The sequence below is a fragment of the Kitasatospora sp. SC0581 genome, from assembly GCF_048159585.1.
GTDB lineage: Bacteria > Actinomycetota > Actinomycetes > Streptomycetales > Streptomycetaceae > Kitasatospora.
Map to the genome: position 1 here is coordinate 1 of NZ_JBLRWA010000002.1, position 57,671 is coordinate 57,671.

The window sequence follows — 57,671 nt, forward strand, 5'->3', positions numbered from 1 at the left end:
GCCAGGTACTTTTCCGGGGGGGGGTGGGCGTCGGTCCACCCCTACCCCCCCCTAACGTGGCCGCGGCGCGCCGGGCCGGCCCGGGAGCGCGCCGGAGAAATGCCGCAAGCACGGAGGCAACGTGGCCCGAAGAGAGGTTTCGCAGGAGCGTACAAAGGCCTGGAAATGCGGTTGCGGCGTGCTCCAGGCAGGCCTGGAGCACGCCGCGAAAAAAGCCTCACCACTCGGAGGTAAAGAGCAGAAAACCGCAACATCCGCACGGCGCCAAAGGGTCCGGTGCAGGTATATCGGTACGGTCGTGCGCCCGTTCGTCAGGCCAGCCCGAGGGTGAGATGGGGGTAGCCGGCGTGGATGCGGTCGCCGAGCTTGATGTCGAGGCCGGCGATGAAGGATTCGATCTTCTCGGTGGCCTCCTCAATGGTTTCGGCCTCACCCTTGTACTCGAACTCGATGAAGTCTCCGAGGTCGCCCACACTGTCAAAGGCGACGGCGATGCTGTCGATGAACCACTCTTCGCGAGTCTTGTCGACCGTGGTGAGCTTGGTGAAGTCGAGGGAGTCCAGGATGTGCTGGACAGCGGTGGCGTCGGAGACGGTGCTCTCGAACTCGTCGCAGTGGGTCTTGATCTTCCGCTCCAGCGGGTACCACCGCTTGAAGTTCAGGGAGGAGATGCCGTCCTCGATACGGATCCGGAGCCACTCGGAGATCACGTCTCCGGAGAGGAAGTCCTTGTGGGGGGCGTTGTAGTAGTGGTCGACCTGGCGGGTCGGCCGGCCGGCTTTGCCGCCCCGGGCGGTGAGCTGGTCCTTCAGCTCCTGGGGGTCGCTGAGGAGCTTGAACTTCCGTTCGACTTCGGTGTACTTCACGGACTTTTCTCCTGAGTGTCGGTCAGCGAGGCGATGGTCTCGCGGACGGGGGCCATGACGGATTGGATCTGGTCGATCTCGGGGGCTGTGAGCGGATCGCCGACTGCGGCGACGTTGACGCTGATCTGCTGGGCGGTGCGGAAACCGACGAGCAAGGAGGCGTTTTCGGATCGCTGGAGGGCGTATTGGAGAGCCATGCGGGTCAGGTCGGCCCGGGTGTAGCCGAAGTCCGCTCCGAGTTGCCTCAGACCGTGCCGCACAGCCCCCACGGCTGCCGGGCTGAACTTCGGGTCGCCTCGGCGGTGGTCGCCCAGTGGGAAGGTGCGCGGGAGATCCGTGCGGTGGGCGCCGACCAACAGCCCCTGTCCGAGTGCCTGCTTGATGAGAACGCCGACGCCGCACTCGTTGGCGAGGTCGAAGATGTCGGCGTCCATGGGCTCGTACAGGGGACTGAGCATGTTGTAGCGGACGGTCAGCACGTCGGGCTGGACGACGGCGAACCTCAGCATGAACGCGGATGCCTCCGCACAGCGCGGGTGGCTGACGTCCTCGGCCCATGCCAGGCAGAACTCGTGCGGGGCTCGCATGCCGATGGCCTTGATCAGGCCCTGATCGCGCAGTTCCCGGAGGGTCTTGGCGGCCTCGCCGAGGTAGCGATGGTCGGGGCCGAAGTCGGAGCTGTGGAGGGAGTACAGGTCGAGGTAGTCGGTGCCGAGGTTGTCCAGGGTGGCGTCGAACTGCCGGAGGATCTGGTCTCGCTCGTACGGGTGAGCGGCATTTCCGCGGACATAGCCCACCTTGCTGGAGACGGTGAGCCGGTCGCGGTTGGCAGTAGTCAGGAGCCTGCCGACCAGGCGCTCGGACTGGCCGAGGCCATAGGCGTCGGCGGTGTCGTAGAGGGTGATGCCGAGGTCGTGGGCGCGGATGAGGGCACTGTACGCCTCGTCCTCGTCCACTCCGGTCCAGCCGACCGGGACGCCGTCGTTGGTAGCGAGGCCGCCGATGGTCCAGCATCCGGCGCCGATCGCCGAGACATGGCCGAGGCCGGGCACGTAGCGCTTCTCCATGGTCGTCTCCTCAGGTTCCGCAGGGGTCCGAGGCGTTGATGGAGCGCCACTCGGAGGTCTGCTCCCAGCGCAGGTACTCCTTGTCGAGGATGGCGGCGAAGTCCTTGGGGATGTTGCGCAGGACGTGCTCGACGCCGCCGGCCATCTTCTTCGAGAGGGCCTTGAACTCGTCTTCCAGTTCGGTGCGCACACGGGCGCCGAGGGCCGCTTCCGCACCTTTCTCGCCGGGCACCGGCGGGGTCTGCTCGATCGCGTCGATCATGCGGCCGAAGACCTGGTAGGCGGCGTACTTGAGGACGATCCGGGCGGCTCGGACGATGCTGCGGGGGTCGCCGTCGAGCATCTTCTCCAGCGACTTGAAGGTGTAGTCCAAAGCGAAGTTCCTGTCGACCCAGAGCTGGGCCCACTGGCTGGCGACGCCGATCCGCCAGTCGGCGAACCGGGAGTCGACCCGGCCCATGGACGGCCGAACCTCGCCGGTGAGCCCGGCAGCCTGGGCCCGCTTGGTGTAGGCGGCCCCGACCAGGCACTCCATGCTGACGAGCATGTAGGAGATGCCGCTGTGCAGGGGCCTGCCGGAGGATGCCCAGGCCACCCACTCCGGGTCCTGGACGCCTTCGACGATCTCCCGGATCGGAAGGTTGGGCATCGGTCGTAGGAGGAGGTCGGTCCGACCCTGGTAGGCGTAGGTGGCTTTCAGCTCCTCGAACGTCATGAGCTGGTCGAAGCTGATGTACGTGAACCTGGTGGGGACACCGAGCGCCGACAGAGTGCGGATGGCGACGGCATTCTGCTCGCCGGTGGTCTCCTTGTTGAACCGCTCCAGGATCGAGTCGACTCCGGACTCGACGCCGAACAGGCAGCGTCGAAGGCCGTGTTGCACGAGCCGGCGCCACATGTCGGCGCGCTCGCGGTGCCAGGCGGTGTCCTGGTCGAGGCGGACGACCTGGTCGACGCGGCAGCTGGTCTCCCATGTGAAGCCCGCGTCGTGGAGGGTGGAGCCCATGTTCAGGGCGCGGGGCACCGCGCCATCGTCGCGGCCGATGAACTCCTCGTCCACCAGGTAGAGCGTCCGGGAGACGTGCGGGTACCTGTCGAAGATGTGCCCCATCTCCTCGAGGAGCCACGGGAAGGCTTCCGGGTGGCTTCCGAACCAGGTCCCCTTGTGGCCGCGCGGACAGAACGAGCAGTAGTTGGTGCAGCCGCGAGAGCCCTCGGCCTGGGCAACGCCCTTGTGCTCGAAAGTGGCTGGCAGGAGGTCCAGCTCGGGGAAGATGTCGTCCTGCGAGTTGCTGACCGGTTTGGCGGTGCGGCGGCGGCTGATGATCGGAGTGCCCTCGCCGCGTGCGGCTCCGTTGTAACCGATGCCGTGGACCTTGTTCAGCGGGATGTCACCGTGCCAGTGGGCGAGGAGGTCTTTGATCGTGGGCTCGCCGGCTCCCCGGGCGACCAGGAGCTTGGGGTAGCGCTCCAGGAGGAGGGCTTCGTTGCGGGCGGTGAGGCTGCCCCCGGCGATCACCATCGGCTGGGATTCGAGGGAGTAGGCGGCGTCCAGCAGCTCGGTCATGAGGTCGTGCTGGCCGAAGGTCGCGCTGATCCCCAGGATGTCCGGCCGGTTCTCGGCCACCGCCATGATGAGGCCGCTCAGCGTGGTGCCGAGCTGCATGTCGAGGAGGGAGACCTCCCCGGTGAGCGTGGACCGGGCGGCCCTGGCCACGTCGCTGACACCGAGAGGGAAGCGGGGCAGCGGGAAGTGCTCGGGGTGGTAGAGCGCGGCGAGCAGGACGGTCGGCTTGGTGAAGCGATGGACCGCGGCGTCGTCGAGGTTGGCCAGGGACAGCCAGGAGTCCGGCGTGTCCATCTCGCCGTGCCCGGTGATCCAGGTCGGCCAGTAGCGGGTGTCGTGGTTATGGCCCGAGAGGTCGGCGACGACCCAGCGGGCGTCCGGCTGTTCGATCAGCACGAGCCGCCTGTCGAGAGTCCCGGCCACGAGGACCCGGCTGGCGTGGTCGCCGAGGTGTTGGGTGAGGTGGTCGCGGAGCTCGACGGGGTTCACGAGAAGCCGGTCGGTCTCGGTCGCCGAGACAGTCGGGGCCTCGGGCGCGGCGAGCTGCAGGGCTTCGCGCAGGCGATCGATCTGAGGGCGTGTCGTGCGTTCGACGCGGGTGGTCACTGGTGTCTCTCTCCGGAGTCGGCGGGATGAGGGTCACGGAGGCGTGACGGATCGGCCCGGCACGGGGATGTTCCGTGCGGGTTGAGAAGGAGGGGGGTTAGGCGGCCGAGAGGATCCGCGCCCGGATGAGCGGGCGGACCTTGTTGACCGAGATGATCTGCCGCAGCACGTTGCGGCGGGTCTGTTCGCGGGCCAGGGGCTGGAGGGCGACCTCGGCCCAGACCCACTTGCCGGTTGAGGTGAGCTGGGCTCCGTGCCGGTTCGCCAGTGCGGCGATGAGCCACAGGCCGCGTCCGGACTGGTCGTCGGGCGCCGCGTGACGGCCGGACGGCAGGGCCGCACTGCTGTCCTGGACCCCGACGGTCACCATCCGGGTCCGGGTGTTCAGCTGGAGGGTGAGCACGATGGTGTCCGCGGTGGTGTGCTCGACGGCGTTCGTAACCAACTCGGAGGTGATCAGGTTCAAGTTGTCGTGCGCCTCTTCGCTCATGGAGATCCAGGCCCGGATCGTGTGGCCGACCAGGTCCCTGCTCTTGGGAACCGACTCGTTGACACGGGGCAGGGCGAATCGGCGGAAACGCACGCTCATGACGCAACACCTCGGGCGGGGATCGATGGCATGGCCGTGTTTGAACCTGGGAAGAGCCACCCAGCCAGGGCTTTCGGCCCTGGACGGCTGACGTACAGTCAATGCCGCGTCACCGTCCGCGAATAGGTGCCAGCCTGTATGCCGCTTGTGAGCCAGTTGTAGGCCGACTTGTAGTCCAGGAAAGGGGCGCCGTGTCGGAAGATGTCTCCACTGGCGAGATGATCAAAAGGGCACGTAGCGCAAGGGGCTGGTCGCAGGAGCGTCTCGCCATCGAACTGGGAAAGGTCGAGGGCAGAGGAGGGAAGGGGCCGGGACGCGGACAGGTTTACCGATGGGAGAAGCAGGGGCGGGCACCGAAGTACTGGTGGCCGTTTCTCTGTGAGGTGCTTGGGTTCGGCTCATCTGATGATGCGCCTGCGGCACAGGTTGACGTGCCCGAGGGTGGTGTGGGCGATACCGTGAGCTCAGTCCTCGCGCTGGGAAGGAGCGAAGTGCTTCGCCGGGAATTCATGGCCTCCTCCAGCGGCTATGCGCTCGCGGCCCTTGGCCTGCCCGATCTGGACAGCATCACCCGCAGGGTGACGGCCAACTCCGGTGCGACGGTCCGGGTCGGCCAGGGTGAAGTCCTTGCTGTCCGGCAGATGGTCAAGTCGCTCGGTGACGCGGCGGCGGAACTCGGCGGCGGTCATGCGCGGCACCTTGCCGTCCAGTACCTCGTGGAGAACGTCAGTCCATGGCTGGACGGCGCCTGGTCCGAGTCCGTCGGGCGCGGACTCTTCGCCGGGGCCGCCCAGTTGACCCACCTCATCGGATGGATGGCTCAGGACGAGGGCAACCATGGCGTCGCCCAGAAGTACTACGCGCATTCGTACCGGCTGGCCGCCGAGGCCGGCGACGCGGAACTCGCGGCCACCGCGCTCCGCGGCCTCGCCGTGCAGGCCATCGATCTCGGCTACCGGGCCGCCGCTGTGCGGATCGCGGAGGAGTGCGTCGACCAGGCGAAACGCCTGGACGACCCGAAAGCCCTCGCCTACTACGAGACCACCCTCGCCGACGCCGCGGCCCAGGACGGTGATCGGACCACGGCCACCCGCTTCCTCGGCACGTCCCAGCGGCACATCGAGCGATCCTCGCCGACGCCCGGCGACTCCTGGGCGAGCCACTTCAGCATCGGTCGCTGGGCTCACCATTCGGGGATGATCCTCGCCCAACTCGGCGACTACGAAACGGCCCAGGAGCATCTCCAAGTCGCCCTGGACGTTCACGGTCTCGACCGGCGCCGTAGCCATGCGATCGTTCTGGCCGACCTGGGGGCGGTGCAGGTCCGCCAGGAGAACTACGGAGCCGCCCTGTCGACGTGGTGTGAGTTCCTCGTGCTGGCCGAAGGCCTCCGATCGGTGAAGGTGGACGACGCCGTGACGGACATGCGCGCCCGCCTTGCGCGCATTCGGACCGTCCACGGCGCTACGGAACTGGACGAGCGGGCCGCCTTGTTCCTCGCAGGGCGTTCGGTCTGAAGGCCTGCGGTCAACAGGGTCGCCGCAAGGACTCCGTTGCCGGCCGGATCGACCTGGGCCGGGTCGGGCGGCCCTGGGAGGGCGTGCTTTCGACGTCCGTGACGAGGGCGTGGTTCGGCTCTCACCGTTCGTGCGGAGCCACATCAAGCTGCTCGGCCGGTGCTCCTTTCAGCTCCCTGTGTGACTACTGCGGGGCCCGGATGCTGTGCTCCGGATTACCGGGCGCCGCGGTCGGGGGTTGGGGTGCGCGGTCGTAGGCGCTCTCCCTGCGGTCCGAACATGATCAGGTATTCGACCGGTCCGCCGGGGCCGGCGTTCGCGACTCCGTGGGCGGTGCGGGTGTCGAACTCGGCTACGTCCCCGGCGCTCAGGACGAGGTCCTGCTCGCCGAGTGCCAGCCAAAGCCGTCCGTACAGGACGCACAGCCATTCGTATCCGTCGTGGGAGACCTGCCGCGGCCGCGCCGGGGGTGCGTCGACGGCGGGGAGGACGTGCTTGTGGGCGTGCAGGCCCCCGACGTAGCGGGTCAGCGGTAGCACCGCCTTGTCGCCGCCGGAGCGAGGCGGCACCGGGGCGCGCGGTCCGGTCGCGGCGGGTGCGGTGCCGGCCAGCTCGTCCAGGGAGACGCCGTACGCCTTCGCGAGTTGCAGCAGCACTTCCAGGGTCGGCTTGCGCCGGCCGGTCTCGATCCGCGACAGCGTGCTCAGCGAGATGCCGGTCGCGCGGCTGACGCCGGTGAGTGTGGCGCCGTGCCGCTCGCGCGCGGTCCGCAGCCGGGGGCCCATGGCCGCCAGCGTGTCGGCTGTGCCGTCGTCCGTCACCGTCGCCCCGCTCCCTGCGGCCGTGCCGCCTTCACCGCCCTGTCCTGCCAGTTTGCCACGATGGCAAGGGTTTTCGCGTCGCGCTGCCGCCGCGCCGCATGATCGGCGGGTACCCGCGGCCGCCCGCGAACCGAGGAGAAGCGATGCACCAGCCCGCGCCGTCCACCGACCTGCGCCACCGCACCATCGAGGCACCCGCCGGGCGCCTGCACCTGGTCGAGCAGGGCACCGGACCACTGGTCCTGCTCGTCCACGGCTTCCCCGAGTCCTGGTACTCCTGGCGCCGCCAACTCCCGGCCCTCGCGGCGGCGGGGTACCGGGCCGTGGCGCTCGACGTGCGCGGCTACGGCCGCTCCTCCAAGCCGGCCGCGACGGACGCCTACCGGATGCTCGACCTGGTGGAGGACAACGTCGCCCTGGTGCGGGCCCTGGGCGAGGAGAGGGCGGTGGTCGTCGGGCACGACTGGGGCTCCAACATCGCGGCGGCCTCCGCCCTGCTCCACCCCGAGGTCTTCCGCGCCGTCGGACTGCTGAGCGTCCCCTACGCGCCGCCCGGCGGCCCCCGCCCCACCGACGTCTTCGCGCGGATGGGCGGCGACCAGGAGTTCTACGTCTCGTACTTCCAGGAGCCCGGCCGGGCCGAGGCGGAGATGGAGCCCGACCTCCGGGGCTGGCTCGCGGGCTTCTACGCGGCCATGTCCGCCGACACCATGCCCGCCTGGGGCGAGCCCGACCCGCACTTCGTGGCCCGCGCCGGCGGCCGGCTGCGCGACCGCTTCCCCGGCGGCAGGCTGCCCGCCTGGCTGACCGAGGGCGATCTCGACGTGTACGCCGGGGAGTTCGAGCGCACCGGCATGACCGGGGCCCTCAACCGCTACCGCGCCATGGACCGCGACTGGGAGGACCTCGCCCAGTACGCCGGAGCCCCGATCAGGCAGCCGTCCCTGTTCATCGGCGGCGCCCTGGACGCTTCCACGACCTGGATGGCCGACGCGATCGAGGCCTACCCGACCACCCTCCCCGGCCTGGCCTCCGCCCACATCCTGGAGGGCTGCGGGCACTGGATCCAGCAGGAGCGCCCCGCGGAGGTCAACCGTCTGCTGACCGCCTGGCTCGCCTCCCTCCAGGACTGAACCGCCGGGTGTGCCGGCCGGCCCCCCGGCGCGAGCGGGCCGGTCACCTCGGCGACGGCCTGTCAGCCGCGCACCAGTCGCGATCCGGCCTGGATGTTCCTCAACCCCTGTGCAGTACTTGGCCGTTGTGGCCTCTTCCGAGGCCGTGACCCGGTCCTGCGCGGTCGTCGGGCCGCCGCCCCCGGCGCTGTTGCGGCACGCTCCGGACCCGACCCGGAGCGTGCCGGAGTGGTGGTCCGCGGGTGTCCGCCCGTGGATGGTCGCGGCCCGGAGGCTTCGGGCGGCCCTCCGGGCGGCTCGCCGCAAGGTGCCCGGTATGTCGGGTATGTGCGGGCCCCTTCGGGGTTCAGCAACGCACGATCATGAACCCCCGGGACGGGTTCCGGTGGTGTGCGGGCGGGCGCATCCTCGTGGGGCGGGCATCGGCGTCGAGGTGGCGGCCGGGATCTCCCGCGACCGAACTCGCCGGTTCAAGGGCGGACCCGGGGCGACGACCCGGTGGTCCGTCGGGGCCTTCCGGTGGTCGGCCGTCTGATTCTCACTGCGGGGGGCATCGATGATGGACAGTGCTGGTTGTCGTGGCGGGCGTGAGCTCCCGGCGCGCGCGGTCGCGGTGGTCGGGGTCGGCTGCCGCTTTCCGCAGGCGGACGGGCCGGAGGCGTTCTGGCGGCTGCTGCGCGGCGGTGGTGACGCGGTGGTCGGGCGGCGGGGCGGCCGGGGCCCGGCGCGCGGGGGGTTCCTGGACGGGGTGGACGGGTTCGACCCCGAGTTCTTCGGCATCTCACGGCGTGAGGCCGTGGCGATGGACCCGCAGCAGCGGCTGGCCCTCGAACTGGCGTGGGAGGCGCTGGAGGACGCCAGGACCCTGCCGGGCGCCCTGGAGGGCAGCCGGACGGGCGTGTTCCTGGGGGTGATCGCGGACGACTACGCGACGCTGCTGCACGGGCTGGGCCCCGACGCGGTGACCGGGCACACCCTGACCGGGCTGCAGCGCGGGGTGACCGCCAACCGGATCTCGTACACGCTGGGCCTGCACGGTCCGAGCCTGGTGGTGGACACCGGCCAGTCGTCCTCGCTGGCCGCCGTGCACCTGGCGTGCGCGAGCCTGCGCAGCGGCGAGTCCGAGCTGGCGCTGGCCGGCGGGGTGAGCCTGGTCCTCGCGCCGGAGAGCACCCGGGCGCTGGAGCGGGCCGGAACGCTGTCGCCGGACGGGCGCTGCTTCACCTTCGACGCCCGCGCCAACGGCTACGTCCGGGGCGAGGGCGGCGGGGTGGTGGTGCTCAAGCTGCTGGAGGCCGCCGTCCGGGACGGCGACCGCATCCACGCCGTCATCCGCGGCAGCGCCCTGAACAACGACGGCGCGACGCAGACGCTGCCGACCCCGGGCCGGGCGTCGCAGGAGCGGGTGCTCCTGGAGGCCTGCGTCGACGCGGGCGTCGAGCCGGGCGAGGTCCAGTACGTCGAGCTGCACGGTTCGGGGACGCGGGCCGGCGACCCGGTCGAGGCCGCGGCGCTCGGTGCGGCGCTGGGCTCGGTGCGCGGCGAGGGCGATCCGCTGCTGGTCGGGTCGGTGAAGACGAACATCGGCCATCTGGAGGGCGCGGCGGGGATCGCCGGGTTCATCAAGACCGTCCTGTGCCTCGCCGAGCGCGAGCTCGTGCCCAGCCTGAACCACGTCGGGCCCGGCGAGCGGGTCCCGCTCGACGAGCTGCGGCTGCGGGTGAACACCGAGACCGGGGCCTGGCCCTCGCCGCACGGTCAACTGGTCGCCGGAGTCAGCTCGTTCGGGATCGGCGGCACCAACTGCCATGTGATCCTGTCGGATTGGCCGGGCGTGGAAGCAGTATCCGAGGAGAAGGAGGAGGCCGGGGCGCTGCCCTGGGTCCTGTCCGGGCGGGACGAGCCCGCGCTGCGCGACCAGGCCGAACGGCTGCGCGCCCATGTGGCGGCGCGTCCGGCGCTCGGGGCGGCCTCGGTGGGCCGGTCGCTGGCCGTCACCCGCACCGCGTTCGAGCACCGCTGCGTGGTCGTCGCGGACGGCCGGGACGGCTTCCTCGCCGAACTCGCGGACCGGGCGGCCGGGCGGCCGTCGGCGGCCGTGGTGGAGGGCCGGCACGAGGGGCCGCCGGTGCGGCCGGTCTTCGTCTTCCCCGGCCAGGGCTCGCAGTGGACGGGCATGGCGGCGGAGCTGATCGAGACCTCCCCGTTCTTCGCCGAGCGGATCGACGAGTGCGCCGAGGCCCTCCGCCCGTACGTGGACTGGTCGTTGGCCGATGTCCTGCGCGGGGTCCCCGGCGCGCCGCCGCTGGAGGGCGACGAGGCGGTCCAGCCCGCGCTGTGGGCGGTGATGGTGTCGCTGGCCGCGCTGTGGCGCTCGGCCGGGGTGGAGCCGGCCGCCGTGGTGGGGCACTCGCAGGGCGAGATCGCCGCCGCCACCGCCGTGGGCGCCCTGTCGCTCCGGGACGGTGCGCGGATCGTGGCCCTGCGCAGCCGGGTGCTGAACCGGATCGCGGGCGGTGGCGGCCTGTTGTCGGTGGACCTCCCGGCCGAGCGGGTGGAGCGGGACCTCGTGGCGCTCGAGCTCGCGGGAGTCGACCGCGCGGCGGCCGGCGGCCCCGGGCTGTCGGTCGCGGCGGTCAACGGCCCGGCGCACACGGTGGTGGCGGGGCCGGCGGCCGCGCTCGACGCGCTGGCCGCCCACTACGGGCAGCGGGTGCGCACCCGGCGGATCCCGATCGACTACGCCTCGCACAGCGCGGCCGTCGAGGAGCTTCGGGACGGCCTGCTCGCCGCGTTCGCCGGGATCGCCCCGCGCTCCACCGACGTGCCGTTCCACTCGACCGTCACCGCCGGACCGATCGACACCGCCGAGCTGGGCCCCGGGTACTGGTTCCGCAACCTGCGCGAGCCGGTCCGGTTCGGGCCGGTCGTCGAACACCTGCTGGACGCGGGCCACTCGACCTTCCTGGAGATCAGCCCTCACCCGGTGCTGGCGATGGGCGTCCGGCAGGCGATCGACCTGCACGGCGGGGACGGCGCCGCGCTGAGCACGCTCCGGCGCGGCCACGGCGGCCGCCGGCGGTTCCTCACGGCGGCGGCCGAGGCCTTCGTCCGGGGCGTCCCGGTCGACTGGTCCGCGCTGCTGCCCGCCTCGGCGCCGCTCGCCGACCTGCCGACCTACCCGTTCCAGCGCCGCTCCTACTGGCCGTCCGGGATGCCGGGGGCCGCCGGGAGCGAGCGGGCGGACGAGGGGACGCAGACGCCGGCGTCGACCCCGGCGCCGGTTCCGGCCCTGGACGGGCGGTCGGTCCTGGAGCTGGTCCGGAGCCTGACCGCCGTCGTGCTGGGCACGGGCTCGGCCGCCGACGTCCGGCCCGGGCGGACGTTCCGCGAGATGGGCCTGGACTCGGCCATGACGCTCGAACTGCGCGACCGGCTGGCGGCCGCGACGGGGCTGAACCTGGAGAGCACCGTCCTGTACGACCACCCGAGCCCGGCCGCCCTCGCCGCCGTGATCGGCGCGCTGACGGCGAACGACGAGGCCGACAAGGACAACGAGGCCGAGCCGGAGGCCGACAACGACGGCAACGACGGCAAGGCCGGAAACGACGACGAGGCCGACGACCCCGTGGTCATCGTCGGCATGGCCTGCCGCTTCCCCGGCGGGGTGCGCTCGCCCGAGGACCTGTGGGACCTGGTCGACGCCGGCACCGACGCCATCGGCGACTTCCCCGACGACCGGGGCTGGGACCTGGCGGCGCTCCACCACCCGGACCCGGACCGGGCCGGCACCTCCTACGTCCGCCGGGGCGGCTTCGTCCGGGACGTCCCGGACTTCGACGCGGAGTTCTTCGGGATCAGCCCGCGCGAGGCCCTCGCCATGGACCCGCAGCAGCGGCTCCTGCTGGAGGTCGCCTGGGAGGCGCTGGAGCGGGCCGGGATCGACCCCACCGCGCTGAAGGGCAGCCGGACCGGCGTGTTCGCCGGGGCGATGCACTCCGGCTACGGGCCGAGCATGGAGGCGGCCGGGCCCGGCGTCGCGGGGCACCTGCTGACGGGCACCAGCGTGAGCGTGGTCTCCGGGCGGATCGCGTACGTCCTCGGGCTGAACGGGCCCGCGCTGACGGTGGACACCGCGTGCTCGGCGTCGCTGGTCGCGCTGCACCAGGCGGTGCGGTCGGTCCGGGCCGGGGAGTGCTCGCTCGCCCTGGCCGGCGGGGTCACCGTCATGGCGACGCCCGGCATGTTCGTGGAGCTGTCCCGCCAGCGGGTGCTGGCCGCCGACGGCCGCTGCAAGGCGTTCTCCGCCGGGGCGGACGGCACCGGCTGGGGCGAGGGCGCGGGCATGGTCGTGGTGGAGCGGCTCTCGGACGCCCGCCGCCACGGCCACCCGGTGCTGGCGGTCGTGGCCGGCAGCGCCGTCAACTCCGACGGCGCCTCCAACGGGCTGTCCGCGCCCAGCGGCGTCGCCCAGCAGCGCGTGATCGAGGACGCGCTCGCCGACGCCGGGCTCGCGCCGCGGCAGGTCGACGCCGTGGAGGCGCACGGGACCGGCACCGCCCTGGGCGACCCGATCGAGGCCAACGCCCTGCTGGCCGCGTACGGGCAGGGCCGGGAGCGGCCGCTGTGGCTCGGGTCCCTCAAGTCCAACATCGGGCACGCCCAGGCCGCGGCGGGCGTCGGCGGCGTGATCAAGATGGTCCAGGCGCTCCGGCGGGGCGCGCTGCCCGCCACGCTGCACGCCGACGAGCCGTCCCCGCACGTCGACTGGACGGCCGGCTCGGTGGCCCTGCTCGACCGGGCCCGGCCCTGGCCGGAGACCGGGGAGCCCCGGCGCGGCGGCGTCTCCTCGTTCGGGATCAGCGGCACCAACGCGCACGTGATCCTGACCGAGCCGCCGGCCGGGCAGCAGCCCGGGCAGCCGACCGGGCCCGGGGCGGCGGGAGGACCGGCGGCACCGCCCGTGGTGCCGGTCGTGCTGGCGGCCCGCACCCCGGAGGCGCTGCGGGAGCGGGCCCGCGGGCTGGCCGACGGGCCGCTCGACCCGGTCGCCGCCGCGCCGGCCCTGACCGCCCGGACCTCCTGGGACGAGCGTGCCGTGGTGGTCGCCGCCGACCGGCCGGAGGCCGAGCGGGCGCTGGCGGCGCTGGCCCGCGCCGAGGAGGCTCCCGGCCTGGTCACCGGCCGGGCCGGCGAGCCCGGCCGGACCGTCCTGGTCTTCCCCGGCCAGGGCGGCCAGTGGCGCGGGATGGCGGCGCGACTCGCCGCCGAGAGCCCGGTGTTCGCGGCCCGCCTGGCCGAGTGCGAGCGGGCGCTCGCGCCGTACGTCGACTGGTCGTTGGCCGACGTCCTGGCCGATGGCCGGGCCGAAACCCGGACGGACGCCCCGGCCGAGGCCCGGACGGACGCCGCGTCCGAGGCCCGGACGGACGCCGCGTCCGACTCCCGGACCGGCGCGCCGACCGGCGCGTCCCCGCTCGACCGGATCGACGTCGTGCAGCCCGCGCTGTGGGCGGTGATGGTGTCGCTGGCCGAGCTGTGGCGGGAGGCCGGGGTCGTCCCGGACGCCGTGGTCGGCCACTCCCAGGGCGAGCTCGCCGCCGCCGTGGTGGCCGGGGCGCTCTCCCTGGAGGACGGCGCCCGCGCCATCGCGCTGCGCAGCCGCCTGGCCGTCGACCTGATGGGCCGGGGGGCGATGGCCGTCGTCCCGCTGCCCGCCGCGCGGGTGCGGGAGCGCCTCGGCGCGCTGAGCATCGCCGCGGTCAACGGACCGGCCGTCACCGCCGTGGCCGGCGCCCCGGACGCGATCGCCGCCCTGGTCGACGGGTACCGGGCCGAGGGCGTCAACGCCCGGGTGATCCCGGCGGCCTTCGCCTCGCACTGCCCGGCAGTCGAACCGATCCGGGCGGAGCTCCTGGCCGGGCTGGCGCCGCTGACGCCGCGCGGCGGCGGGATCGCGCTGATGTCCTCGGTCACCGCCGACTGGCAGGACGGCGCCGGGCTGGACGCGGCCTACTGGTACCGGAACCTGCGGCACACCGTGCGCTTCCAGGAGGCCGTCGAGGCGCTCGTCGCCTCCGGCCACACCACCTTCGTCGAGGTCGGCCCGCACCCGGTGCTGGGCGGCAGCATCGGCCAGATCCTGGAGGAGGCCGGTGTCGACGGGATCGTCACCGGCTCGCTGCGCCGCGACGACGGCGGCCTGCGCCGCTTCCTCACCTCCGCCGCCGAGGCCCACGTCCGCGGTCTGCCCGTCGCCTGGGAGCGCCTCACCGGTGCGGCGGCCGGCCACGTCGACCTGCCCACCTACCCCTTCCAGGGCCGCCGCTACTGGCTCACCGGAGCGGCCGGGCCGACCGGCACGGCCGACCTCGGCCAGGCACCGGCCGAGCACCCCCTGCTCGGCGCGGCCGTCGAACTCGGCGACGGCGAGACGGTGTTCACCGGACGGCTGTCGGCCCGCAGCCACCCCTGGCTGGCCGACCACGTCCTCGCCGGGACGGTCGTCGTGCCGGGCACCGCGTTCCTGGAGCTGGCCCTGCACGCGGGAGCGAAGGCCGGGACGGCGCGGATCGAGGAACTGACCGTCGCCACCCCGATGGAGCTGCCCGCGGACGGCGCCGTCGACCTGCGCGTACGGGTGTCCGGCGCGGACGGCGACGGGCTGCGGACCTGCCGGATCTCGGGCCGGGCGACGGGCGGCGGCGAGTGGATCGAGCACGCCACCGGCACCCTGAGCGCCGACCACATCCCTGCCCAGGCCCCGGCCCCGCTCCGGAACCGGGCCGCCACCGATTGGCCGCCGACCGGCGCGACGCCGGTGCCGTCGACCCGGATGTACGAGGACCTCGCCCTGCGCGGCCACCAGCCCGGGCCGGCCTTCCAGGGCCTGCGGGCCGCCTGGCGGGGCGCCGACGGCGGGCAGTACGCCGAGGCCGTCCTGCCCGAGCCGGCGGAGGCCGACGCCGGGTCCTACCGGCTGCACCCCGCCCTGCTCGACGCCTCCCTGCACGGTCTGATCGCCGCCGCCCCGGGCCACGAGGGGCGGCCCGTACAGCCGGTGCGCTGGCGCGGAGTGTCCCTGACGGCCGCTCCGGCCGGCGGCCGGACGTTCCTGCGGGTGCTGGCCGGGCCCGCCTCGGACGGCGGCCTCCCGCTGGCCCTGCTCGACGCCTCGGGGGAGCCGGTGGGGCTGGTCGAGGCGGTGGAGCTGCGCCCGGTCGCGGCGGGATACCCCGCCGACCCGGCCGCCGCCGCGCGCGACTCGCTGTTCGCCCTCGGCTGGGAACCGCTGCGGGAGTCGGTGCCGGAGCCGGTGTCGTTGCCGGCCGGCCCGTTGCCGGTCGTCCCGTGGGACGGCCTCGACCCGGACGCACTGCTCGCGGCGGCCGACCCGGACACGCCCACCGTGGTGGACTGCCCGACCGGAGCGCACGGACCGCACGGATCGTACGGACAGCAGGACGCCACCGACCCGGCGACGGCGGCCAGGACCGCCGTCCACCGCACCCGGGACCTGCTCGCCCGGTGGCTCGCCGAGGACCGGCTCGCCGGGTCCCGTCTGGTGCTGGTCACCCGGGGCGCGGTCGCCGTGCGGCCCGGCGAGACCGTCCGGGACCTCGCCCAGGCGGCGGTCTGGGGCCTGGTGCGCACCGCCCAGGTCGAGCACCCGGGCCGGTTCACCCTGGTCGACCTGGCCCCCGGCACCACCGCGACCGAAGGCACTCCCGAGGTCCCGGCCGCCGTACTGACCCCGGAGGAGAACCAGCTGGCCGTCCGCGACGGCGCCGTCCTGGTGCCCCGGCTGGTGTCCGCCGTGGGCGATCCCGCGCTGCGGCCCCCCGAGGACGCGGCGGCCTGGCACCTGGACATCCCCGAGCGCGGCACCCTCACCGGCCTGGAGCTGCGCCCCTGCCCCGAGGCCGCCGCCGAGCCCGGCCCCGGCCGGGTCCGGGTCGCGGTCCGCGCCGCCGGGCTGAACTTCCACGACGTCCTGGGCGCGCTCGACATGCACCCCGGCGATCCGGGCCCGCTCGGCCTGGAGGGCGCGGGCGTGGTCACCGCGACCGGCCCCGGGGTCACCGGCCTGGCCGTCGGCGACCGGGTGACGGGCCTGTTCCCGGCGGCGTTCGGCACGGTGGCCCAGGCCGACCAGCGCACCCTGGTCAGGATCCCGGACGACTGGTCCTTCACCCGGGCCGCCGCCGTGCCGGTCGCCCACCTGACCGCCCTGCACGCCCTGGTCGAACTGGGCGGCGTGGGCGCGGGGGACCGGGTGCTGGTCCACGCCGGGGCGGGCGGCGTCGGTCTGGCCGCCGTCCAGCTGGCCCGGCACCTGGGCGCGGAGGTCTTCGCGACCGCGAGCCCCGCCAAGTGGCCCGCGCTGCGCGCCCTCGGCCTCGACGACGACCACCTCGCCTCCTCCCGCGAGCCCGGCTTCGGCGCCCGCTTCGGTGCCGGCCCGAGTGCCGGCCCGGGTGCGGGCCCCGACGCGGGCGACCGGCGGATGGCGCTCGTCCTGAACTCGCTGACCGGCGAGCTCGTCGACGAGTCGCTGCGGCTGCTGCGTCCCGGCGGGCTCCTGGTCGAGCTCGGCCGGACCGAACAGCGCGACCCCGCCGAGGTGGCCGCCGCGCACCCCGGCGTGCGCTACCGGGCGTTCAACCTGCTCCAGCTGCCGCCCGAGCACCTCGCCCGCCTGCTGGAGCGGACGGTCGAGCTGTTCGCCCGGGGCGCGTTCGGCTGGCCCGCCGTCACCGACCTGGACGTCCGGCGGGCGCCCGAGGCCTTCGGGCTGCTGCGCCAGGGCACCCACGTCGGCAAGGTCGTGCTCACCGTCCCGCCGGTCCTCGACCCGGACGGAACCGTCCTGATCACCGGCGGGACGGGCGCCATCGGCCGGGCCGTGGCGCGGCACCTGGTCACCGGGCACGGCGCCCGGCGGCTGCTGCTGGCCGGCCGCCGGGGAGGCGATGCGCCGGGAGCCGCCGAGCTGGCGGCCGAACTGACCGCGCTCGGCGCCGAGGTGGCGTTCGCGGCCGTGGACGTCGCCGACCGGGCCGCCGTCGCCGCGATGATCGCGGCGGTCCCCGCCCGGCACCCGCTGACCGCCGTGATCCACGCCGCCGGCGTGGTGGACGACGCGCCCGTCGCCTCGCTCACCCCCGCGCGGATCGACCGGGTGATGCGGGTCAAGGCCGACGGCGCCTGGCACCTGCACGAGCTGACCGCCGGTCACCCGCTCACCGCCTTCGTCCTGGTCTCCTCGGTGATGGGGACGCTCGGCGGCGCCGGCCAGGGCGGCTACACCGCCGCCAACGCCTTCCTCGACGGGCTCGCCCGGCACCGCCGCGCCCAGGGCCTGCCCGCCCTCGCGCTGGCCTGGGGCCTGTGGGGCGACCCGGACGGCATGCTGGGCGCCCTCGGCGACGCCGACCGCGCCCGCTTCGCCCGGGCCGGGCTGGTGGAGATCGACCCCGGGCACGGCCTGGCCCTGCTGGACGCGGCGCTGCCGTCACCGCACGCCGTCCTGGTGCCCGCCCGACTCGACCGCGAGGTCCTGCGCGACCTCGGACCGGACCTCCCGCCGGTGCTGCGCGAGGTCGTGGCGGCCGCCGGAGCGGGGTGGGGCGGGAACGGCCCGACGCCACGGCGGCACCGCCCGCTGCGCGAGGAGCTGGGTGGCCTGACCGCCGGTGAACGCGCCGACGTCCTGGCCGACCTGGTCCGGACCCACATGGCCGCCGTCCTGGGCTCCCGGCCCGAGGCGATCCCGGACGACCGGCCGTTCGGCGAGCTCGGCTTCGACTCGCTCACCTCGGTCGAGTTCCGCAACCGCCTCGGCACGGCGACGGGGCTCAAGCTCCCGCTCACCCTGCTGTTCGAGGCGCCGACGCTGCCCGAGCTGGTCGCCGTCCTGGACGCCGGGCTCGCCCCGCCCGTCCACGAGACCGGGCCGGCTGAGGGAACCGGGCCCGAGCCGGCCGCCGGGGAGTGCGACCAGGACGCGACGGCCCTCGACGAGGACGTGGCGGCCCTCGTCGAGGCCGCGACCGCCGAGGAGCTCCTCGACTTCATCGACCGCGAGCTCATCTGACCCCGGTCCGCCGCCCCACCCCTCCCACCCCCTACGACCACGAGCCCACCAGATCCCCACGGAGGACCGATCCGTCATGGCATCAGCATCGGACGAGAAGCTGCTCGGATACCTCAAGCGCCTCACCCTCGACCTGCACGAGGCGCGCGGGCGCCTGCGCGAGCTGGAGGAGGGGGAGCGGGAGCCGATCGCGATCGTCGGCATGGCGTGCCGGTACCCGGGCGGGGTCGACTCGCCCGACGCGCTGTGGCGGCTGCTGGCCGAGGGCGGGGAGAGCGTCGGCGCGTTCCCCCGTGACCGGGGCTGGGAGGAGGGGCTGTACGACCCCGAGGGCGGCGGCCGGAGCCTGACCGGTTCCGGCGGATTCCTGTACGACGCGGCCGAGTTCGACGCCGGCTTCTTCGGGATCAGCCCGCGCGAGGCGCTGGCCATGGACCCGCAGCAGCGGCTGCTGCTGGAGACCGCCTGGCGGGCCTTCGAGGACGCCGGGATCGACCCGGAGTCGGTGCGCGACACCGAGACCGGGGTGTTCGCCGGCCTGTCGAACCTCGACTACGGGCTGGGGCGCGGCGAGGTGCCCGAGGAGGCCGAGGGCTTCCTGACCACCGGGGCGGTGGGCGGCGCGGCGTCCGGCCGGATCTCGTACACGCTCGGCCTGCGCGGTCCGGCGATCACCGTGGAGACGGCCTGTTCGTCCTCGCTGGTCGCGCTGCACCTGGCCGTCCGGTCGCTGCGCGGCGGCGAGTGCGCGATGGCGCTGGCGGGCGGGGCGACGGTCATGTCCACCCCGCAGCTGTTCACCGAGTTCACCAGGATGCAGGGCGTGGCGCCGGACGGCCGGTGCCGCCCGTTCTCGGCCGGGGCCGGCGGCAGCGGGCTCTCCGAGGGCGTGGGCGTGCTGCTGCTGGAACGGCTGTCGGACGCGCGGCGGCACGGCCACCCGGTGCTGGCCGTGGTGCGCGGCAGCGCGGTGAACCAGGACGGTGCCAGCAACGGCTTCACCGCGCCGAGCGGGTCCGCGCAGCAGCGGGTCATCCGGCAGGCGCTGGCGGACGCCCGGCTGTCGCCCGGCGACGTCCAGGTGGTGGAGGCGAGCAGCACCGGCACGGAGCTCGGCGACCCGATCGAGGCGCGCGCCCTGCTGGCCGCCTACGGGCAGGACCGGGACCGGCCGCTGCGGCTGGGCTCGTTGAAGCCCAACATCGGGCACTCCCAGGCGGCGGCGGGCGTCGCCGGGGTGATCAAGACGGTGCTGTCGATGCGTCACGGCACGCTCCCCGCCACCCTGTACGCGGACGAGCCCACCCCGCACGTCGACTGGTCGGCGGGCGCGGTCGAGCTGGTCGCCGAGCGGGCCGCCTGGCCGGGGTCGGCCGGGCCCAGGCGGGCCGGGGTGTCCTCGCAGGGCATCAGCGGCACCAACGCCCACGTGATCATCGAGGAGGCCCCGGCCGCCTTGGAGGCGGGGGAGACCGGGGACGGGGAGGCCGGTCCGGGCGGGCCGCGGCTGCTGACCCTGTCCGCCAAGTCGCCGGCCGCGCTCGCCGAACTCACCGACCGCTACACCGAGTTGCTCGCGGGCGACGGGCCGGGTGCGGCCGGCGGGTCCGGCTTGGCGGCGGTCTGCCGGGCCACCGGCCTCGGCCGGGCGCACTTCCCGCACCGGCTGACGGCCGTCGCCTCCTCGGCCGCCGAGCTGCGGGACCTCCTCCTGCGGACCCGCCGGGAGGAGGAGCCGCCGGCCGGCGTCCGGGTCGGCACCCGGACCCCGGAGGGCGGCCGGGGCCCGGTGTTCCTCCTCACCGGCGCCGCCGGCCCCCTGGCCGGGCCGGACGCCGAGGCGGTCGCCGTCCTGGCCGAGGCCGAGCCGGTCTTCCGCCGCGCCCTGGACCAGTGCGCCGAGGCGCCCGGCGGCCGGCTCTCGCCGTTCGCCGTCGGCTACGCGCTCGCCGAGCTGTGGCGCTCGTGGGGCGTGCGGCCCGCCGCCGTCCTCGGCCACGGCACCGGCGAGCTGGTGGCCGCGTGCGTCACGGGCACGATGAGCCCGGAGGACGCGCTGGTGGCGGCCCGTACGGTCCGGAACGCGGCCGCGCCGGAGACGGCCGGGCCGGACGCCGCCGGGTCGGAGCGGTTCGCCGCCGGCCTCGCCGCGCTGCTGCGGGACGGCCACCGCACCTTCGTCGAGCTCGGGCCCGCCTCGCCGCTGCTCGACGAGGTCCGGGCGGCCGGGCACACCGTGGTCCTGCCGTCGCTGCGCCCGGGGGAGGACGCCCGGCGCACCCTCCTCGACAGCCTCGGCGCGCTCTACACCCGGGGCGCGCGGATCGACTGGGCGCGCGTGCACGGCGAGCCCGCCGGGCCGCCGGTGCGCCTGCCCGGGTACCCGTTCCAGCGCGAGCGCTACTGGCTCTGGACCGGCGCCCCGCGCCGCGCCGGGGCACCGGCACCGGAGGGGTCGCTGGTCGCGCAGGTACGGTTGGTCGGCCCCGACGGTACGCCGGTGGCGCTCGCCGACGGCGTGCGCCTGGAGGCGGTGCCGGACGCCCTGCCGCCCACCGAGTCCGCGACGGAGCCGCCCGCGACGGAGCCGCCCGCGACGCAGGGACCCGCCGAGGACGTCGTCGAGCTGGTGGCCGGCATCGTCGGCCGGGCGCGCGGCGCGGCCGTCACCGGCGACGACCGGGAGCTGCCGCTGCGGCGCCTGGCCGTCGACTCGCTGATCGCGATGGACATCCGGCAGACCCTCGCCCGGCGGCTCGGCGTGGACCTGCCGCTGCGCGACCTGCTGGACGGCCGCGGCGTCACCGCGATCGCCGACGCCGTCCGGGCCGCACGCGGCGACAACAGCGGCGGCGATGACGCCCGACGACCCGGGACGGCGCTGGTCGCCGACCCGGCGGCCCGCCACGAGCCGTTCCCGCTCACCGACCTCCAGCAGGCCTACCTGGTCGGCCGGACCGACGCCTTCGAGCTCGGCAACGTCTCCACCTCCTTCCTGGTCGAGGTGGACCTGACCGACACCGACCCGGACCGGCTGGCCGCCTCCTTCCGGCAGCTCGTCGACCGGCACGACATGCTCCGCGCGGTCGTCTCCCGGGACGGGCACCAGCGGGTGCTCGCCGAGGTCCCCGAGTACCGGATCGCCACCGTCGACCTGCGGGCCTGCGACCAGGCCGAGCGGGAGCGCCGGCTGGCCGCGATCCACCGGGAGATGCGGGACCAGGTCTTCGACACCGAGGCCTGGCCGCTGTTCGACGTCCGGGCCACCCTGCTCGACGCCCGCACCACCCGGCTGCACCTCAACTTCGACGCGCTGATCATCGACGGCCGCAGCTCCGGGCTGCTGTTCCGGGAGTGGGCGCAGGCCTACCGCCACGGGGCGCCCGCGACCCCCGCCCCGGCCGTCACCTACCGCGACTACGTGCTCGCCGCCGCCGGGGCGGACGCCGAGGGGCGCGAGCGGTCGCTCGCCTACTGGCGGGCCCGCGTCGACTCGCTGCCGCCCGCGCCCGCCCTGCCGCTGCGCCCGGGCCCGGCGCCCCGGCGGCCGGAGTTCGTCCACCGCACGGCCCGGGTCGGGGCCGGGGCGTGGCGGCGCTTCAAGGAGCACGCCGCGGCGGCGGGCCTCTCGCCCTCGGCCGCGCTGTGCGCCGCGTACGCGCAGGTGCTGGGCGCCTGGAGCGCCTCGCCGCGCTTCACGCTCAACCTGCTGGCGTTCCACCGGCGGCCGCTGCACGAGGACGCCGGCCGGGTGGTCGGCAACCTCAGCGCCACCACCCTGCTGGAGGTCGACGCCGCCCCCGGCGAGGCCTTCGCCGCGGGCGCCGCGCGCCTCCAGGACCAGCTGCTGGCCGACCTCGAACACGGCCACGTCAGCGGCGTCGAGGTGCTGCGCGAACTCAACCGCACCCGCGGCGGGACGGGCCTGGCGGGCATGCCGGTGGTCTTCACCAGCACGATCGGCTTCTCCGCCCGGAGCGACGCCGCCGACAACACCGCCGACGGCGACAACACCGACAACACCGCCGACGGCGGCCCGGAGCAGCGCGGGGCGCTCACCACGCTGACCGCGCTCGGCACCGCCGGCGAGCTGGCCTCCAGCTCGGTGCGCACCCCGCAGGTGTGGCTCGACCACCAGGCCCTGGAGGAGGCCGGGGAGCTGGTCCTGAACTGGGACGTGGTGGAGGAGGTGTTCCCCGAGGGCGTCGTCGACGGGATGTGGGAGGCCTACCGGGACCTGGTGCGCGGCCTGTGCGAGGAGGGCGCGTGGCGCCGCCCGCCGGCTGTGCTCGCGCCGGAGTCCGACCTGGCGGTCCGCCGGGCCGTCAACGCCACCGACGGCCCCGTCCCCGCCGAGCTGCTGCACGACGCGTTCCTGCGGCAGGCCGCGGCCCGGCCGGACGCGCCCGCCGTCATCACCGCCGCCCGGACCCTCAGCTACCGCGAGGTGGACCGCCGGTCCGACCGGATCGCCCGTCGGCTGATCGAGGACGGCGCCGGCCCGGGCGCGCTGGTCGGCATCGTGCTGGACAAGGGCTGGGAGCAGGTCGTCGCGGCGCTGGCCGTCCTCAAGACCGGGGCCGCCTACGTGCCGGTCGACGCCGCTGTGCCCGGCCCCCGCCTGCGGATGATCGTGGAGACCGCCGGGATCGGCCTGGTGCTGACCCGCTCGGCGGTCGCGGCCGGGCTCGACCTGCCGGACGGCACCCGCGCGCTGCACGTCGACACCGAGCCGGAGGACACCGGCACGGACGGCCCGCTGCCGCCCTCCCCGGCCCGGCCCGAGGACCTCGCGTACGTCATCTTCACCTCGGGCTCCACCGGGGTGCCGAAGGGCGTGATGATCGAGCACACCGGCGCGGTCAACACGATCCGGGACGTCAACGACCGGTTCGGCGTGACCGGGGACGACCGGGTGCTGGCGCTGTCCGCGTTCAACTTCGACCTCTCGGTCTACGACGTGTTCGGCCTGCTCGCGGTCGGCGGCGCCGTGGTCCTGCCCGACGCCCCGGCGCAGCGCGAGCCGGCCGCCTGGCTGGACCTGGTGACCCGGCACCGGGTGACGGTCTGGAACAGCGTCCCCGCGCTGATGGAGATGTTCGTCGAGCACGTGCGGGCGCTCGGCGGCCCGTTCCCGCTGCGGCTGGTGATGATGAGCGGCGACTGGATCCCCGTCACCCTCCCCGGCGCCGTCGCCGCGGTCCTGCCGGACGCGCGGGTCGTCGGCCTGGGCGGTGCGACCGAGGCCTCGATCTGGTCGATCCTGCACCCGATCACCGACGTGGACCCGGAGCGGACGAGCATCCCGTACGGCCGGCCGATGCGGAACCAGCGCTTCCATGTGCTGGACGAGGCGCTGCGGCCGCGCCCGGCCTGGGTCCCCGGCGACCTGTACATCGCGGGCACCGGCCTGGCCCGCGGCTACCTCGGCGACGAGGAGAAGACCCGCGCGGCCTTCCCGCGCCACCCGGTGACGGGGGAGCGGCTCTACCGCACCGGCGACCTCGGCCGCTACCTGCCGGACGGCGACATCGAGTTCCTCGGGCGCGCGGACTTCCAGGTGAAGATCCAGGGCCACCGGATCGAGCTCGGCGAGGTCGAGGCGGCGCTGCTGCGCCGGCCGGACGTCCGGGCGGCGGCCGTGGTGGCCGAGGGCGAGCGCGGCGGCCCGCGGCGGCTCGTCGGCTACGCGGTGGCGGACGCCTCCGAGGAGGAGCTGCGCGCGGCGCTCGGCCGGGAACTGCCGGGGTACCTGGTGCCCGCCCGGATCGTCCTGCTGCCGGAGCTGCCGCTGACCGACAACGGCAAGGTGGACCGCCGGCGGCTTCCCTCGCCCGGGCTCGCGGCCCCGCGCCCCGGCGGGGCGGTCGCCCCGCGCGACGCGGCCGAGCGGCTGCTCGCCGGGATCTGGGCCGAGTTCTTCGGCACTCCCGCGGCGGCCGCCGACACCGCCCCGGACCCCTCCGACGCCGCCCCGGACCCCGCCGGTTTCGACGTCACGGCGAACTTCTTCGACCTCGGCGGCGACTCCATGCTCGCGGTGCGGATGATGGCCCGGATCAGGCAGTGCACCGGCCGCTCGCTGCCGGTGGCCACGCTGCTCGCCCGGCCGACCGTCGAGGCGCTCGCCGGGGTGCTGCGCGAGCGGGCCGAGGACGAGGGCCGGGCGGCCCTGGTCACCGTCCGGGGCACCGGGACCCGGCCGCCGCTGTTCCTGGTCCACCCGGTCGGCGGCGACGTGCTCTGCTACGCCGGGCTCGCCGCCCTGCTGGACGGGGACCAGCCGGTCCACGCCCTCCAGTACCCCGAAGCGGACGCCGAAGCGGACCCCGGGGTGCGGACCGCCCCGCGGACCGTGGCCGAACTGGCCGCGCACTACGCCGACGCGATCACCGCGGGGTTCCCGGACGGCCCGTACCGGCTCGGCGGCTGGTCGATGGGCGGGGTGATCGCCCTGGAGACCGCCCGGCTGCTCACCGACCGGGGCGCGGCGGTCGAGCTGGTCGCGGCCGTGGACCTGCTCGAACCGCCCGGCCGCACCGAGCCCGCCGCCGAGCCGGCGTTGCTGGCCCGGTTCGCCCGCGACCTGGCCGGGCTGGCCGGCCACGACTGGAACCCCGGGCCGGAGGAGTTCGAGCCGGTCGACGGCGGCTCCCCGGTCGAGGAGCTGCTGACCCGGGCCCGGCGGGCCGGCGTCCTGCCGGAGGAGATCGACGGCGCCACCCTGGAGCGGCTCGCGGGCCGGTTCCTGCGCCTCAGCCGGGCGCTGGCCGAGCACCGGCCCGTCCCGTACCGGGGCCGGGTCCGGCTGCTGCGGGCGATGGACGGGGCCAGCACGGCCACCACCCGGCGGTGGCTGGAGCTGCTCGGCGACCGGGCGGAGAGCGTCGACGTGCCCGGCGACCACTACAGCGTCATGCGCGCCCCGTACCTCCAGACCCTGGCGGCCGAGCTCGACAAGGCGTTGAACGACCTGTGACCCGCCGCCCCGGAGAACCCCACCGCACCCGCCGAACCAGGAGGACCGGATGACCACCCTCGAACTGCCGCCCCGGACCGGGACGGCCCGGACCGGTACGCCCCGCACCGGGACGGCCCGCACCGCCGCCTCGGTCCTGGACCGGGTACGGAGCTACGCCGCCGGCCTGCCGGCCACCGCGCCGGAGACCGAACGGCTGGGCCGGATCCCCGGTGACGTCCTGGCGGGCCTGAAGGCCACCGGGCTGCTGCGGGCCGCCCTGCCGCCGCGGCTGGGCGGGGTCGAGCTGACCGTGCCGGAGACCACCCGGGCGATCGACCTGCTGGCCGAGGGCGATGCCTCGGTCGCCTGGTGCGCGTCCGTCGCGCTGAACGCCTCGCTGGCCGTGGTCTCGCTGCCCGAGGACGTCTTCGCCGAGCTGTTCCCGGACCCGGACCTGATCACCGCGACGGTGCTGCCGCCGGCCGGGCGGTCGGTCCGGCACGGCGGCGGCCACCTGCTGACCGGCCGCTGGACCCACGCCAGCGGGATCACCCACGCTGACCGGGTGCTGGCCGGGTTCCTGACCCCGGAGGGCACCCCGAGGGTCGCCGTCCTGGACGCCGCGCAGGTCCGGGTGCTGGACACCTGGCACACCACCGGGCTGCGCGGCACCGGCTCGCACGACATCGAGGTCGCCGACCTGTTCGTCCCGGAGCGGCACACCTTCGCCCTGGCGCCGTCCGGCACCCGGGCGGAGCCGCTCCACCTGCGCGCCGACAACCTCGCCCTCAAGATGGCGGGCGTGCCGCTGGGGATCGGCCGGGCCGCGCTGGCCGGCGCCCGGGAGCTGCTCTCCCCCCGGCGCACCGCGCTGCCCTACCCGGGGGTCCGGGCCGACCTCGCGCACGCCGAGTCGCTGATCGGCGCGGCGGACGCCTACGTGTACCGCACGCTGGAGCAGGCCTGGGCGGCCCAGGCGGCGGGCCTGGCGGCGGAGCGCGGCACGGCGGCGCTGGCCCGCCGGTTCGCCCACCGGGCCTGCCGGGAGGCGGTCCAACTCCTGTACGACGCCGTGGGATCGGCCGCGGTCTACACCGAGCGCACCCCGCTCGACCGCTGCCTGCGCGACATCGTCACGGCGGGCCGCCACGTCGCCTCGGCGGAGAAGGTCCTGGACGGTGTCGGCGAGCTGCGGCTCGGGGGCGCGCCCGAGTCCCCGCACCTCTGATCAGGGGCCCTCAGGCCGTCACGCCTCCTCGCGCCAGCCCTCGTAGCCGGCCGCGAGGCGGTCGAGGGCGTGCAGCAGCGCCGGGGTCCAGCCGCTCTCCGGGGCCTCGGCCACGACCAGCCACTGGGCGTCCTCGGCGTCGTCCTCGCCCGCGAGCGCGTCGCGGACGACTTCGAGCTCGCCGAGGTCGGGCTGGGCGGCGCCGAGCTCCTCGGCGGCCTCCTCGGCGGTGTCGCGGTCGGGCAGGACGAGCAGCTGCCGGGCGTACGGGTCGTCGACGGCCGGGAGGTCGGTGGTGTGGTTCTCGCTCACCCGGACATTGTCCAGGTCGGGCCGCCCGCTCCGTCGGGCGGGAGTGTCCGCGGCCCGTGGGATGCTGGTAGGCGATGGCCAGGAAGAGTGCACCCGACGACCTGCTCGCCCCGCTGACCCTCGCGGTCGGCCAGGAGGAGCTGCTGCTGGACCGCGCGGTCGCCCAGGTGGTGGCGGCGGCGAAGGCGGCGGACCCGGACACCGACGTACGGGACCTGCCGCCCGGCGGCCTGCAGCCCGGCAGCCTGGCCGAGCTGACCACGCCGTCGCTGTTCGCCGAGCGCAAGGTGATCGTGGTCCGGGCCGCGCAGGACCTCTCCGCCGACTCCGTGAAGGAGGTCAAGGCGTACATCGAGGCCCCGGCCGAGGAAGTGATCATGGTGCTGGTGCACGCCGGCGGCGCCAAGGGCAAGGGCCTGCTGGACGCCGGGCGCAAGGCGGGCGGGCGCGAGGTGGCCTGCCCCAAGCTGGCCAAGGCGAGCGAGCGGCTGGCCTTCGTCAAGGGCGAGTTCCGCACCCTGGGCCGCTCCGCGACCCCGGAGGCCTGCCAGGCGCTGCTGGACGCGCTCGGCAGCGACCTGCGTGAGCTGGCGGCCGCCTGCAACCAGCTGACCTCGGACGTCGAGGGCGCGATCGACGAGACGGTGGTGGCCCGCTACTACAGCGGCCGGGCCGAGGCGACCGGCTTCGAGGTCGCCGACCTGGCGGTCACCGGCCGGGCCGCGGAGGCGCTGGAGCGGCTGCGCTGGGCGCTGGCCGTCGGCCAGCCGCCGACCGGCATCACCTACGCGCTGGCCTCCGGCGTGCGCAGTATCGGCCGGCTGGCGAGCGCCGGGCGGAACATGCGCCCGGGCGACCTGGCCCGCGAGCTGGGCATGCCGCCGTGGAAGGTCGACCGGGTCCGCCAGCAGATGCGCGGCTGGACGGGCGACGGGGTGGCCACCGCGCTGACCGCGATCGCCCAGGCCGACGCCGCCGTCAAGGGCGGCTCGGACGACCCGGCGTACGCCCTGGAGCGTGCGGTGGTCGCCGTCGCCCGGGCCTCCCGGGCCGGCTCCCGGCCCGCCTACTGACGGCCCGGCGCTACTTCTTCATGGCCCGCACGGTGTCCTGCCCGTCGGACTGGAGGGCGGTGCGCAGCTCCTCCTTGGTCGGCGGCTTGCCCTTGCCCTCGGTGTAGCCGGCCGAGTAGGTGACGTAGTACGTCATCCCGCCGTCGCGGATGTCCAGTTCGGCGTAGACGCTGTGGTACTGGTCCGAGCCGTCGTCCTTGTACAGGAAGTACGCCTCCTCGCCGAGCCCCGCGATGTCGGTGACCTGGTAGCCGCGGGCCCGGTAGAGCTCCTTGTTGGCCTCCAGCTCGGGCGCCGGGTTGACCGCCTTGTGCAGGTCGACGCGCATGTAGAGGGTGGCGGACTCGCTGTCGCTGGTGCCGCCGGTGCGCTTGAGCGACATCGAGCAGTTCATGCTGTCCAGCGCCGGGTGCCGGTCGGTGTGGTGGGTCGGCTTGGAGGTGTCCGAGACGGAGTAGGTCTGCAGGAGCTTCGTGGGCTTCCCGGTGGCGCAGAAGTCGTCGGAGAGGTGGTAGCCGCGCAGGTCGCGCGGCGAGGAGTCGCTGCTGACCAGGCCGGGGACGGCCGTCACGGCGGCGGCCCAGCCGATCGAGACGGTCACCGCGCCGACGAACGCCCAGACGGCGTTGCGCCGCAGGTTCCCGCTCCGCCCGGGGGCGGGGGCGGCGGGCAGGCCGGGCGCGGTGGGCAGCCCCGGCGGCGGTCCGAAGCCGCCGGCGCCCGCGGGGCCGGGAGCGCCCGGTACGGGCTGCGCGCCCCCGCCCGGCTGCTGCGGGAAGCCGTACCCCGGTCCGTTCGGTGGCTGCGGGAAGCCGTATCCCGGCCCGTTCGGTGGCTGCGGCGGCGGTGGCGTCGTCATGGAAGTTCCCCCCTGGACCTGGCGCCGAGGTGCTCCCCGCACCCCGGTCGGACCCGACCGACGATAGCCGCCGGGCCGCGGAACGCGACAGGCGCCGCAGCGGCCTCGGGGAGAGGCCGGCTGCGACGCCTGTCGCACTGCTTCTGTGCACCGCACCCGCGTGGCGAACGCAGGCCGCGTGCGGTGCGAGTCTTGCGCGCCTCGGGGGTCCGGGTAGAGGGCCGGGTCGCTCCGAAGCGGTGGGGGTCGAAAGACCCCGGGGCGTCAGGCCTGGACGGCGGTGTTGACGCGCTTGGTGATGGCCGACTTCTTGTTGGCGGCCTGGTTGGCGTGGATGACGCCCTTGCTCACGGCCTTGTCCAGCGCCTTGGAGGCGGCGCGGGCCAGCTCGGTGGCCTTCTCGGTCTCGCCGGCGGCAGCGGCCTCACGGGCCTTGCGCAGAGCGGTCTTCAGCGAGGACTTGACGGCCTTGTTGCGCAGGCGCGCCTTCTCGTTGGTCTTGTTGCGCTTGATCTGGGACTTGATGTTCGCCACGAAGGAGCCTCAGTCTTGTCTAAGGATTTGAACGGGTTCGCACCCGGTGGCCGTCGGACCAGCTGAGAGGGCATGCCGAGGCCGGGTGCAGCAGCCCACGCTACCAGGGGCCCGCTGCCCGCCCCAAACCCGGGCGCCCGCGAGGGCCGCCCCCGACCGCTCGCGAGGGCGGCCCCGGACGGCCCCGGGTGCCCGAACGGCGGCCCGCCCCGCGGTCGTGGGAAGATGGCAGGGACTATTTCGATCGGACGAGCCCGTCCGGTCCCCGGGAAACCGGTCAGCGATGACCCGGACACCCCCGGCCCCGGACCAACGGAGAATCGGACCAAGGTGCCCGCGACCCCCAGCAATGTGCCAGAGCCCAGCCGTACCGACCCGGCGCTGATCCGCAACTTCTGCATCATCGCCCACATCGACCACGGCAAGTCGACGCTCGCAGACCGGATGCTGCAGATCACCGGCGTCGTCGACCCCCGGCAGATGCGTGCCCAGTACCTCGACCGCATGGACATCGAGCGTGAGCGCGGCATCACCATCAAGTCGCAGGCGGTCCGCCTTCCGTGGGCGCCGAAGACCGGTCCGAACGCCGGGACGACGCACATCCTCAACATGATCGACACCCCCGGCCACGTGGACTTCACGTACGAGGTGTCCCGCTCTCTCGCCGCGTGCGAGGGCACCATCCTGGTGGTCGACGCGGCCCAGGGCATCGAGGCGCAGACCCTCGCCAACCTGTACCTGGCGCTGGAGAACGACCTCACGATCGTCCCGGTCCTCAACAAGATCGACCTGCCGGCCGCCCAGCCGGAGAAGTACGCGGCCGAGATCGCCCACATCATCGGCTGCGACCCCTCCGACGTGCTCCAGGTCAGCGCCAAGACCGGCCTGGGCGTCGAGGACCTGCTGGACCACATCGTCAACACCGTCCCGGCCCCGGTCGGCGTCAAGGACGCCCCGGCCCGCGCGATGATCTTCGACTCGGTGTACGACTCCTACCGCGGCGTGGTCACCTACGTCCGTGTGGTGGACGGGCAGCTCACCAAGCGCGAGCGGATCTCGATGATGTCCACCGGCGCGACCCACGAGCTGCTGGAGATCGGCGTCATCTCGCCCGAGCCGAAGGTCGCCGACGGCCTCGGCGTCGGCGAGGTGGGATACATCATCACCGGTGTGAAGGACGTCCGGCAGTCCAAGGTCGGTGACACGATCACCTCGATGCACAAGGGCGCCACCGAGGCGCTCGGCGGCTACAAGGACCCGCGCCCGATGGTGTTCTCCGGCCTCTACCCGCTGGACGGCTCGGACTACCCGCTGCTGCGCGACGCCCTCGACAAGCTGCGGCTCAACGACGCCGCGCTGGTGTACGAGCCGGAGACCTCGGTCGCGCTCGGCTTCGGCTACCGCTGCGGCTTCCTCGGCCTGCTGCACCTGGAGATCATCCGGGAGCGCCTGGAGCGCGAGTTCAACCTCGACCTGATCTCCACCGCCCCGAACGTGGTCTACCGGGTGGTCATGGAGGACGGCACCGAGCACACCGTCACCAACCCGAGCGAGTTCCCCACCGGCAAGATCGCCGAGGTGTTCGAGCCGGTGGTGCGCGGCACCATCCTCGCGCCCAACGAGTTCGTCGGCGCGATCATGGAGCTCTGCCAGTCCCGCCGCGGCAACCTCCAGGGCATGGACTACCTGTCCGAGGACCGGGTCGAGCTGCGCTACACCCTGCCGCTCGCGGAGATCGTCTTCGACTTCTTCGACCAGCTGAAGTCCAAGACCCGCGGCTACGCCTCGCTGGACTACGAGCCCATCGGCGAGCAGTCCGCCCAGCTGGTGAAGGTCGACATCCTGCTGCACGGCGACGCGGTGGACGCCTTCTCCGCGATCGTCCACAAGGACAAGGCCTACGGCTACGGCGTGATGATGGCGGGCAAGCTCCAGAAGCTCATCCCCCGCCAGCAGTTCGAGGTGCCGATCCAGGCGGCCATCGGCTCCCGGGTGATCGCCCGTGAGACGGTCCGCGCGATCCGCAAGGACGTCCTCGCCAAGTGCTACGGCGGTGACATCTCCCGTAAGCGGAAGCTGCTGGAGAAGCAGAAGGAAGGCAAGAAGCGGATGAAGATGGTCGGCCGCGTGGAGGTCCCGCAGGAGGCCTTCATCGCCGCGCTGTCCACCGACGCCGAGGCGCCGAAGGAGAAGAAGTAACGGCGGCAGGCGTTCGGAGACGCGGGAAGGGCCCGGGCATCAGCCCGGGCCCTTCCCGCGTTCTCCGACGGTCTTCGGGGGAGCGTCAGTCCACCTCGGCCACGGCCTCGGCGAACTGCGCCTGGTAGAGCCGGGCGTAGGCACCGTCGGCGGCGATCAGGTGGTCGTGCGAGCCCTGCTCGACGATCGAGCCGTTCTCCATCACCAGGATCACGTCGGCGTCCCGGATGGTGGAGAGCCGGTGGGCGATGACGAAGCTGGTGCGGCCGGTGCGCAGCCGGGCCATGGCCCGCTGGATCAGCACCTCGGTGCGGGTGTCGACGGAGCTGGTCGCCTCGTCCAGGACCAGGATGGACGGCTGGGCGAGGAACGCCCGGGCGATGGTGATCAGCTGCTTCTCGCCGGCGCTGACGTTGGTGCCCTCGTCGTCGATGACGGTGTCGTAGCCGTCCGGCAGGGTGCGCACGAAGCGGTCGACGTGGGCGGCCCTGGCGGCCTCGACGACCTGGTCGCGGGTGGCCGACTCGGCGCCGTAGGCGATGTTGTCGGCGATGCTGCCGCCGAACAGCCAGGTGTCCTGGAGCACCATGCCGATGCCGGAGCGCAGTTCCTCGCGGGACATCGCGGCGATGTCCACGCCGTCGAGGGTGATCCGTCCGGAGCTGACCTCGTAGAACCGCATCAGCAGGTTGACCAGGGTGGTCTTGCCGGCGCCGGTGGGGCCGACGATGGCGACGGTCTGGCCGGGCTCGACCTTGAGCGAGAGGTCGTCGATGAGCGGCTTCTCGGGGTCGTAGCGGAAGGACACGTCCTGGAAGGCGACCCGGCCGCGCACCACGTCGGGCCGTTCCGGCATGGCCGGTTCGGCGCTCTGCTCGGGGGCGTCCAGCAGCTCGAAGACGCGCTCGGCGGAGGCGACGCCGGACTGCACCAGGTTGGCCATGCTGGCGACCTGGGTGAGCGGCTGGCTGAACTGCCGCGAGTACTGGATGAACGCCTGGACGTCACCGATGGACAGCGCGCCGCTGGCGACCCGCAGACCGCCGACGACGGCGACCAGCACGTACTGGAGGTTGCCGATCAGCATCATCGCGGGCTGGATGATGCCGGAGATGAACTGGGCCTTGAAGCTGGCGTGGTAGAGCGCCTCGTTGTGCTCCCGGAAGGTCTCCGCGGACTCGTGCTGGCGCCCGAACACCTTGACCAGGGTGTGGCCGGTGTACATCTCCTCGATGTGGGCGTTCAGTTGGCCGGTGGACTTCCACTGCTGGACGAACTGCGGCTGGGCCCGCTTGCCGACCCTGGTGGCGACGACGACCGAGACGGGCACCGAGACCAGGGCGATCACGGCGAGCAGCGGGGAGATCCAGAACATCATCGCGAGCACGCCGACCACGGTGAGCAGCGAGTTGACGACCTGTCCCATGGTCTGCTGCATGGACTGGCCGATGTTGTCGATGTCGTTGGTGACCCGGCTGAGCACCTCGCCGCGCGGCTGCTTGTCGAAGTAGCTGAGCGGCAGCCGGGCGAGCTTGGCCTCGACGTCCTGGCGCAGCCGGTAGCTCGCGGCCTGGATGGCCCGGGTGGCGAGCCGGCCCTGGAAGATGCCGAAGACGGCGGAGGCGAGGTAGATGCCGAGCACCCAGAGCAGGACGGTGCCGATGGCGCCGAAGTCCATGCCCTGGCCGGGGGTGAAGTGGACGGCGGAGAGCAGGTCGGCGACGCCGCCCTCGCCGTGGGCGCGTAGCCCGTCGATGACCTGGTCCTTGGACATGCCGGTCTGGAAGCGGGCGCCGACGACACCGGCGAAGATCAGGTCGGTGGCGTCGCCGAGGATCTTGGGGCCGATGACGGCGCAGCCGATGCCGAGCACGCCGAGGACCAGGACGCCGATCAGGGTGTTGCGTTCGGGGCGCAGCAGGCCGAGGACGCGCTTGCCGGAGCCCTTGAAGTCCATGGACTTCTCGGTGCCCTGGCCGCCCATGAAGCGGCCGGGGCCGGCCGGGCCGCGGCGGGCGGCGGCGGCCTGGGAGTCGCTGGGCAGTTCGGCGTCCTTGGCGGCGTCCTCCGGGGCGCCGTTCGCCGGGGCGCCGTCCACCGGGGCGTCCCCGGGAGCGGTGCCTCTCGGGGCGGGCCCCTTGGTCAGGTCGGGCTTGTTGCCGGGCGTGGTCACGCCGCCTCCTGCTCGGTGAGCTGGGAGAGCACGATCTCCCGGTACGTCGGGTTGTCGGCCATCAGCTCGTGGTGGGTTCCACTGCCGACGACGGCGCCCTCGTCGAGGACGATGATCCGGTCGGCGTCGCGGATGGTGGACACCCGCTGGGCGACGATCAGGACGGTGGCGTCGGAGGTCTCGCGGGCGAGGGCCTTGCGGAGCCGGGCGTCGGTGGCGTAGTCGAGCGCGGAGAAGGAGTCGTCGAAGAGGTAGACGGAGGGCCGGCGGACCAGGGTCCGGGCGATGGCCAGGCGTTGGCGCTGGCCGCCGGAGACGTTGCCGCCGCCCTGGGCGATGGGGGCGTCCAGGCCTTCGGGCAGCTTCTCGACGAACTCCTTGGCCTGGGCGATCTCCAGGGCGTGCCAGAGCTCCTCGTCGGTGGCGTCGGGCCGGCCGTAGCGGAGGTTGCTGGCGACGGTGCCGGAGAAGAGGTAGGGCTTCTGCGGGACGATGCCGACGCTCTCGGCGATCGCGGCGGGGGCGAGTTCGCGGACGTCGACGCCGTCGAGCAGGACCCGGCCGGAGGTGACGTCGAAGAGCCGGGGGACGAGGCCGAGCAGGGTGGACTTGCCGCTGCCGGTGGAGCCGATGATGGCGGTGGTCTGGCCGGGGCCGGCGGTGAGGTCGATGCCGCGCAGCACCGAGGCCTCGGCGCCGGGGTAGCGGAAGTCGACGCCGCGCAGTTCCAGGGTGCCGCGGTGCGGGACCTCGGTGACGGGGGCGGCGGGCGGGACGACGCTGCTGTCGGTGCCGAGGACCTCCTGGATGCGCTCGGCGCAGACCTCGGCGCGCGGCACCATCATGAACATGAAGGTGGCCATCATGACGCTCATCAGGATCTGCATCAGGTAGGAGAGGAACGCGGTGAGCGCGCCGATCTGCATGGCGCCGCTGTCGATGCGGTGGGCGCCGAACCAGAGCACGGCGACGCTGGAGACGTTCACCACCAGCATGACGGCGGGGAACATGATGGACATCAGCCGGCCGACCTGGCGGGAGACCTGGGTGAGGTCCTCGTTGGCGTCGGCGAAGCGGGCCTGCTCCTGGTCGTCCTTGACGAAGGCGCGGATGACCCGGATGCCGGTGATCTGCTCGCGCAGGACCCGGTTCACGGTGTCGATCCGTACCTGCATGCTGCGGAACCTGGGGCGCAGCGCGCGGACCAGCAGGACCACGACGACGCCGAGCACGGGGATGACGGCGAGCAGCAGGCCGGACAGCGGGACGTCCTGGTTGAGCGCCATGATGATGCCGCCGACGCACATGATCGGCGCGGCGACCATGAGCGTGAAGCTCATCAGGGCGAGCATCTGGACCTGCTGGACGTCGTTGGTGGTGCGGGTGATCAGCGAGGGGGCGCCGAACTGGCCGACCTCGCGGGCGGAGAAGCTCTGCACCCGGTCGAAGACGGCGGCGCGGACGTCCCGGCCGAAGGCCATCGCGGTGCGGGCGCCGTAGTAGACCGCGCCGATGGAGCAGAGGGCCTGGAGGACGGTGACCGCGATCATCACCCCGCCGACGCGCAGGATGTAGCCGGTGTCGCCCTTGACCACGCCGTCGTCGATGATGTCGGCGTTGAGTGTCGGCAGGTAGAGCGCCGCGAGGGTGGACACCAGCTGGAGCAGCACCAGCAGGGTGATCGGTCGGGAGTACGGGCGCAGGTACGCCCTCAGCAGTCTGATCAGCACTAGCACACTCTTGTCGTCGCCGGTCGGGTTCGCACCCCAATTCTCGGTGTTCTGTAGCGTCGTACAGGTCATTCGGCGTCCGGGAGCCGGAGGTTTGCCGGGCCTTTGCCGAACGGCGGGGTGCGGCACCGGTCGCGCGGGGTCGTGCCGTCGGGCGCCGCCCCCTTACGGAATGACCGGTTTCCCCCTAGGCTGCTGATTGCCCCTTTGTTACTGACCGGTACCGCTCAGGTGAACCGGGGGCCCGGCGACCGCCCCCACGGACGCCGCGACAATCCCTCAGACGGCCACCCGCCACCGGAGGTCCTCGTTGAGTTCCGCGCAGTCCCTGATCGACTCCGGCAGGCCCGACCTCGTCGCCGGGCGCCCCGCCTCCGTCGCCCACCTGTTCCTGGAGCGGGTCGCCCTGACCCCGAACGCCGAGGCCTACCGCTACCCCTCGCCGGTGGACGAGCAGGCCGCCGACGGCGCGCCCGGCGCCGAGCAGTGGCGCTCGCTCACCTGGGCGCAGACCGCGGTCCGGGTCAAGGCGGTGGCCGCAGGCCTGATGGCGCTCGGCATCCGGCCCGAGGACCGAGTGGCCCTGGCCTCCTCGACCCGCCTGGAGTGGATCGTCGCCGACCTCGGCGCCATGTGCGCGGGCGCCGCGATCACCACCGTCTACCCCAGCACCAACGCGGACGAGACCGCGTTCATCCTCTCCGACTCCGGCTCCCGGGCGCTGTTCGCCGAGAACGAGGCCCAACTGGCGAAGGCCGTCGGGCAGCTCGACCAGCTGCCCGAACTGCGCACCGTGATCCTCTTCGACGCGCCCGCCGAGGCCCCCGAGACCGGCGGCCTGGACCTGCTCACCCTCGCCGAACTGGAGGAGCGCGGCACCCGGTACCTGGCGGAGCACCCGGACGCGGTGGAGAAGGCCGTCGACGGGCTCGGCAAGGAGCAGCTGGCCACCCTCATCTACACCTCCGGCACCACCGGCCGCCCCAAGGGCGTGCGCCTGGTGCACGACTGCTGGGCGTACGAGGGCCGGGCGCAGGAGGCCAGCGGCCTGCTGGGCCCCGACGACGTGCAGTTCATGTGGCTGCCGCTGTCCCACGTGTTCGGCAAGACGCTGATCTCCGGGCAGATCGCCACCGGGCACGTGATGGCGGTGGACGGCCGGGTGGACCGGATCATCCACAACCTGCCCGCGATCCGGCCGACCATCATGGCCTCCGCGCCGCGCATCTTCGAGAAGGTCTACAACGGCATTGCGGGCCGGGCCCGGGCCGAGGGCGGCGCCAAGTACAAGATCTTCCTGTGGGCGGCCAAGGTCGCCCGCGAGCACGCCCGGGCGGTCCAGCAGAGCCGCATCGCCACCGGCACCGAGAGCGCCCCGCTCGGCCTGCGGGTGCAGCACGCGCTGGCCGACAAACTGGTGTACGCGAAGATCCGGGCGGCCTTCGGCGGCCGGCTGCGCGGCGCGGTCTCCGGCAGCGCCGCGCTCGCCCCGGAGATCGGCTACTTCTTCATCGGCGCCGGGGTGCCGATCCTGGAGGGCTACGGCCTGAGCGAGACCAGCGCCGGCTCCTGCGTCAACCGGGCCGAGGACGTGCGGATCGGCACCGTGGGCCGCCCGCTGCCCGGCACCGAGGTGCGGATCGCCGAGGACGGCGAGATCCTGCTGCGCGGCCCCGGCGTCATGCGCGGCTACCACAACCTGCCGGAGAAGACCGCCGAGGTGCTGGAGCCGGACGGCTGGTTCCACACCGAGGACATCGGCGAGCTCAGCCCGGACGGCTTCCTGCGGATCACCGACCGCAAGAAGGACCTGTTCAAGACCTCCGGCGGCAAGTACGTGGCGCCCAGCGAGGTCGAGGGCAAGTTCAAGGCGGTCTGCCCGTTCGTCAGCAACATCCTGGTGATCGGCAACGGCCGCAACTACTGCACCGCGCTGATCGGCCTGGACGAGGCCGTCCTGCTGCCGTGGGCCGCCGAGCACGGCCTGGCCGGGAAGTCCTACGCCGAGCTGGCCGTCGAGCCGGCCGTCCACGAGCTGATCGAGGGCTTCGTCAAGCGGGTCAACGGCGACCTCCAGCGCTGGCAGACGATCAAGAAGTTCCACCTGCTGCCGCGCGACCTCGACATCGAGCACGGCGAGCTCACCCCGAGCCTGAAGATCAAGCGCCCGGTGGTCGAGCGGACCTACGCCGACGCGGTCACCGCCATGTACGCGGGCGCCAACGAGGCCTGACCGGCCCCGCCCCCGTACGGCCCGCCGGGTTCGGTCGGGCCGTACGGGACAATGGGCTCATGCCCTCCGCACTCCCCGACGGCGATCCGGTGCCGTCCGACGGTTCCCTGCCCGCACACGCCCTCGACGGGCTGGGCGACCGGCCGTTCGGCTTCTACCTGCACGTGCCGTACTGCGCCAGCCGCTGCGGCTACTGCGACTTCAACACCTACACCGCCACCGAGCTGCGCTCCTCCGGAGCCGTCGCCTCCCAGGAGACCTACGCGGACAACGTGGTCGCCGAGATCCGCCACGCCCGGAAGGTGCTGGGCTCCGCCGACCTGCCGGTGCACACCGTCTTCCTCGGCGGCGGCACCCCGACCCTGCTGCCCGCCCGCGACCTGGTCAAGATGCTCGCCGCGATCCGCGAGGAGTTCGGGCTCGCCGACGGCGCCGAGATCACCACCGAGGCCAACCCGGAGTCCGTCGACCCGGCGTACCTGGCCGAACTGCGCGAGGGCGGCTACAACCGGCTCTCCTTCGGCATGCAGAGCGCCCGCCCGCACGTCCTGAAGCTGCTCGACCGCCACCACACCCCGGGCCGCCCCGAGGCCTGCGTGGCCGAGGCCCGCGCGGCCGGCTTCGAACACGTCAACCTCGACCTCATCTACGGCACCCCGGGCGAGTCCGACGACGACTGGCGGGCCTCCCTGGACGCCGCCATCGGCGCCGGGCCCGACCACGTCTCCGCGTACTCGCTGATCGTCGAGGAGGGCACCCGGCTCGCCGCCCGCGTCAAGCGCGGCGAACTGCCGATGATCGACGACGACGTGCACGCCGACCGCTACCTGATCGCCGAGGAGGCGCTCGCCGCCGCCGGCTACTCCTGGTACGAGGTCTCCAACTGGGCCACCACCCCCGAGGGCCGCTGCCGCCACAACGAGCTCTACTGGACCGGCGGCGACTGGTGGGGCGCCGGCCCCGGCGCCCACAGCCACGTCGGCGGCGTCCGCTGGTGGAACGCCAAGCACCCCGCCGCCTACGCCCGGGCCCTCGCCGAGCACCGCACCCCGGCCCTGGCCCGCGAGGTGCTGGCCGACGAGGACCGCCGCGTCGAACGCATCCTGCTGGAGCTGCGCCTGGTCGACGGCATCCCCCTCGACCTCCTCACCGACACCGGCCGCGAGGCCGCCGACCGCCACCTCGCCGACGGCCTCCTCGCCCCCGGCCCCTACGCCCGGGGCCGCGCCACCCTCACCCTCCAGGGCCGCCTCCTGGCCGACGCCGTCGTACGTGACCTGGTGGACTGACCGAGGGCTTACCGTGTGCGCACCTCTCCGAGCGGACCAGCCTCTTCGGCGAGGCCGTTCCTGTGGATCCGATGGGTGTGAGTCTGGTGACTGCCGACTTTCCCCGCCGTCACTCCGGCAGGGCCGTGAAGTCGATCAGTTCCTCGACCCGGCCCAGGAGTTCGGGCTCCAGGTCCTTGTAGGAGTCGACCTTCGAGAGGATGTGCTTCCAGGCCGCGGGGGTGTCCACCGGCCAGCCGAGGCGGCGGCAGGTGCCCTCCTTCCAGTCCTCGCCCCTGGGGACGGCGGGCCAGGCGGGGATGCCGACGGAGGAGGGCTTCACGGCCTGCCAGATGTCGATGTAGGGGTGGCCGACGACCAGCACCGAGTCGCCGGTGACCCGGGCGGCGATGCGGTGCTCCTTCGTGCCCGGGAGCAGGTGGTCGACCAGGACGCCGAGGCGGCGGCCGGGGCCGGGGGCGAAGTCGGCGACGATCGCGGGCAGGTCGTCGATGCCGCGCAGGTACTCGACGACCACGCCCTCGATCCGCAGGTCGTCGCCCCAGACCCGTTCGACCAGCTCCGCGTCGTGCCGGCCCTCGACGTAGATGCGGGACTCGCGGGCGACCCGGGCGCGGGCGCCGGGGACGGCGACGGAGCCGGAGGCGGTGCGGCCCGGGGTGCGGGCGGGGGCCGGGCCGGCCGGGCGGACCAGGGTGACGACCCTTCCCTCCAGCAGGAAGCCGCGCGGCACCAGGGGGAACACCCGGTGCTTGCCGAACCGGTCCTCCAGGGTGACGGTGAAGCCTTCGGCGGTCTTCTCGCAGCGCACCACGGCCCCGCAGTAGCCGGTCGCCGCCTCCTCGACCACCAGGTCCCGCTCGGCGGGCACCTCCGGGGCGGGGGCCTGCTTCTTCCACGGCGGGGTCAGGTCGGGTCCGTACTGGCGGCTGCGCATACGGGTGATCATAGGGAGGGCGGACGGTGCGTCAGAGGCCCGGCGCGCCCCAGACCGGGAACCAGCGGCTCAGGTCCTTCTCCAGCCGCAGGTCGTTCCCCAGCATCGCGTTGACCTGCAGTTCCAGCGGACTGTCGCGCCGCTCCCCGCCGCCGGGCATCGGGGCGAAGGGGTAGAACGTCCCCCGCTTGTAGAGGTAGACGAGGGCCAGCGACCGCCCGTCCGGGTCGCGGAACCCGACGAGCGAGCAGAGCAGCTGCGGCCCGAAGCCGTTCGCCTCCAGCTCGCTGTTGACCGCGTGCAGGTCGTTGACCAGTTCGGGCAGTTCCTCGGGGCGGTGCCGGGCGAGCAGCCAGGAGTAGCCGTAGCCGTCCTTGGAGGCCTCCACGGGGACGCCGCCGCGCTCGGTGTCGGCGTCCAGCAGCGCCCGGACCTGCTGCTGGACCTGGACGAAGGCGGCGCCCTCGACGGCCGCGAAGCAGACCGAGCCGAGCCCGGTGGGGGTGAACCCGGCCCCGGCCTCCAGGGTGAGCGCGGCGGACGGCACGCCGAACAGCTGGTCGAGGTCGGGCTTGACGGGCTTGGTGCGGCCGAACAGGGCGTCCAGGATTCCCACGGCGGTCCTCTCGGGTCGAAAACTGAGGCTCAGCGGCCGAGCTGCTCGGAGATCTTCGCCAGCTGCTCCAGCCGCTTCTCCAGGCTCGGGTGGGTGGAGAACAGCTGCGAGGCGGCCTCCCGGGCGCTCAGCGCGGGGGCGAAGTAGAAGGCGTTGTACGGCTGGGCCTGGCGCAGGTCCTTGCTGGGGATGGCCGCGATCTGCCCGGTCACCTTGGTGAGCGCCGAGGCGAGGGCGCTGGGGTGCCCGGTGAGCTGGGCGGCGGCCCGGTCGGCGGCGAGTTCGCGGTAGCGGGACAGCAGCCGGGTGAGCAGGAAGCTGATCGCGTAGACGACGACCGACACCAGCGGGATGATCAGCGCCAGGACGGCCGCGTTCTGGTCGTTGTTGTTGCGCCCGCCGCCCATGAACCCGCCGTACATCGCGATCCGGGTCATCGCCCCGGCGAGGACGCCGAGGAAGCCGGCGATCGTCATCACCGCGACGTCCCGGTGGGCGACGTGCGACAGCTCGTGGGCGAGGACGCCCTCCAGTTCCTCGGGCTCCAGCCGGCGCAGCAGCCCGGTGGTCACGCAGACCACCGCGTTCTGCGGGTTGCGGCCGGTGGCGAAGGCGTTCGGCATGTCGTTGTCGGCGACCGCCACGCGGGGTTTGGGCATGTCGGCCAGGGCGCAGAGCCGGTCGATGGTGCCGTGCAGCTGGGGGAACTGCTCCGGGGACACCTGGCGGGCGCCCATCGCCCGTTCGGTGATCTTGTCGCTGAACCAGAACTGGGCCACGAACAGCCCGCCGGAGATCAGGACGATCAGTGGCCAGGCGCCGCGCAGCAGCGCGATCAGCAGGCCGGTGAAACCGACGTACAGCAGCCCGATCACGAACATCGTCGCGACCATGCGGCCGGTCAGGCCGCGGTCCGGCGCGAAACGGGTGTGCTGGCCCGAGCTCGACATCGCTTGCTCCTCCATTCGCCGTCGCTTTCGATGCTGCCACCCGGACGGCCTCCCGGCACCACCCCGGCGCCGGGAGGATCGAACCGCCGGGGCCCCGCGGGCCGTGAGCGGAACTGCGGGGAGGATCACCCCGGTCCGGCCGTTCCTGCCGTAGGACCCGGGCCTTACACTGGCAGGTACGGTTTTGGCACTCGCGTGTTCAGAGTGCCAGGGCAAGGGTCTCCGGAGCGGCCCGCAGCAGCAAGGGACACAGTCGGACAACGTGCGAAGACGGAGGTGCGTGCCCCATGGCCGGTGAGGTCCGCCAGCTGGACGAACGCAAGCTCGCCGTGCTCCGCGCGATCGTGCAGGACTACGTGGGCACCGAGGAGCCGGTCGGCTCCAAGGCCCTGGTGGAACGGCACAACCTCGGGGTCTCGCCGGCGACCGTCCGCAACGACATGGCGGCGCTGGAGGAGGAGGGCTACATCCACCAGCCGCACACCAGCGCCGGCCGCATCCCGACCGACAAGGGGTACCGCCTCTTCGTCGACAAGCTCGCCGAGATCAAGCCGATGAGCGCCCCCGAGCGCCGGGCCATCCGGCACTTCCTGGACGGCGCGGTCGACCTGGACGACGTGGTCGCGCGCACCGTGCGGCTGCTCGCCCAGCTGACCCGGCAGGTCGCGGTGGTGCAGTACCCCTCGCTGACGCGCTCCACCGTCCGGCACATCGAGCTGGTGGCGCTGGCCCCGGCCAAGGTGATGCTGGTGCTGATCACCAACACCGGCCGGGTCGAGCAGCGGATGGTCGACTGCCCGGGCCCGGTCGGCGAGACGGTGCTGGCGGACCTGCGGGCCCGGATCAACGCGAGGGCCGCCGGCCGGCGCCTCCCGGAGGTCCCGGGGCTGCTGGAGGAGCTGCCGGCGCAGTTCGAACCGGCCGAGCGGCCGACCGTCAGCACGGTCCTGGCGACCCTGTTCGAGACGCTCGCCGAGCAGAACGAGGAGCGGATCATGCTGGCCGGCACGGCCAACCTGACCCGCTTCGGGCACGACTTCCCGCTCAGCATCCAGCCGGTGCTGGAGGCCCTGGAGGAGCAGGTCGTCCTGCTCCGCCTCCTGGGTGAGACCGCGGACGCCGCGATGACGGTCCGGATCGGGCGGGAGAACACCTACGAGGGGCTGACTTCCACGTCCATCGTCTCGGTCGGCTACGGTTCGGGCGACGAGAGCGTGGCGAAACTGGGTGTGATCGGTCCGACCCGGATGGACTACCCGGGCACAATGGGGGCGGTGCGAGCGGTGGCGCGGTACGTGGGCCAGATCCTGGCCGAGTCCTAGCAGAGGCCGCCGTCGGAAATCCGGCGGCGGTGACCAGTCGCAGCACTACTACAGGCGGAACAAGCGGAGCATTTGGTGGCCACGGACTACTACGCGGTACTCGGCGTCCGACGGGATGCGGGGCAGGACGAGATCAAGAAGGCGTTCCGGCGCCTGGCGCGCGAACTGCACCCGGACGTCAACCCGGACCCGAAGACGCAGGAGCGGTTCAAGGAGATCAACGCCGCTTACGAGGTGCTCTCCGATCCGCAGAAGCGCCAGGTCTACGACCTCGGCGGGGACCCGCTGTCCCCGGGCGGCGGCGCGGGCGGTTTCGGCGCCGGCGCGGCGGGCTTCGGCTTCTCCGACATCATGGACGCCTTCTTCGGCGCCGCGGCCGGCCAGCGCGGCCCGCGCTCGCGCACCCGCCGGGGCCAGGACGCCATGATCCGGCTGGAGATCACCCTGGAGGAGGCCGCTTTCGGCACCACCAAGGAGCTCCAGGTCGACACCGCCGTCACCTGCACCACGTGCAGCGGCGAGGGCGCGGCCCCCGGCACCTCGGCGCAGACCTGTGACATGTGCCGCGGCAAGGGCGAGGTCTCCCAGGTCACCCGGTCCTTCCTGGGCCAGGTCATGACCTCCCGCCCCTGCCCGCAGTGCCAGGGCTTCGGCACCGTCGTGCCGACCCCGTGCCCGGAGTGCGCCGGCGACGGCCGGGTGCGCGCCCGCCGCACGCTGACCGTCAAGATCCCGGCCGGTGTCGACAACGGCACCCGGATCCAGCTGGCCGGCGAGGGCGAGGTCGGCCCCGGCGGCGGCCCGGCCGGTGACCTGTACGTCGAGATCGCCGAGACCACCCACACGATCTTCCAGCGGCGCGGGGACGACCTGCACTGCACCGTCACCATCCCGATGACGGCGGCCGCGCTCGGCACCCAGGTGCCGCTGCAGACCCTGGACGGCCTGGAGGAGGTCGACATCCGGCCCGGCACCCAGTCCGGCCAGTCGATCCCGCTGCACGGCCGGGGCATCACCCACCTGCGCGGCGGCGGCCGGGGCGACCTGATAGTGCACGTCGAGGTGAAGACGCCCAGCAAGCTCGACCCCGAGCAGGAGGAGCTGCTGCGCCGCCTCGCGGTGCTGCGCGGCGAGGAGCGGCCGTCCGGCCAGTTCGCGCCGGGCCAGCAGGGCCTCTTCTCCCGGCTGAAGGACGCCTTCAACGGCCGGTAGCCGTCCGCGGAGGGGTGCCGGGGGCCAACGACCCCGGCACCCCTTTCGCGTGTCCGTCCCACTTCCGCACGAAAGAGGTTCCCCGTCATGACCGCGCCCGTCTTCGTCGTCGAGACCGAGCGGATCGCCGCCGCCGCGCCCGGGGCCGTGGTGCGCCTGGACGGCCCGGAGGGGCGGCACGCGGCCGCGGTGAAGCGGCTGGAGCCGGGCGAGGCGGTGACCCTGGCCGACGGGCTGGGGCTCGGCGTGGACGGCACGGTCGCCGAGGTGCTCGGCAAGGACGCGATCGACGTGCGGGTCGCCGCCGTGCGCCGCGAGCCGGAGCCCGCGCCGCGGATCGTCGTGGTCCAGGCGCTGCCCAAGGGCGACCGCGGCGAGCTGGCCGTGGAGACCATGACCGAGGTCGGCGTGGACGTGGTGATCCCGTGGGCCGCCTCGCGCTGCATCACCCAGTGGAAGGGCGAGCGCGGCGCCAAGGCGCTCGCCAAGTGGCGGGCCACCGCGCGGGAGGCGGGCAAGCAGTCCCGCCGGCTGCGCTTCCCCGAGGTCCGCGAGCCGATGACCACCCGGCAGCTGGCGCCCGTCCTGGCGGGGGCCGCGTTCGCCGCCGTGCTGCACGAGGAGGGCGCCGAACCGCTGGCGCACGCCGTGCTGCCGGAGGGCGGGGACATCGTCCTGGTGGTCGGCCCGGAGGGCGGGGTCTCCCCGGAGGAGCTGGCGGCCTTCGCCGGGGCGGGCGCCGGGCCGTACCGGCTGGGCCCCTCGGTGCTGCGCACCTCCACCGCCGGGGTGGCCGCCGGCGCGCTGCTGCTCGGGCGCACCGGCCGCTGGTCGTAGCACCCCGGGCGCACCCCCGGCAGGCCGTCGGCGCGCCCCTCGGCGCGCCCCCGTACACCCCGGCGGCGACCGCGGCACGGCCGCCCGCGGACGGCGCCGGGAGTCTGGGAAAAACGGCGCGGACGGTCCGTGTACCTGCCTAGGCTGGCCGGGTGACGGACTCCCAGAGCACCTCCCCGAACTCCTCGGCGGGCGCCTACCTTCGCCATCCCCACCTGCACGGCGACCTGCTCGCCTTCGTCGCCGAGGACGACCTCTGGCTCGCCCCGCTGGACGGCGGCCGGGCCTGGCGGCTGACGGCGGACCACCTGCCGGTCCACCACCCGAGGTTCTCCCCGGACGGGCGGCACCTCGCCTTCACCTCCACCCGGGACGGCGCCCCCGAGGTGCACGTGGTGCCGGTGGACGGCGGCCCCTCGCGCCGGCTCACCCACTGGGGCAGCCACCAGACCCGGGTGCTGGGCTGGACCGCCGACGGCCGTCCGATCGCCGCCACCGGGGCCGGCGAGGCCAGCTTGCGCCGCACCTGGGCGCACGCCGTGCCGCTGGACGGCGGCGAGCCGCAGCGGCTGCCGTACGGGCCGGTCGGCGGGCTCGCCTTCGAGCCGGGCGGCGACCGGGTGCTGCTGAGCAGCGTCAACGGCCGCGATCCGGCCTGGTGGAAGCGGTACCGGGGCGGGCGGGCCGGAAAGCTGTGGCTCGGCCGGGAGGAGTTCGCCCGGGTCCACGCGGAGCTGGACGGGCAGCTGGACTCCCCGCTGTGGGTCGGGGACCGGATCGCCTTCCTGTCCGACCACGAGGGTGTCGGCGAGCTGTGGTCCAGCCGCCCGGACGGCACCGACCTGCGCCGCCACAGCACCGACCCGGACGGCTTCTACGCCCGGGGCGCCGGCACCGACGGCACCCGGGTGGTCTTCCACCGGGCCGGCGACCTCTGGCTGCTGGACGACCTGGCGGGCGCCGAGCCGCGCCGGCTGGACGTCCGGCTGGCCGGCCCGCGGGCCGGGCGCCGCCCCCGCCCGGTGCCCGCCGCGCACTGGCTGGACTCCGTCGCCCCCGACCGCACCGGCCGGGGCAGCGCCGTGGTGGTGCGCGGCGGCGTGCACTGGCTGACCCACCGCGAGGGCCCGGCCCGGGTGCTGGACGAGACCCCGGGCGTGCGCGGGCGGCTGGCCCGGGTGGTGCCCGGCGAGGACGGCGCCCAGGGCGTGCTCTGGGTGTCCGACGCCGAGGGCGGGGACGCCCTGGAGTTCGCCCCCGACCTGCACGGCGCCGAGCGCCGCCGGCTGGCCGCGGGGCGGCTCGGCCGGGTCAACGCGCTGACGGTCTCCCCGGACGGCAAGCAGGCCGCGCTCGGCGCGCACGACGGCCGGGTGCTGCTGGTGACGCTCGCCGACGGCGCCGTGCACGAGCTGGACCGCAGCGCCGACGGCGAGCCCGGCACCCCGGCCTTCAGCCCGGATTCGGCCTGGCTGGCCTGGTCGCGCCCGGTGCGCGGGATGGGCCCGCACTCGCTGCGCCAGATCGTGCTGGCCGACCTGGCGACCCGGACGGTCGGCGAGGTCACCCAGCCGCGCTTCGTGGACACCTCGCCCTCCTTCACCGCGGACGGCCGCTACCTGGCCTTCCTGTCGGTGCGCAACTTCGACCCGGTCTACGACGCGCACGTCTTCGACCTGTCCTTCCCGAACGGCTGCCGCCCCCACCTGGTCACGCTGGCCGCCGACACGCCCTCCCCGTTCGGGCCGCAGCGGGCCGGGCGCCCGCTCGGCGGGGAGGAGGACGAGCCGAAGGCCCGGAAGGCGGACGGCGAGGCGGCCGCCGACGCCGCGCCGGTGACCAGGGTGGACCTGGACGGCATCGCCGACCGGATCATCCCCTTCCCGGTCGAGGGCGGCCGCTTCGAGGAGCTGGCCGCCGCCAAGGACGGCGTGCTCTGGACCAGGGCCCCGCTGACGGGCGAACTCGGCGACGAGGCCGCCTCGTTGGACGACGACCGGCCCCGTCCGGTGCTGGAGCGCTTCGACCTGCGCAAGCGCCGGGTCGAGCAGCTGGTGCACGGCGTGGACGACTTCTCGGTCAGCGCGGACGGCACCCGGGTCGCCGTGCTGGACCAGGGCGAGCTGAGGGTCGTCCCGGCGGACCACAAGGGCGGCGACGACGAGGAGGCCGCCGTCGACCTCGCCCGGCTGCGGATCACCGTCGACCCGGCCGCCGAGTGGCGGCAGATGTACGCCGAGAACGGCCGGCTGATGCGGGACAACTTCTGGCGCCCCGACCTCTCCGGCGTCGACTGGGACGGGGTGCTGGAGCGCTACCGGCCGCTGGTCGAGCGGGTCGGCTCGCACGACGAACTGGTCGACCTGCTCTGGGAGGTGCACGGCGAACTCGGCACCTCGCACGCCTACGTGATGCCGTACGGCCGGTACACCGAGCCCGCCCGGCGCCAGGGCCTGCTCGGCGCCGACCTCGTCCGGGACGGCGGGCACTGGCGGATCGGCCGGATCCTGCCCGGGGAGTCCTCCGACCCCAGGGCCCGCTCGCCGCTGGCCGCGCCCGGCGCGGCGATCCGCCCGGGCGACGCGGTGCTCGCCGTCAACGGCCGCCCGGTGGACCCGGTGACCGGCCCGGCCCCGCTGCTGGCCGGCACCGCCGGGCAGCCGGTCGAGCTGACGGTGGCCGGGAAGGACGGCACCGACCGGCGCCACCCGGTGGTCGTCCCGCTCGCCGACGAGGAGGCGCTGCGCTACCACGACTGGGTGGCCGGGCGGCGGGCCGCGGTGCGCGAGCTGTCCGGCGGGCGGCTGGGCTACCTGCACATCCCCGACATGCAGACGGCCGGCTGGGCCCAGCTGCACCGCGACCTGAGCACCGAGATGGCCCGGGAGGGCCTGGTCGTCGACGTCCGGGGGAACCGGGGCGGCCACACCTCGCAGCTGGTGATCGAGAAGCTGGCCCGCCGGATCATCGGCTGGGACGTCATCCGGGACACCGACCACCCGGTGCCCTACCCGGCGGACGCCCCGCGCGGCCCGGTGGTCGCGCTCGCCGACGAGTTCACCGGCTCGGACGGCGACGTGGTCAGCGCCGCCATCCAGGTGCTCGGCATCGGCCCGGTGGTCGGCACCCGCACCTGGGGCGGGGTGATCGGCATCGACAGCCGCTACCGGCTGGTCGACGGGACCCTCGTCACCCAGCCCAAGTACGCGCTGTGGCTGGAGAAGTACGGCTGGGGCCTGGAGAACCACGGCGTCGACCCGGACGTCGAGGTGCCGTTCGCCCCGCACCACTGGGCGGCCGGCGAGGACCCGCAGCTGTCCGAGGGCGTCCGGCTCGCCCTGGCGAAGCTCGCCGGGGCCCCGGCCCGCACCGCGCCGCCGCTGCCCTGGGCGTAGCGGCTCCGGGGCGGGACGCCGGCCGGTCCGGCGTCCCGCCCCGCGGGTGCGGCCCCGGGGCGCCGGAAGCGCCAGCAGGCCGCCGCCCGGCTCGGCTAGGCTGCGCCCGTACGGCCCCACCACCCGACACACCGATCCCGAGGAGAGAGCCATGGCCGGCGAGCCGCAGCCCGACTGCCTGTTCTGCAAGATCGTGGCGGGCGAGATCCCGGCGACCGTGGTGCGCAAGACCGAGCGCACCCTCGCCTTCCGCGACATCGCCCCCAAGGCTCCCGTGCACGTGCTGGTGATCCCGCACGCGCACTACCCGAACGCGGCCGCGCTGGCCGCCGCCGAGCCGGAGACCGCCGGCGAACTGCTCGCCGAGGCGGGCGCGGTGGCCGCGGACGAGGGCATCGAGGACTACCGGCTGATCTTCAACACCGGTGCCGGCGCGGGGCAGACCGTCTTCCACGCGCACGTCCACGTGCTCGGCGGCATGTCGATGACCGAGCGCATGGTCTGACCGCAGGTGTCCCAGCGCGAACTCGTCGTCCTCGGCACCGCCAGCCAGGTGCCCACCCGGCACCGCAACCACAACGGCTACCTGCTGCGCTGGGACGGCGAGGGCCTGCTGTTCGACCCCGGTGAGGGCACCCAGCGCCAGATGCTGCACGCCGGGGTGACGGCCACCCAGATCACCAGGATCGCGGTCACCCACTTCCACGGGGACCACTGCCTGGGCCTCGCCGGGGTGATCCAGCGGATCAACCTCGACCGGGTCCCGCACCCGGTCGACGTCTACTTCCCGGCCTCCGGCGAGGTCTACTTCGAGCGGCTGCGGCACTCCACCGCCTACCACGAGACGGCCGTGCTGCGGCCCCGGCCGATCGACGAGCCCGGACCGCTGCCCGCGCCCGGCGCCCGCTTCGCGCTGGACGCCGTCCGGCTGGACCACCCGGTGGAGTCCTTCGGCTACCGGCTCTCCGAGCCGGACGGCCGACGGCTGGTGCCGGAGCGGCTGGCCGCCCTCGGCGTGCGCGGCCCGGCGGTGGGCCGGCTCCAGCACGAGGGCGCGATCGAGGTGGACGGCCGCACCGTCACCCTGGCCGAGGTCAGCGAGCCGCGGCCGGGCCAGAAGTTCGCCTTCGTGATGGACACCCGGCTGTGCGACGGCGTGTACGCGCTCGCCGAGGGCGCCGACCTGCTGGTCGTCGAGGCGACCTTCACCGACGCCGACGCCCGGCTCGCCGAGGAGCACGGCCACCTCACCGCCGGGCAGGCCGCCAAGGCCGCCGCCGAGGCCGGGGTGCGCACCCTGGTGCTGACCCACTTCTCGCAGCGCTACCCGGACCTCGGCCAGCACCTGGCCGACGCCCGCAAGCACTTCGACGGGGAGCTGGTGCTGGCCGCCGACCTCGACCGGGTGCCGGTGCCGGCCCGCCGCCCGTCGTGACCGGCCCGGGGAACCGGAGCGGCACGGGAGAGTCCCGGCAGTGTCCCCGGTGAAAAAAATGGGCTCGCGCCGGCCTGCGATCTGCCGGAGCATCGTCGGGTGCGGCCCCGCCGCCCGCCACGGCGATCACGCTCGCGGCGTACCCTGGTGCCCCGGAGACACCCAGCGGCACCCGAGACCACGGATGGGATGAGGCAGGCCCCAGCGCCGACCTATGAGTGACACATCGCAGACCCGTACCAACGGACAGTCGCGCCCCGAAACGACCGACGACGGCCGTGTGAGCGCCCGGATCGTGATCCCCGAGAAGCACCCGATGGTCACCCTGCTCGGCACCGCGGACTCGCTGCTGCGCGTGATCGAGCAGGGCTTCCCCGCCGCGGACATCCACGTCCGCGGCAACGAGGTGACCGCCACCGGGGACCGGGCCGAGGTCGCCCTCGTGCAACGGCTCTTCACCGAGATGATGCTGGTGCTGCGCACCGGCCAGCCGCTGACGGAGGACTCCGTGGAGCGCTCCATCGCCATGATCCGCAGCCAGGACCCGGACAGCCCGGCGCCGTCGCAGGTGTTCACCGCGAACATCCTGTCCAACCGGGGCCGGACGATCCGCCCGAAGACCCTCAACCAGCAGCGCTACGTCGACGCGATCGACAAGCACACGATCGTCTTCGGCCTCGGCCCGGCGGGCACCGGCAAGACCTACCTGGCGATGGCCAAGGCCGTCCAGGCCCTCCAGGCCAAGGAGGTCAACCGGATCATCCTGACCCGCCCGGCGGTCGAGGCGGGGGAGCGGCTGGGCTTCCTGCCCGGCACCCTCTACGAGAAGATCGACCCGTACCTGCGCCCGCTGTACGACGCGCTGCACGACATGATGGACCCGGACTCCATCCCGCGCCTGATGGCGGCCGGCACCATCGAGGTCGCCCCGCTCGCGTACATGCGCGGCCGCACCCTCAACGACGCCTTCATCATCCTCGACGAGGCCCAGAACACCTCGCCCGAGCAGATGAAGATGTTCCTCACCCGCCTCGGGTTCAACTCCCGGGTGGTGGTCACCGGCGACACCAGCCAGATCGACCTCCCGGGCGGCACCCGCAGCGGTCTCAAGGTCGTCCAGGACATCCTGGCCGACGTGCCCGACATCCACTTCTCCGTCCTCACCAGCACCGACGTGGTCCGCCACAAGCTGGTCGGCCGGATCGTGGACGCCTACGAGCGCTGGGACGCCCGCCAGGAGGCGGAGGAGGCCGCCCCGGCGGCCCGCAAGCCCGCCCAGCGGCGCCCCGGCAAGGCCACGGCGCCCCGCGCACCCCGCGCACCCCGCCAGTCCCATCGCACCGAAAGCTGAGCACACAGCCCGTCATGTCGATCGACATCGCCAACGAGTCCGGTTGGGAGGCCGACGAGGAAGCCATCCTCGACGTCGCCCGCTTCGCACTGGACAAGATGCGGATCCACCCGCAGTCCGAACTGTCCGTGATCCTGGTGGACAGTGCGGCGATGGAGGAGCTGCACATCCAGTGGATGGACCTGCCCGGCCCGACCGACGTGATGTCGTTCCCGATGGACGAGCTGCGTCCCGGCAAGGAGGGCGACGAGCTGCCGCAGGGCCTGCTCGGCGACATCGTGCTCTGCCCCGAGGTCGCCGAGCAGCAGGGCCTGGCGGCCCCCTCCAAGCACTCGATGGACGAGGAGCTGCAACTGCTCACCGTGCACGGCGTGCTGCACGTCCTCGGCTACGACCACGAGGAGCCGGAGGAAGAGGAGGAGATGTTCGCCCTCCAGAAGCGCATCCTGGACGACTGGCGGATGGGCCGGGGCCTCGGCGGCATCTCCCCGGCCCCCACCACCCACTGAGCGCGGAGCCCGAACCCCTGTGAGTGGTGAGAGTACGAGCTTCATCCTCGGTGCCGTGCTGCTGGTCGTGCTCGGCTGGCTGGCCGCGTGCGCCGAGGCGGGCATCTCCCGGGTCTCCCGGTTCCGGGCGGAGGAGGCGGTGCGCAGCGGTCGGCGCGGCTCCGCGCGGCTGCTGACCGTCGCCTCCGACCCGATCCGCTACCTCAACCTGGCCACCCTGATCCGGGTGGCCAGCGAGATGGCGGCGGCCGTCCTGGTCACCGTGGTGTGCGTGCGCAACGTGACGCCCACCTGGCAGGCCGTCCTGCTGGCGTTCGGCGTGATGGTGCTGGTGTCCTTCGTCGCGGTGGGGGTCTCGCCGCGCACGATCGGGCGCCAGCACCCGCTCACCACCGCGACGGCGGCCTCCTTCGTACTGCTGCCGCTGGCCGCGGTGCTGGGCCCGATCCCGCGGCTGCTGATCCTGCTCGGCAACGCGCTGACCCCGGGCAAGGGCTACCGGGAGGGTCCGTTCGCCTCGGAGGCGGAGCTGCGGGCCCTGGTGGACCTCGCCGAGAAGGACGACCTGATCGAGGACGAGGAGCGCCGGATGGTGCACTCGGTCTTCGAGCTGGGCGACACCATCGTGCGCGAGGTGATGGTGCCGCGCACCGACCTGGTGATGATCGAGCGGCACAAGACCGTCCGGCAGGCGCTGACCCTGGCGCTGCGCTCGGGCTTCTCGCGGATCCCGGTGGTCGGCGACAACGAGGACGACGTGGTCGGCATCGTCTACCTCAAGGACCTGGTGCGGCGCACCCACATCAACCGGGAGGCGGAGTCCGAGGAGGTCGGCGCGGTGATACGGCCGGCCGTCTTCGTCCCGGACTCCAAGCCGGCCGGCGACCTGCTGCGCGAGATGCAGCAGCGCCGTTCGCACGTGGCGATCGTGATCGACGAGTACGGCGGCACGGCCGGCCTGGTCACCATCGAGGACGTCCTGGAGGAGATCGTCGGCGAGATCACCGACGAGTACGACCGGGAGATCGCCCCGGTGGAGGACCTCGGGGACGGCTCGTACCGGATCACCGCCCGGCTGCTGGTGGAGGACCTGGGCGAGCTGTTCGGCATCGAGCTGGAGGACGAGGACGTCGAGACCGTCGGCGGCCTGCTGGCCAAGCACCTGGGCCGGGTGCCGATCCCCGGCTCCTCCTGCGAGATCCCGCTGCCCGACCCGGTGGAGGGCGGCCTGTCCGGCATCCTGCTGACCGCCGAGTCCTCGGCGGGCCGCCGCAACCGGATCGGCTCGATGGTCGCCGCCCCCGTCCGCCGCACCGAGGACGCCGAGGAGCCGGCGGGCGAGTAGCGGGTGGGCGGTCGCCGAGCGACCATGGAGGGCATGACGCACAAACTTCGCGCGGAGTACGGCCCGCAGGGGGCGGCCGGCGGAGTCAAGTCCTGGCACGTGGTGCGGGACGAGGACCTGTCGGTGGCGCTCTGCGGCCGGACCATGTCCGACGACGCCGAGACGCGGCCCGAGGAGGAGTGGGGCACCGGGTTGCGCTGCTGCCAGCAGTGCGGCTCGCTCTACATGCACGAGGTGCCGCACATGCAGGGGAGCCACCCCTACAGCTAGGCACCCGGCTGGACCATGGCCGAGCTCTGGAGGTCGCCATGAAGCTGCAAGACGAACTGCCCACCGTCGACCGTCGGCTCGCCATGGTGTGGCGGGTCGGGGCGGGGCTCGGGGGGGTCTTCCTGATCGTGTTCGGGTGTCTGGGGCTGGCCGGCGAGCCCGGCTTCCTGGCCACCCACGGCGACCGGATCGCCGGGCTGTCGACCAACGGGGCGCTGAGCATCCTGTCCATCGTGGCGGGCGCGGTCCTGGTGCTGGGGGCGGTGGTCGGCGGGAACTTCGCGTCCAACCTCAACATGGCGGTGGGCGTGCTGTTCGTCCTGTCGGGCTTCTACGGCCTGACGGTGCTCGGGCGGCCGGACGCCAACATCCTCAACTTCCGGATGTCGAACGTGCTGTTCGCGTTCATCTTCGGCATCGTCCTGACGACCTTCGGCATGTACGGCCGGGTGAGCGGCCACCTGCCGCACGACAACCCGTACTGGCGGCAGCGGATCGAGCGCGAGGAGGCTCGGCCGAGCGGGGCCGCGAAGACCTTCGTCAAGGTCCTCAAGCCGAACCCGGGGCCCACCCACCCGGTCGGCCACTGAACGGCGCCGGGTGCCTATGCTCGGCGGCATGAGTGACATCGTCGAGCTCGACCCCGAAGACAAGAAGATCATCACCCTGGCCCGCTCGGTCCGCGCCCGCAACGGCGTGGCCGAGGGGGCCGCGGTGCGTGACGAGACCGGGCGCACCTACGTGGCCGGGACGGTCGCGCTGGAGTCGCTGCGGCTGAGCGCCCTGCAGACGGCGGTGGCGATGGCGGTGGCCAGCGGCGCCCGGTCGCTGGAGGCGGCGGCCGTGGTGAGCGAGGCGGAGCAGCCGGCCGAGACGGACCTGGCGGCCGTACGGGACCTGGGCGGGGCCGGGACGCCCGTGCTGCTGGCCGGGCCGGACGGGACGCTGCGGGTGTCCGCCGAGGCGCGCTGAGGCCCGTCGAGGGGCCCGTACGGGGCCGCCGGGGGCCGTTGGCGGGCCTTCGGCGGCCCCGCCGTGTGCCCCGTACGGCGCTGTCGGACGGCATGGTCTTGGAGCCCAGACCTTGCAGATAATCTCACCGGGGGAGTGGACTCGGTGAGGGGACTGGGGCATGGGGGCGGTGGCGTTCTTCGCCGGGCTGGTGCTGTTCGTGATGGGGCTGGGCAAGTGGCAGGAGACCGGGTCCGAGCTCTGGCTGTACGGCTCGCTGGGCTTCCTGCTGGTGCTGGTGGTGGTCTCGCTGATCCCCACCTCCGGCAAGGGCGGGAAGGCCGGGAAGAAGGGCTGAGCGCGCCCCGGACACCCCCGCGGGGTGGGCCCGGACGGCGGGGCTCCGGTGATCAGGGAGAATGGAGCCCATGAATGCCCCTTCCTCCTCGTACCGCTCCGGGTTCGCGTGCTTCGTCGGCCGGCCCAACGCGGGCAAGTCGACCCTGACCAACGCCCTGGTGGGGACGAAGGTCGCGATCACCTCCGATCGCCCGCAGACCACCCGGCACACCGTGCGCGGCATCGTGCACCGCCCGGACGCCCAGCTCGTGCTGGTCGACACCCCCGGTCTGCACAAGCCGCGCACCCTGCTCGGCGAGCGCCTCAACGACCTGGTCCGCACCACCTGGGCCGAGGTCGACGTGATCGGCTTCTGCCTGCCCGCCGACCAGAAGATCGGCCCCGGCGACAAGTTCATCGCCAAGGAGATCGCCGGGATCAAGAAGACCCCGAAGGTCGCCATCGTCACCAAGACCGACCTGGTCGACTCCAAGCGCCTGGCCGAGCAGCTCATCGCCATCCACCAGCTCGGCATCGAGCTGGGCTTCGAGTGGGCCGAGATCATCCCGGTCTCCGCCGTCGGCGACAAGCAGGTCGAGCTGGTCGCGGACCTGCTCACCAAGCTGCTGCCGGAGGGCGACCAGCTCTACCCGGCGGGCGACCTCACCGACGAGCCCGAGCAGATCATGGTCGCCGAGCTGATCCGCGAGGCCGCGCTGGAGGGCGTGCGCGACGAACTGCCGCACTCGCTGGCCGTGGTGGTCGAGGAGATGCTCCCGCGCGAGGGCCGCCCGGCGGACCGCCCGCTGCTGGACATCCACGCCAACGTCTACATCGAGCGGCAGAGCCAGAAGGCGATCGTGATCGGCGCCAAGGGCGCGCGGCTCAAGCACGTCGGCACCACCGCCCGCAAGCACATCGAGGCGCTGCTCGGCACGCCGGTCTACCTGGACCTGCACGTCAAGGTCGCCAAGGACTGGCAGCGCGACCCCAAGCAGCTGCGCAAGCTCGGCTTCTGAACCCGGGCTCCCGACGAGGGAGTTCGGGCAGCCGGGAGGCCTGGGGCCCGTTCGGACGTTGTGCGTCCGGGCGGGCCTTCGCCGTGGTCCGGCCGTACGCGACGTCAGAAGGGTTACACCGCGATGGAGTTGCACACCCGGGAGTGGGGCAGCGGGGACCGGCTGGCCGTGCTGGTGCACGGCATCATGTCCGACCACCGCACCTGGCGGCTGGTCGGCCCGGCCCTGGCGGGGAGGGGCTACCGGGTGCTCGCCGTGGACCTGCGCGGGCATGGCGCCAGCCCGCGCGGCACCGGCGCCACCGCGCTGGAGCGCTACCCCCTGGCGGCGTACGCCGAGGACCTGCTGGAGAGCCTGCCGGCCGGCGTCGAGCTCGCGATCGGCCACTCGCTGGGCGGGATCGTCCTGGCGGACGCGGTCGAGCGGCTGAAGCCGGCCCGCGCGGTGTACGTCGACCCGGCCTGGCGGTTCGTCCAGACCGGGATGGACCCGCGGGTGATGGCGCAGCTGCGGCACCTCACCCGGGAGCAGGTCGTGGCGCTCAGCCCGACCTGGGAGCCGGCCGACGTGGACGACGAGATCGCCGCCGCGGCCGCCTGGGACGAGGACTCGGCGCTGGCCCTGGCCGACCAGCGCTCGGACCTGCCGGCCGGGCCGGCGGTGCCCTCGCTGGTGGTCCTGGCCGACGGCAGCATGCTGGTGGACGCGGCGAGCGCCGAGGAGCTCACTGCCCGCGGCTTCGAGGTGCGCACCGTCCCCGGCACGGGCCACACCGTCCACCGGGACGACCCGGCCGGTTTCCTGGCGGCGCTCGACGGCTGGCTCTGACCGCGGGCTCCCTGGTGCTACGCGCCCTCGCGCAGCACCAGGGAGACCAGCTCGCGCTGCGAGTCGGTGAGCTTCGGGTCGGCGCAGTACACCGACCGGCCGTCGACGGTGATCTCGTAGTGGAAGCCGTCCGGTACCCCGTACGAGGGCGCGCGCAGCCCGCCCGCGACGGCCTCGCGGGCGAGTGCGTGCACGTGCGGGGCGTCCGTGCGGTCGGCGGTGTCGATCTCCGCCTGGCGGACGATCCCCGCGAAGCCGCCGGTCCGGGTCACCTGGATACGCATGGTGTCCATGGTGCTACCCGGGGAGGGGGTTTGCCGGGCTTTTCCCGGACCGTGACCTTAAGCCCGCCTCAACCCGGTCTCAACCACCCTTCAGGCGTACTCCCGGGGCCGTCCGCGGCCCCGCTCACCCCGGGCTGACCCCGACCTGCGCCCAGGAGGCCGTGACGGTGTCCACGACCGACCGGTCGTCGGGGTAGCGGGCCCTGGCGGCGGCCACGGTGGCCCGGGCGAAGGCGGTGAAGTCGGCGTCGGCGGGCAGCGTGCGCCCGGTCAGCGCGTCGTACCAGATCCGGCCCGCGCGCTCCCAGGCCGAGCCGCCGAGCGCGGTGGCCAGCAGGTAGAACGCGTGGTTGGGGATGCCGGAGTTGATGTGCACCCCGCCGTTGTCCTGGGAGGTGTCCACGTAGTCCCGCATGTGCGCGGGCTGCGGGTCCTTGCCGAGCCGCGGGTCGTCGTAGGCGGTGCCGGGCGCCTTCATCGAGCGCAGCGCCACGCCCTGGACGCCCGGGGCGAGCAGTCCGGCGCCGATCAGCCAGTCGGCGTCGGCGGCGGCCTGGCGCAGCGCGTACTGCTTGACCAGCGAGCCGAAGACGTCGGAGACCGACTCGTTGAGCGCGCCGGGCTGGTCCTGGTAGTCCAGTCCGGCGGTGAACTGGGTGACGCCGTGGGTGAGTTCGTGGCCGATGACGTCGACGCAGGCGGTGAAGTCGCCGAACACCACGTTGTCGCCGTCGCCGAACACCATCTGGTGGCCGTTCCAGAAGGCGTTGTCGTAGTCGCGGCCGTAGTGGACGCTGGCGTCCAGCCGCAGGTCGCGGTCGTCGATCGAGTGCCGGCCGAAGACGTCGGCGTAGAGCGCGAAGGTGGCGCCGAGGCCGTCGTAGGCGTGGTTGACGGAGCTGTCGGAGGAGGCCGCGCGGCCCTCGGTGCGCACGGAGCGGCCGGGCAGCCGCTGGCCGTGGCCGGCGTCGTAGACGACCCGGTTGAGACCGGGGGCGGCGACGGGCGGGGCCGGGGAGAGGCGGGCCGCGCGGTGCGCCGCGTCGAGGGCCAGGGAGTGGACGGCGGGTTCGTGGCCGGCCTCGGCGAGGCGGTCCAGGACGAACGGCGGGACGATCGTGCAGAACGGTGCTGCTGCGGTCATGTTGCCCAGGGTGAGGCCTCGATGACCGGTTGTCACCACCCCCGGCACGACCGGTCGGCGTCTCAAGGAGTGGA

At 73.7% G+C, this 57,671-nt stretch carries 39 protein-coding genes; 24 read left to right on the forward strand and 15 right to left on the reverse strand.

Translation table 11 applies throughout. From position 1 onward, the window contains the following. Window positions 1-311 precede the first annotated feature (311 nt). From cyaB to ACLWS4_RS03150, 4 genes are all read right to left on the reverse strand, one after another. On the reverse strand, window positions 312-866 hold the full coding sequence (gene cyaB / locus ACLWS4_RS03135) for a class IV adenylate cyclase (RefSeq protein ID WP_416873305.1): 555 nt from the start codon (window positions 864-866) through the stop codon (window positions 312-314). Next, on the reverse strand, window positions 863-1,933 hold the full coding sequence (locus tag ACLWS4_RS03140) for an aldo/keto reductase (protein WP_416873306.1): 1,071 nt from the start codon (window positions 1,931-1,933) through the stop codon (window positions 863-865). The genes cyaB and ACLWS4_RS03140 overlap by 4 nt, the downstream gene beginning before the upstream one ends. A gap of 10 nt (window positions 1,934-1,943) precedes the next feature. After that, window positions 1,944-4,106, reverse strand: coding sequence for a B12-binding domain-containing radical SAM protein (locus tag ACLWS4_RS03145; RefSeq protein ID WP_416873307.1), 2,163 nt, complete (start codon window positions 4,104-4,106; stop codon window positions 1,944-1,946). A 97-nt stretch (window positions 4,107-4,203) separates the two neighbouring features. Then, window positions 4,204-4,695, reverse strand: a complete 492-nt coding sequence (locus tag ACLWS4_RS03150; RefSeq protein WP_380741703.1) for an ATP-binding protein — start codon at window positions 4,693-4,695, stop codon at window positions 4,204-4,206. 191 nt (window positions 4,696-4,886) lie between these two features. Between ACLWS4_RS03150 and ACLWS4_RS03155 the strand changes: the two genes are divergently transcribed. Next, the gene (locus ACLWS4_RS03155) at window positions 4,887-6,212 is read left to right on the forward strand and encodes a tetratricopeptide repeat protein (RefSeq protein ID WP_416873308.1); all 1,326 of its coding nucleotides are present in this window, start codon (window positions 4,887-4,889) and stop codon (window positions 6,210-6,212) included. Window positions 6,213-6,427: 215 nt separating this feature from the next. On the opposite strand, the gene ACLWS4_RS03160 is transcribed toward ACLWS4_RS03155, so the two are convergent. Next, window positions 6,428-6,997: a helix-turn-helix domain-containing protein gene (locus ACLWS4_RS03160; RefSeq protein ID WP_416873546.1), complete on the reverse strand. Its 570-nt coding sequence runs from the start codon at window positions 6,995-6,997 to the stop codon at window positions 6,428-6,430. A 179-nt stretch (window positions 6,998-7,176) separates the two neighbouring features. Between ACLWS4_RS03160 and ACLWS4_RS03165 the strand changes: the two genes are divergently transcribed. The 4 genes from ACLWS4_RS03165 to ACLWS4_RS03180 all read left to right on the forward strand — a co-directional run bounded on the left by ACLWS4_RS03165 (window position 7,177) and on the right by ACLWS4_RS03180 (window position 26,451). Beyond that, window positions 7,177-8,166, forward strand: coding sequence for an alpha/beta fold hydrolase (locus ACLWS4_RS03165; protein ID WP_416873309.1), 990 nt, complete (start codon window positions 7,177-7,179; stop codon window positions 8,164-8,166). A 556-nt stretch (window positions 8,167-8,722) separates the two neighbouring features. Continuing rightward, window positions 8,723-18,262 carry a type I polyketide synthase gene (locus tag ACLWS4_RS03170; protein ID WP_416873310.1) on the forward strand — a complete coding sequence of 3,180 codons (9,540 nt, stop codon included), beginning with the start codon at window positions 8,723-8,725 and terminating at the stop codon, window positions 18,260-18,262. Between the two features lie 76 nt (window positions 18,263-18,338). Beyond that, a complete protein-coding gene (locus ACLWS4_RS03175) occupies window positions 18,339-25,241 on the forward strand; it encodes an amino acid adenylation domain-containing protein (RefSeq protein ID WP_416873311.1) in 6,903 nt (2,300 codons plus the stop codon). 49 nt (window positions 25,242-25,290) lie between these two features. Then, entirely contained in the window at window positions 25,291-26,451 is a 1,161-nt protein-coding gene (locus tag ACLWS4_RS03180; protein ID WP_416873312.1) for an acyl-CoA dehydrogenase family protein, read from the forward strand. 18 nt (window positions 26,452-26,469) lie between these two features. Here ACLWS4_RS03180 and ACLWS4_RS03185 read toward each other — a convergent pair whose 3' ends face one another. Then, the gene (locus tag ACLWS4_RS03185; RefSeq protein WP_049657893.1) at window positions 26,470-26,763 is read right to left on the reverse strand and encodes a hypothetical protein; all 294 of its coding nucleotides are present in this window, start codon (window positions 26,761-26,763) and stop codon (window positions 26,470-26,472) included. 74 nt (window positions 26,764-26,837) lie between these two features. Between ACLWS4_RS03185 and holA the strand changes: the two genes are divergently transcribed. Continuing rightward, entirely contained in the window at window positions 26,838-27,836 is a 999-nt protein-coding gene (gene holA / locus ACLWS4_RS03190) for a DNA polymerase III subunit delta (protein WP_416873313.1), read from the forward strand. 10 nt (window positions 27,837-27,846) lie between these two features. On the opposite strand, the gene ACLWS4_RS03195 is transcribed toward holA, so the two are convergent. Beyond that, the gene (locus ACLWS4_RS03195) at window positions 27,847-28,695 is read right to left on the reverse strand and encodes a hypothetical protein (protein WP_387827096.1); all 849 of its coding nucleotides are present in this window, start codon (window positions 28,693-28,695) and stop codon (window positions 27,847-27,849) included. 264 nt (window positions 28,696-28,959) lie between these two features. Then, entirely contained in the window at window positions 28,960-29,229 is a 270-nt protein-coding gene (rpsT, locus tag ACLWS4_RS03200) for a 30S ribosomal protein S20 (protein WP_030309778.1), read from the reverse strand. A 330-nt stretch (window positions 29,230-29,559) separates the two neighbouring features. Between rpsT and lepA the strand changes: the two genes are divergently transcribed. After that, window positions 29,560-31,428, forward strand: coding sequence for a translation elongation factor 4 (gene lepA, locus ACLWS4_RS03205; RefSeq protein ID WP_063780165.1), 1,869 nt, complete (start codon window positions 29,560-29,562; stop codon window positions 31,426-31,428). Window positions 31,429-31,513: 85 nt separating this feature from the next. On the opposite strand, the gene ACLWS4_RS03210 is transcribed toward lepA, so the two are convergent. Together ACLWS4_RS03210 and ACLWS4_RS03215 are read right to left on the reverse strand one after the other, a co-directional pair. Next, on the reverse strand, window positions 31,514-33,412 hold the full coding sequence (locus ACLWS4_RS03210) for an ABC transporter ATP-binding protein (RefSeq protein ID WP_117491689.1): 1,899 nt from the start codon (window positions 33,410-33,412) through the stop codon (window positions 31,514-31,516). Window positions 33,413-33,597: 185 nt separating this feature from the next. After that, a complete protein-coding gene (locus ACLWS4_RS03215) occupies window positions 33,598-35,331 on the reverse strand; it encodes an ABC transporter ATP-binding protein (protein WP_049651919.1) in 1,734 nt (577 codons plus the stop codon). A gap of 310 nt (window positions 35,332-35,641) precedes the next feature. Between ACLWS4_RS03215 and ACLWS4_RS03220 the strand changes: the two genes are divergently transcribed. Both ACLWS4_RS03220 and hemW read left to right on the forward strand, forming a co-directional pair. Continuing rightward, window positions 35,642-37,564, forward strand: coding sequence for an AMP-dependent synthetase/ligase (locus tag ACLWS4_RS03220; RefSeq protein WP_049651918.1), 1,923 nt, complete (start codon window positions 35,642-35,644; stop codon window positions 37,562-37,564). Between the two features lie 59 nt (window positions 37,565-37,623). Next, window positions 37,624-38,853, forward strand: coding sequence for a radical SAM family heme chaperone HemW (gene hemW / locus ACLWS4_RS03225; protein WP_416873314.1), 1,230 nt, complete (start codon window positions 37,624-37,626; stop codon window positions 38,851-38,853). 109 nt (window positions 38,854-38,962) lie between these two features. On the opposite strand, the gene ACLWS4_RS03230 is transcribed toward hemW, so the two are convergent. The 3 genes from ACLWS4_RS03230 to htpX are packed head-to-tail and all read right to left on the reverse strand — an operon-like array spanning window position 38,963 to window position 41,356. After that, window positions 38,963-39,790, reverse strand: a complete 828-nt coding sequence (locus ACLWS4_RS03230) for a DUF3097 domain-containing protein (protein WP_387966258.1) — start codon at window positions 39,788-39,790, stop codon at window positions 38,963-38,965. 31 nt (window positions 39,791-39,821) lie between these two features. Continuing rightward, window positions 39,822-40,406 carry a PspA-associated protein PspAB gene (gene pspAB / locus ACLWS4_RS03235; protein ID WP_049651914.1) on the reverse strand — a complete coding sequence of 195 codons (585 nt, stop codon included), beginning with the start codon at window positions 40,404-40,406 and terminating at the stop codon, window positions 39,822-39,824. 29 nt (window positions 40,407-40,435) lie between these two features. Beyond that, window positions 40,436-41,356, reverse strand: a complete 921-nt coding sequence (gene htpX, locus ACLWS4_RS03240; RefSeq protein WP_049651913.1) for a zinc metalloprotease HtpX — start codon at window positions 41,354-41,356, stop codon at window positions 40,436-40,438. 287 nt (window positions 41,357-41,643) lie between these two features. Between htpX and hrcA the strand changes: the two genes are divergently transcribed. From hrcA to ACLWS4_RS03315, 15 genes are all read left to right on the forward strand, one after another. Then, a complete protein-coding gene (gene hrcA / locus ACLWS4_RS03245) occupies window positions 41,644-42,678 on the forward strand; it encodes a heat-inducible transcriptional repressor HrcA (RefSeq protein WP_049651912.1) in 1,035 nt (344 codons plus the stop codon). A gap of 75 nt (window positions 42,679-42,753) precedes the next feature. Further along, a complete protein-coding gene (gene dnaJ / locus ACLWS4_RS03250) occupies window positions 42,754-43,890 on the forward strand; it encodes a molecular chaperone DnaJ (RefSeq protein ID WP_049651911.1) in 1,137 nt (378 codons plus the stop codon). Between the two features lie 87 nt (window positions 43,891-43,977). Then, the gene (locus ACLWS4_RS03255; protein WP_375876393.1) at window positions 43,978-44,727 is read left to right on the forward strand and encodes a 16S rRNA (uracil(1498)-N(3))-methyltransferase; all 750 of its coding nucleotides are present in this window, start codon (window positions 43,978-43,980) and stop codon (window positions 44,725-44,727) included. A 152-nt stretch (window positions 44,728-44,879) separates the two neighbouring features. Further along, window positions 44,880-48,122, forward strand: coding sequence for a S41 family peptidase (locus ACLWS4_RS03260; protein WP_416873315.1), 3,243 nt, complete (start codon window positions 44,880-44,882; stop codon window positions 48,120-48,122). A 151-nt stretch (window positions 48,123-48,273) separates the two neighbouring features. After that, complete coding sequence (locus ACLWS4_RS03265) at window positions 48,274-48,627, forward strand: histidine triad nucleotide-binding protein (protein ID WP_049651083.1); 354 nt, start codon at window positions 48,274-48,276, stop codon at window positions 48,625-48,627. Window positions 48,628-48,633: 6 nt separating this feature from the next. Continuing rightward, the gene (locus ACLWS4_RS03270; RefSeq protein ID WP_117487723.1) at window positions 48,634-49,557 is read left to right on the forward strand and encodes a ribonuclease Z; all 924 of its coding nucleotides are present in this window, start codon (window positions 48,634-48,636) and stop codon (window positions 49,555-49,557) included. A 316-nt stretch (window positions 49,558-49,873) separates the two neighbouring features. Beyond that, complete coding sequence (locus ACLWS4_RS03275) at window positions 49,874-50,908, forward strand: PhoH family protein (RefSeq protein WP_079271808.1); 1,035 nt, start codon at window positions 49,874-49,876, stop codon at window positions 50,906-50,908. Window positions 50,909-50,922: 14 nt separating this feature from the next. Further along, on the forward strand, window positions 50,923-51,417 hold the full coding sequence (ybeY, locus tag ACLWS4_RS03280) for an rRNA maturation RNase YbeY (protein ID WP_416873316.1): 495 nt from the start codon (window positions 50,923-50,925) through the stop codon (window positions 51,415-51,417). 19 nt (window positions 51,418-51,436) lie between these two features. Further along, a complete protein-coding gene (locus ACLWS4_RS03285) occupies window positions 51,437-52,762 on the forward strand; it encodes a hemolysin family protein (RefSeq protein ID WP_049651087.1) in 1,326 nt (441 codons plus the stop codon). A gap of 33 nt (window positions 52,763-52,795) precedes the next feature. After that, a complete protein-coding gene (locus ACLWS4_RS03290; protein ID WP_063780135.1) occupies window positions 52,796-53,032 on the forward strand; it encodes a hypothetical protein in 237 nt (78 codons plus the stop codon). 38 nt (window positions 53,033-53,070) lie between these two features. Beyond that, window positions 53,071-53,622 carry a DUF4383 domain-containing protein gene (locus ACLWS4_RS03295; protein ID WP_049651089.1) on the forward strand — a complete coding sequence of 184 codons (552 nt, stop codon included), beginning with the start codon at window positions 53,071-53,073 and terminating at the stop codon, window positions 53,620-53,622. A 28-nt stretch (window positions 53,623-53,650) separates the two neighbouring features. Next, window positions 53,651-54,004: a cytidine deaminase gene (locus ACLWS4_RS03300; RefSeq protein ID WP_049651100.1), complete on the forward strand. Its 354-nt coding sequence runs from the start codon at window positions 53,651-53,653 to the stop codon at window positions 54,002-54,004. A 160-nt stretch (window positions 54,005-54,164) separates the two neighbouring features. Then, entirely contained in the window at window positions 54,165-54,341 is a 177-nt protein-coding gene (locus tag ACLWS4_RS03305; RefSeq protein ID WP_158077653.1) for a hypothetical protein, read from the forward strand. A 70-nt stretch (window positions 54,342-54,411) separates the two neighbouring features. Then, window positions 54,412-55,341, forward strand: a complete 930-nt coding sequence (era, locus tag ACLWS4_RS03310; RefSeq protein ID WP_049651090.1) for a GTPase Era — start codon at window positions 54,412-54,414, stop codon at window positions 55,339-55,341. Between the two features lie 123 nt (window positions 55,342-55,464). Next, window positions 55,465-56,169: an alpha/beta fold hydrolase gene (locus ACLWS4_RS03315; protein ID WP_074000727.1), complete on the forward strand. Its 705-nt coding sequence runs from the start codon at window positions 55,465-55,467 to the stop codon at window positions 56,167-56,169. A 17-nt stretch (window positions 56,170-56,186) separates the two neighbouring features. On the opposite strand, the gene ACLWS4_RS03320 is transcribed toward ACLWS4_RS03315, so the two are convergent. Both ACLWS4_RS03320 and ACLWS4_RS03325 read right to left on the reverse strand, forming a co-directional pair. Continuing rightward, complete coding sequence (locus ACLWS4_RS03320) at window positions 56,187-56,453, reverse strand: protealysin inhibitor emfourin (RefSeq protein ID WP_049651101.1); 267 nt, start codon at window positions 56,451-56,453, stop codon at window positions 56,187-56,189. A 124-nt stretch (window positions 56,454-56,577) separates the two neighbouring features. Next, complete coding sequence (locus ACLWS4_RS03325) at window positions 56,578-57,597, reverse strand: M4 family metallopeptidase (RefSeq protein ID WP_049651092.1); 1,020 nt, start codon at window positions 57,595-57,597, stop codon at window positions 56,578-56,580. Window positions 57,598-57,671 lie beyond the last annotated feature (74 nt).

Bases quoted from the DNA above. Each gene is read 5' to 3' on its own strand.
- ACLWS4_RS03210 (WP_117491689.1), bottom strand. From the start codon at position 33,412: ATGGGCGGCCAGGGCACCGAGAAGTCCATGGACTTCAAGGGCTCCGGC.
- ACLWS4_RS03230 (WP_387966258.1), bottom strand. From the start codon at position 39,790: ATGCGCAGCCGCCAGTACGGACCCGACCTGACCCCGCCGTGGAAGAAG.
- era (WP_049651090.1), top strand. From the start codon at position 54,412: ATGAATGCCCCTTCCTCCTCGTACCGCTCCGGGTTCGCGTGCTTCGTC.
- ACLWS4_RS03295 (WP_049651089.1), top strand. From the start codon at position 53,071: ATGAAGCTGCAAGACGAACTGCCCACCGTCGACCGTCGGCTCGCCATG.
- ACLWS4_RS03160 (WP_416873546.1), bottom strand. From the start codon at position 6,997: ATGGGCCCCCGGCTGCGGACCGCGCGCGAGCGGCACGGCGCCACACTC.
- ACLWS4_RS03175 (WP_416873311.1), top strand. From the start codon at position 18,339: ATGGCATCAGCATCGGACGAGAAGCTGCTCGGATACCTCAAGCGCCTC.
- ybeY (WP_416873316.1), top strand. From the start codon at position 50,923: ATGTCGATCGACATCGCCAACGAGTCCGGTTGGGAGGCCGACGAGGAA.
- hemW (WP_416873314.1), top strand. From the start codon at position 37,624: ATGCCCTCCGCACTCCCCGACGGCGATCCGGTGCCGTCCGACGGTTCC.
- ACLWS4_RS03325 (WP_049651092.1), bottom strand. From the start codon at position 57,597: ATGACCGCAGCAGCACCGTTCTGCACGATCGTCCCGCCGTTCGTCCTG.
- ACLWS4_RS03265 (WP_049651083.1), top strand. From the start codon at position 48,274: ATGGCCGGCGAGCCGCAGCCCGACTGCCTGTTCTGCAAGATCGTGGCG.
- ACLWS4_RS03305 (WP_158077653.1), top strand. From the start codon at position 54,165: ATGGGGGCGGTGGCGTTCTTCGCCGGGCTGGTGCTGTTCGTGATGGGG.
- ACLWS4_RS03320 (WP_049651101.1), bottom strand. From the start codon at position 56,453: ATGCGTATCCAGGTGACCCGGACCGGCGGCTTCGCGGGGATCGTCCGC.
- ACLWS4_RS03165 (WP_416873309.1), top strand. From the start codon at position 7,177: ATGCACCAGCCCGCGCCGTCCACCGACCTGCGCCACCGCACCATCGAG.
- hrcA (WP_049651912.1), top strand. From the start codon at position 41,644: ATGGCCGGTGAGGTCCGCCAGCTGGACGAACGCAAGCTCGCCGTGCTC.
- htpX (WP_049651913.1), bottom strand. From the start codon at position 41,356: ATGTCGAGCTCGGGCCAGCACACCCGTTTCGCGCCGGACCGCGGCCTG.
- ACLWS4_RS03255 (WP_375876393.1), top strand. From the start codon at position 43,978: ATGACCGCGCCCGTCTTCGTCGTCGAGACCGAGCGGATCGCCGCCGCC.
- ACLWS4_RS03170 (WP_416873310.1), top strand. From the start codon at position 8,723: ATGATGGACAGTGCTGGTTGTCGTGGCGGGCGTGAGCTCCCGGCGCGC.
- ACLWS4_RS03180 (WP_416873312.1), top strand. From the start codon at position 25,291: ATGACCACCCTCGAACTGCCGCCCCGGACCGGGACGGCCCGGACCGGT.
- ACLWS4_RS03195 (WP_387827096.1), bottom strand. From the start codon at position 28,695: ATGACGACGCCACCGCCGCCGCAGCCACCGAACGGGCCGGGATACGGC.
- ACLWS4_RS03150 (WP_380741703.1), bottom strand. From the start codon at position 4,695: ATGAGCGTGCGTTTCCGCCGATTCGCCCTGCCCCGTGTCAACGAGTCG.
- ACLWS4_RS03315 (WP_074000727.1), top strand. From the start codon at position 55,465: ATGGAGTTGCACACCCGGGAGTGGGGCAGCGGGGACCGGCTGGCCGTG.
- holA (WP_416873313.1), top strand. From the start codon at position 26,838: ATGGCCAGGAAGAGTGCACCCGACGACCTGCTCGCCCCGCTGACCCTC.
- ACLWS4_RS03290 (WP_063780135.1), top strand. From the start codon at position 52,796: ATGACGCACAAACTTCGCGCGGAGTACGGCCCGCAGGGGGCGGCCGGC.
- ACLWS4_RS03140 (WP_416873306.1), bottom strand. From the start codon at position 1,933: ATGGAGAAGCGCTACGTGCCCGGCCTCGGCCATGTCTCGGCGATCGGC.
- ACLWS4_RS03275 (WP_079271808.1), top strand. From the start codon at position 49,874: ATGGTCACCCTGCTCGGCACCGCGGACTCGCTGCTGCGCGTGATCGAG.
- ACLWS4_RS03300 (WP_049651100.1), top strand. From the start codon at position 53,651: ATGAGTGACATCGTCGAGCTCGACCCCGAAGACAAGAAGATCATCACC.